This window comes from Allobosea massiliensis (assembly GCF_042655245.1).
GTDB lineage: Bacteria > Pseudomonadota > Alphaproteobacteria > Rhizobiales > Beijerinckiaceae > Allobosea > Allobosea massiliensis.
The window spans coordinates 1-47,623 of the sequence record NZ_JBHSLU010000002.1; the positions used below are offsets into that span (position 1 = coordinate 1).

Annotated in this window: 45 protein-coding genes and 1 pseudogene; 13 read left to right on the top strand and 33 right to left on the bottom strand. The window is 69.1% G+C overall.

The features are described from left to right. Positions 1 to 351: 351 nt before the first annotated feature. From ACFPN9_RS00015 to trmFO, 5 genes and pseudogenes are all read left to right on the top strand, one after another. Positions 352 to 423 (top strand): annotated as a pseudogene (locus ACFPN9_RS00015) (hypothetical protein); the annotation flags it as partial. 1,124 nt (positions 424 to 1,547) lie between these two features. After that, positions 1,548 to 1,874 (top strand): hypothetical protein, encoded by a 327-nt coding sequence (locus ACFPN9_RS00020; RefSeq protein ID WP_066721234.1) that lies wholly within the window; start codon positions 1,548 to 1,550, stop codon positions 1,872 to 1,874. 308 nt (positions 1,875 to 2,182) lie between these two features. Next, on the top strand, positions 2,183 to 2,689 hold the full coding sequence (locus ACFPN9_RS00025) for an invasion associated locus B family protein (protein ID WP_245282322.1): 507 nt from the start codon (positions 2,183 to 2,185) through the stop codon (positions 2,687 to 2,689). Between the two features lie 400 nt (positions 2,690 to 3,089). Beyond that, positions 3,090 to 3,245, top strand: a complete 156-nt coding sequence (locus ACFPN9_RS00030; protein ID WP_082732703.1) for a DUF1127 domain-containing protein — start codon at positions 3,090 to 3,092, stop codon at positions 3,243 to 3,245. 167 nt (positions 3,246 to 3,412) lie between these two features. Next, complete coding sequence (gene trmFO / locus ACFPN9_RS00035) at positions 3,413 to 4,819, top strand: methylenetetrahydrofolate--tRNA-(uracil(54)-C(5))-methyltransferase (FADH(2)-oxidizing) TrmFO (RefSeq protein WP_377814854.1); 1,407 nt, start codon at positions 3,413 to 3,415, stop codon at positions 4,817 to 4,819. Positions 4,820 to 4,826: 7 nt separating this feature from the next. Here trmFO and ACFPN9_RS00040 read toward each other — a convergent pair whose 3' ends face one another. The 5 genes from ACFPN9_RS00040 to yajC form a co-directional block, all read right to left on the bottom strand. Beyond that, positions 4,827 to 5,720: a phytoene/squalene synthase family protein gene (locus ACFPN9_RS00040; protein WP_197426574.1), complete on the bottom strand. Its 894-nt coding sequence runs from the start codon at positions 5,718 to 5,720 to the stop codon at positions 4,827 to 4,829. A 126-nt stretch (positions 5,721 to 5,846) separates the two neighbouring features. Beyond that, positions 5,847 to 6,224 (bottom strand): Mth938-like domain-containing protein, encoded by a 378-nt coding sequence (locus ACFPN9_RS00045; RefSeq protein WP_066719300.1) that lies wholly within the window; start codon positions 6,222 to 6,224, stop codon positions 5,847 to 5,849. A gap of 14 nt (positions 6,225 to 6,238) precedes the next feature. Beyond that, a complete protein-coding gene (gene secF / locus ACFPN9_RS00050) occupies positions 6,239 to 7,186 on the bottom strand; it encodes a protein translocase subunit SecF (protein WP_066719299.1) in 948 nt (315 codons plus the stop codon). Positions 7,187 to 7,216: 30 nt separating this feature from the next. Then, on the bottom strand, positions 7,217 to 8,827 hold the full coding sequence (gene secD / locus ACFPN9_RS00055; protein WP_066719297.1) for a protein translocase subunit SecD: 1,611 nt from the start codon (positions 8,825 to 8,827) through the stop codon (positions 7,217 to 7,219). Positions 8,828 to 8,882: 55 nt separating this feature from the next. After that, positions 8,883 to 9,158, bottom strand: a complete 276-nt coding sequence (gene yajC / locus ACFPN9_RS00060; RefSeq protein ID WP_066719313.1) for a preprotein translocase subunit YajC — start codon at positions 9,156 to 9,158, stop codon at positions 8,883 to 8,885. Between the two features lie 318 nt (positions 9,159 to 9,476). Between yajC and ACFPN9_RS00065 the strand changes: the two genes are divergently transcribed. Continuing rightward, positions 9,477 to 10,364: an ATP-binding protein gene (locus ACFPN9_RS00065; protein ID WP_066719295.1), complete on the top strand. Its 888-nt coding sequence runs from the start codon at positions 9,477 to 9,479 to the stop codon at positions 10,362 to 10,364. A 255-nt stretch (positions 10,365 to 10,619) separates the two neighbouring features. Here ACFPN9_RS00065 and ACFPN9_RS00070 read toward each other — a convergent pair whose 3' ends face one another. The 15 genes from ACFPN9_RS00070 to ACFPN9_RS00140 all read right to left on the bottom strand — a co-directional run bounded on the left by ACFPN9_RS00070 (position 10,620) and on the right by ACFPN9_RS00140 (position 27,241). Then, positions 10,620 to 12,029, bottom strand: coding sequence for a LysM peptidoglycan-binding domain-containing M23 family metallopeptidase (locus ACFPN9_RS00070; RefSeq protein ID WP_245282323.1), 1,410 nt, complete (start codon positions 12,027 to 12,029; stop codon positions 10,620 to 10,622). 117 nt (positions 12,030 to 12,146) lie between these two features. Then, entirely contained in the window at positions 12,147 to 12,833 is a 687-nt protein-coding gene (locus ACFPN9_RS00075; RefSeq protein WP_245282324.1) for a protein-L-isoaspartate O-methyltransferase family protein, read from the bottom strand. 155 nt (positions 12,834 to 12,988) lie between these two features. Further along, the gene (surE, locus tag ACFPN9_RS00080) at positions 12,989 to 13,750 is read right to left on the bottom strand and encodes a 5'/3'-nucleotidase SurE (protein ID WP_066719287.1); all 762 of its coding nucleotides are present in this window, start codon (positions 13,748 to 13,750) and stop codon (positions 12,989 to 12,991) included. Positions 13,751 to 13,887: 137 nt separating this feature from the next. Continuing rightward, positions 13,888 to 15,192, bottom strand: coding sequence for a serine--tRNA ligase (gene serS / locus ACFPN9_RS00085; protein WP_377814859.1), 1,305 nt, complete (start codon positions 15,190 to 15,192; stop codon positions 13,888 to 13,890). 224 nt (positions 15,193 to 15,416) lie between these two features. Then, complete coding sequence (gene tatC, locus ACFPN9_RS00090) at positions 15,417 to 16,241, bottom strand: twin-arginine translocase subunit TatC (protein WP_066719281.1); 825 nt, start codon at positions 16,239 to 16,241, stop codon at positions 15,417 to 15,419. Then, the gene (gene tatB / locus ACFPN9_RS00095) at positions 16,238 to 16,729 is read right to left on the bottom strand and encodes a Sec-independent protein translocase protein TatB (RefSeq protein ID WP_066719280.1); all 492 of its coding nucleotides are present in this window, start codon (positions 16,727 to 16,729) and stop codon (positions 16,238 to 16,240) included. The genes tatC and tatB overlap by 4 nt, the downstream gene beginning before the upstream one ends. Before the next feature lie 44 nt (positions 16,730 to 16,773). Continuing rightward, positions 16,774 to 17,016 carry a twin-arginine translocase TatA/TatE family subunit gene (locus tag ACFPN9_RS00100; protein ID WP_066719277.1) on the bottom strand — a complete coding sequence of 81 codons (243 nt, stop codon included), beginning with the start codon at positions 17,014 to 17,016 and terminating at the stop codon, positions 16,774 to 16,776. Positions 17,017 to 17,084: 68 nt separating this feature from the next. Continuing rightward, entirely contained in the window at positions 17,085 to 18,128 is a 1,044-nt protein-coding gene (locus ACFPN9_RS00105; RefSeq protein ID WP_066719305.1) for an ABC transporter ATP-binding protein, read from the bottom strand. A 232-nt stretch (positions 18,129 to 18,360) separates the two neighbouring features. Continuing rightward, entirely contained in the window at positions 18,361 to 19,038 is a 678-nt protein-coding gene (gene scpB, locus ACFPN9_RS00110) for an SMC-Scp complex subunit ScpB (protein WP_066719275.1), read from the bottom strand. After that, positions 19,035 to 19,865, bottom strand: a complete 831-nt coding sequence (locus ACFPN9_RS00115) for a segregation and condensation protein A (protein ID WP_066719272.1) — start codon at positions 19,863 to 19,865, stop codon at positions 19,035 to 19,037. Before ACFPN9_RS00115 ends, scpB begins: the two co-directional genes overlap by 4 nt. Positions 19,866 to 19,924: 59 nt before the next feature. Next, positions 19,925 to 20,935, bottom strand: a complete 1,011-nt coding sequence (gene nagZ / locus ACFPN9_RS00120; protein ID WP_066719271.1) for a beta-N-acetylhexosaminidase — start codon at positions 20,933 to 20,935, stop codon at positions 19,925 to 19,927. A 168-nt stretch (positions 20,936 to 21,103) separates the two neighbouring features. Then, positions 21,104 to 22,198: a TRAP transporter substrate-binding protein gene (locus ACFPN9_RS00125; protein WP_066719269.1), complete on the bottom strand. Its 1,095-nt coding sequence runs from the start codon at positions 22,196 to 22,198 to the stop codon at positions 21,104 to 21,106. A gap of 200 nt (positions 22,199 to 22,398) precedes the next feature. Next, entirely contained in the window at positions 22,399 to 24,087 is a 1,689-nt protein-coding gene (locus ACFPN9_RS00130; protein ID WP_066719267.1) for an SPOR domain-containing protein, read from the bottom strand. A 98-nt stretch (positions 24,088 to 24,185) separates the two neighbouring features. Continuing rightward, on the bottom strand, positions 24,186 to 25,946 hold the full coding sequence (gene argS, locus ACFPN9_RS00135) for an arginine--tRNA ligase (RefSeq protein WP_066719258.1): 1,761 nt from the start codon (positions 25,944 to 25,946) through the stop codon (positions 24,186 to 24,188). Positions 25,947 to 25,981: 35 nt separating this feature from the next. Beyond that, positions 25,982 to 27,241, bottom strand: a complete 1,260-nt coding sequence (locus ACFPN9_RS00140; protein WP_066719255.1) for a deoxyguanosinetriphosphate triphosphohydrolase — start codon at positions 27,239 to 27,241, stop codon at positions 25,982 to 25,984. A 98-nt stretch (positions 27,242 to 27,339) separates the two neighbouring features. On the opposite strand from ACFPN9_RS00140, the gene ACFPN9_RS00145 reads away from it, so the two are divergent. Beyond that, on the top strand, positions 27,340 to 27,690 hold the full coding sequence (locus ACFPN9_RS00145; protein ID WP_066719244.1) for a HesB/IscA family protein: 351 nt from the start codon (positions 27,340 to 27,342) through the stop codon (positions 27,688 to 27,690). 97 nt (positions 27,691 to 27,787) lie between these two features. On the opposite strand, the gene ACFPN9_RS00150 is transcribed toward ACFPN9_RS00145, so the two are convergent. Next, on the bottom strand, positions 27,788 to 28,402 hold the full coding sequence (locus ACFPN9_RS00150) for a cold-shock protein (protein WP_066719242.1): 615 nt from the start codon (positions 28,400 to 28,402) through the stop codon (positions 27,788 to 27,790). Positions 28,403 to 28,584: 182 nt separating this feature from the next. On the opposite strand from ACFPN9_RS00150, the gene ACFPN9_RS00155 reads away from it, so the two are divergent. Continuing rightward, positions 28,585 to 29,217, top strand: a complete 633-nt coding sequence (locus ACFPN9_RS00155; RefSeq protein WP_066719238.1) for a LysE family translocator — start codon at positions 28,585 to 28,587, stop codon at positions 29,215 to 29,217. A 3-nt stretch (positions 29,218 to 29,220) separates the two neighbouring features. Here ACFPN9_RS00155 and ACFPN9_RS00160 read toward each other — a convergent pair whose 3' ends face one another. Together ACFPN9_RS00160 and ACFPN9_RS00165 are read right to left on the bottom strand one after the other, a co-directional pair. Further along, positions 29,221 to 29,676 (bottom strand): DUF3429 domain-containing protein, encoded by a 456-nt coding sequence (locus ACFPN9_RS00160; RefSeq protein ID WP_066719234.1) that lies wholly within the window; start codon positions 29,674 to 29,676, stop codon positions 29,221 to 29,223. A gap of 102 nt (positions 29,677 to 29,778) precedes the next feature. Further along, on the bottom strand, positions 29,779 to 30,534 hold the full coding sequence (locus tag ACFPN9_RS00165) for an SIR2 family NAD-dependent protein deacylase (RefSeq protein WP_066719230.1): 756 nt from the start codon (positions 30,532 to 30,534) through the stop codon (positions 29,779 to 29,781). A gap of 118 nt (positions 30,535 to 30,652) precedes the next feature. Here ACFPN9_RS00165 and ACFPN9_RS00170 point away from each other — a divergent pair, with 118 nt between their 5' ends. Then, positions 30,653 to 31,837, top strand: coding sequence for an aminotransferase (locus ACFPN9_RS00170; RefSeq protein WP_066719228.1), 1,185 nt, complete (start codon positions 30,653 to 30,655; stop codon positions 31,835 to 31,837). Positions 31,838 to 31,982: 145 nt separating this feature from the next. Here ACFPN9_RS00170 and ACFPN9_RS00175 read toward each other — a convergent pair whose 3' ends face one another. The 3 genes from ACFPN9_RS00175 to ACFPN9_RS00185 form a co-directional block, all read right to left on the bottom strand. Then, positions 31,983 to 32,375, bottom strand: coding sequence for a hypothetical protein (locus ACFPN9_RS00175; RefSeq protein ID WP_066719225.1), 393 nt, complete (start codon positions 32,373 to 32,375; stop codon positions 31,983 to 31,985). 552 nt (positions 32,376 to 32,927) lie between these two features. Then, positions 32,928 to 34,457 (bottom strand): UxaA family hydrolase, encoded by a 1,530-nt coding sequence (locus tag ACFPN9_RS00180; protein ID WP_066719222.1) that lies wholly within the window; start codon positions 34,455 to 34,457, stop codon positions 32,928 to 32,930. A gap of 212 nt (positions 34,458 to 34,669) precedes the next feature. After that, complete coding sequence (locus ACFPN9_RS00185; RefSeq protein ID WP_245282328.1) at positions 34,670 to 35,008, bottom strand: phasin family protein; 339 nt, start codon at positions 35,006 to 35,008, stop codon at positions 34,670 to 34,672. 340 nt (positions 35,009 to 35,348) lie between these two features. Between ACFPN9_RS00185 and ACFPN9_RS00190 the strand changes: the two genes are divergently transcribed. Next, positions 35,349 to 37,001: a serine hydrolase gene (locus ACFPN9_RS00190; RefSeq protein ID WP_377814872.1), complete on the top strand. Its 1,653-nt coding sequence runs from the start codon at positions 35,349 to 35,351 to the stop codon at positions 36,999 to 37,001. 63 nt (positions 37,002 to 37,064) lie between these two features. Here ACFPN9_RS00190 and ACFPN9_RS00195 read toward each other — a convergent pair whose 3' ends face one another. Together ACFPN9_RS00195 and ACFPN9_RS00200 are read right to left on the bottom strand one after the other, a co-directional pair. Next, on the bottom strand, positions 37,065 to 37,778 hold the full coding sequence (locus ACFPN9_RS00195) for a DnaJ domain-containing protein (RefSeq protein WP_066719216.1): 714 nt from the start codon (positions 37,776 to 37,778) through the stop codon (positions 37,065 to 37,067). Then, the gene (locus ACFPN9_RS00200) at positions 37,775 to 38,518 is read right to left on the bottom strand and encodes a hypothetical protein (RefSeq protein ID WP_066719214.1); all 744 of its coding nucleotides are present in this window, start codon (positions 38,516 to 38,518) and stop codon (positions 37,775 to 37,777) included. The genes ACFPN9_RS00195 and ACFPN9_RS00200 overlap by 4 nt, the downstream gene beginning before the upstream one ends. A 90-nt stretch (positions 38,519 to 38,608) precedes the next feature. On the opposite strand from ACFPN9_RS00200, the gene panC reads away from it, so the two are divergent. Continuing rightward, positions 38,609 to 39,457, top strand: a complete 849-nt coding sequence (gene panC / locus ACFPN9_RS00205) for a pantoate--beta-alanine ligase (RefSeq protein WP_066719211.1) — start codon at positions 38,609 to 38,611, stop codon at positions 39,455 to 39,457. Positions 39,458 to 39,594: 137 nt separating this feature from the next. Continuing rightward, complete coding sequence (locus tag ACFPN9_RS00210) at positions 39,595 to 41,340, top strand: vWA domain-containing protein (protein ID WP_082735459.1); 1,746 nt, start codon at positions 39,595 to 39,597, stop codon at positions 41,338 to 41,340. Between the two features lie 29 nt (positions 41,341 to 41,369). Here ACFPN9_RS00210 and ACFPN9_RS00215 read toward each other — a convergent pair whose 3' ends face one another. After that, entirely contained in the window at positions 41,370 to 41,807 is a 438-nt protein-coding gene (locus ACFPN9_RS00215; protein ID WP_066719204.1) for a DUF1489 family protein, read from the bottom strand. A gap of 128 nt (positions 41,808 to 41,935) precedes the next feature. Between ACFPN9_RS00215 and ACFPN9_RS00220 the strand changes: the two genes are divergently transcribed. Beyond that, positions 41,936 to 42,706 carry an SDR family NAD(P)-dependent oxidoreductase gene (locus tag ACFPN9_RS00220; RefSeq protein WP_066719201.1) on the top strand — a complete coding sequence of 257 codons (771 nt, stop codon included), beginning with the start codon at positions 41,936 to 41,938 and terminating at the stop codon, positions 42,704 to 42,706. A 149-nt stretch (positions 42,707 to 42,855) separates the two neighbouring features. On the opposite strand, the gene ACFPN9_RS00225 is transcribed toward ACFPN9_RS00220, so the two are convergent. The 4 genes from ACFPN9_RS00225 to ACFPN9_RS00240 all read right to left on the bottom strand — a co-directional run bounded on the left by ACFPN9_RS00225 (position 42,856) and on the right by ACFPN9_RS00240 (position 47,551). Continuing rightward, positions 42,856 to 44,841, bottom strand: coding sequence for an acetyl/propionyl/methylcrotonyl-CoA carboxylase subunit alpha (locus ACFPN9_RS00225; RefSeq protein ID WP_066719198.1), 1,986 nt, complete (start codon positions 44,839 to 44,841; stop codon positions 42,856 to 42,858). Positions 44,842 to 44,882: 41 nt separating this feature from the next. Beyond that, the gene (locus ACFPN9_RS00230) at positions 44,883 to 45,542 is read right to left on the bottom strand and encodes a cation efflux transmembrane domain-containing protein (protein ID WP_066719194.1); all 660 of its coding nucleotides are present in this window, start codon (positions 45,540 to 45,542) and stop codon (positions 44,883 to 44,885) included. Between the two features lie 130 nt (positions 45,543 to 45,672). Beyond that, entirely contained in the window at positions 45,673 to 46,449 is a 777-nt protein-coding gene (locus ACFPN9_RS00235; protein WP_066719192.1) for an SDR family oxidoreductase, read from the bottom strand. 133 nt (positions 46,450 to 46,582) lie between these two features. Beyond that, a complete protein-coding gene (locus ACFPN9_RS00240) occupies positions 46,583 to 47,551 on the bottom strand; it encodes a putative bifunctional diguanylate cyclase/phosphodiesterase (RefSeq protein ID WP_377814881.1) in 969 nt (322 codons plus the stop codon). Positions 47,552 to 47,623 lie beyond the last annotated feature (72 nt).

The window sequence follows — 47,623 nt, forward strand, 5'->3', positions numbered from 1 at the left end:
GCTTCACCCGCACAAGGCGCTGGGATACCGTTCACCGCGAGAGTTCATCGCTGACCGTTCAACCGCGGAGGACGTGTCCGGTCTTTGAGGGGCAACAACAACTGCGCGAAACCGGTATAATTTCCGATGACGTTTCTATTGGCGCGGACGGACCCGCCTAAGAGGGAAGCGTCCGTGGAGGGTGCCATGACCAGGACCACGCGCAACATCTTCGACCAGCCGTCCTTTTGAGGTCACGAGCAAGCGTCGGAAGTCCTACCCGTCCGAAACCCGCGTGAAGCGCGGCGTCCGCATCGTCCATGGCGATGTCGAACGTGCCAAGAAAAGCTCGGCCGCAACGACCTCTGCGTCTGCGGCTCCGGGCGCAGATTTCAAGAAGTGCTGCATGCCCAGCGGCCGTTTCGACGGCTCCGACCGGGATGACTACTTTCAGGGAGTGATGCCACCGCCGTCATGGTCGGGCTTGTCCCGACCATCCACGCCTTGCGACGCTGGGGGCAGGCGACCGCCGACGGCGAAGCGCGAACCCGGTCGATCCCGCGCAAAGGCGTGGATGGTCGCCACAAGGGCGACCATGACGGAAAGAGCGCGGGGAACCCCTCTCCCGCATCGAAGTCGGCTGTTGCCGACTTCGACACTCTGAGTGCTGATCTCGGGCAGGCCCGAGATCAGTGAGAGGGGCAGGGGTGAGGGCCCGCCGCTGGACCGGCGGGGTGCAAACCCAACGACGGCGGCGGTGAGGACACGGCCACGGTGTCGAAGGGCCGACACCTCTCCCTGCCCTCTCCTGACGGGAGAGGGTTCCCCGCGGTGTCCGCGCCCGGTCCGGAAGCGACCCTGCATTGCGCGTCGCGGCTGCGGCGAGGCGCGCTTCCCTTCTCCCCTCGGGGGAGAAGGTGGATCGGCGAAGCCGAGACGGATGAGGGCAGACCGGGTGAGCGGGGTGGCGCGGGCGTCGGTGCAGCGGCGCCGCCCTCATCCGCCCCTGCCGGGGCACCTTCTCCCCCGAGGGGAGAAGGAAAGAGGCGTCGCGGCCCTGCACAAACTTATCCCCGCCCTCCCCGCATCCCCCATACTCCCCTCGCCCATTACCCAAACGGGGCGGCCATCCGGAGGTGTGCCAGTGGCTGGGTGACGGGTCGGCGCCTGCGGGTGGAGTCACGATCCACTCCCGGGAGGCTTCGGGGCACCGCCCTGGGGACAATACGATCCCTGTGCGAGGAGCTCGCTGGAACGGTCGCATCGCATCACGCCTTCGTCCCATGCCGGACGGCGCGACAACCCGATGAGGGGAACTGGCGCCCGAGGGCTCGCGGCGGAGGATGGCCTTCGACCCGATAAGCGCGGCCCGGAGCCCAAAATCGCCGAAGGCGGAGCGCCGGGGGGCGTGCGACGGGTGGCTCAATCCCGCCGCGCCGCGACCTGGCTCAACGGTTGCGGACCTCGACCCCAGCGCCCCGCGGCGCTCCGCCAGCCCCGTTCGATCACCGACGCTGCAACAGCGGGCGGGGGCTGGCGCGCGCCCCCCTCCCCGCAGGGAGACGATCATGACCCGCAAGGAACCCTCCGGCTTCTCGCCCGAGCACATCGCCAATTTCCACCGCACCCAGCAGATCCGCCGCGATCTCCTCAAGAGGCTGGGCGACATCCTCGAGGTCTGGCGCGACTGCACCGACAAGGCCTGCCAGCGCGGCCGCAGCTGCAAGCGCAGCGACGCCGCCTGCCTCCACGGCTTCATGGGGGCCCTGCCCGACCAGGACCGCCGCCTCGCCGGCTACATGATCCAGAACGGCGCCGCCGGGCTCTCCCCCGACGCCGCGCTGGCGCAGGCGCAGGCCCGCGTCGCCGCCGAGATCGCGCAGGATGGCGGGTGACCCATTCCCGTGCCCCCTCCCCGTCATCCCGGGCGCAGCCCTCGGGTCCGATCTAAGATCGGCCCAAGGATAAACTCCGCGGAGACCCGGGATCCATTCCGGAGCGCCGGGTCGGACAGGTTCCGGAATGGATCCCGGATCAGCGCCGCTGACGCGGCTTGTCCGGGATGACGGCGTTGGGGGCGAGGCGATGGGGTCGACAGGCCCGCCCCGGAATGACGGGACGCGCCGAACCAGCCGCCCGCCATGGTCACGCCTCGTTAACCGCTACCTTCCCACCCTGCCCGCTTCACCCGAAAGGAGACAGGATGACGATCCTCGCCACCCGTGCCGCCCTCATCGCCGCCGCGCTCGGCCTCGCCCCCCTGCCGGCCGTCGCCGCCACCGCCACCCCGCTTGGCCAGTTCGGCAGCTGGACCGCCGCCGCCTTCGGCGAGGGCGAGGCGCGCAGCTGCTACATCCTCGCCACGCCCGCCAGCGCCGAGCCCGCGAGCTTGCGCCATGGCGAGGTCTATTTCTTCGTCAAGGAGGCCGAGACGCCGCAGGCGACCGAATCGAGCCTGCAGGCCGGCTATGATTTCGAGGACGGCTCCGAGGTCACCGTCACCATCGGCGACGAGACCTTCCGCATGATCACGAAAGGCAGCCATGCCTGGCTGCGCCGGATCGAGCGCGAGCCGGAGCTGCTGGCGGCGATGCGCGCCGGCCGCGTCATGGCGCTGGAGGCGCGCTCCGCCCGCGGCAATGCGACGAGCTATGAATTCTCGCTCGCCGGTGTCACTGCTGCATCGCGGCATCTGGCCCATTGCGAATGAGACCCCGCCGGGCGGCCGATTCGCGCCGCCCGGCCCGTTTCCGGACCCAAAGGGCATCGAGCGGCGCGAAACAGGGTGAATCAGCGCTTATGTGCGCTGCAGCATCGTTAAGGCACTGGGGGTGCTCATCGGGGCGGCAAATTGGCCTGACCACCCGACCGGCGTCGCTGGAATGCACAAGGATCGGGCAGAACTCTTGCGAATCTTACCGGGTCGTTAACCGCTGGACGCGGGCGAGACGGCAAAAGTGAAGCAATTGCGAATGGTTCATGCCGAAAACGCATGACGGAGCTGACTCCATGCCTCTGTTGCGGGCGCGCTGGCTCACTTATATGCAGCGCACAACGAATTCATCGCTGTGGGCACCGACCCGCTCCGGAAACTTAGTAGGATTGCCACCATGTTCGTCACCATGATCGCCGCCAAGATCCGCGCCTATCTGCGCTATCGCGAGACCGTTCGCGAGCTCTCCCGCCTGACCGACCGCGAGCTCGACGATCTCGGCCTGTCGCGCACCGAGATCCCCTTCGTCGCCCGCACCCACGCGGCCGTCTGAAGCGGCTTTCGCCCCGCTGAGGCGGGGTGCCGAGTAGTCTCTCCCGGAGCCGCGATACTCCCTCGCGGCGACCGGTCGCAGAGCGAATGCCCGCCGCAAGGCGGGCATTTTGCGTTTCGGGCCCCGCTTCCCTTGACGGCGGCGGCGGCGGGCGACACATCCGCGGGATGGAACCCGTTCACATCATCGGCGGCGGTCTCGCCGGCTCCGAGGCCGCCTGGCAGATCGCCCAGGCCGGCGTCCCCGTCATCCTGCACGAGATGCGGCCCGTCCGCGGCACCGAGGCGCACAAGACGGAAGGTCTGGCGGAACTCGTCTGCTCCAACTCCTTCCGCTCGGACGATGCGCTCTCCAATGCGGTCGGCCAGCTGCATTGGGAGATGCGCCGGCTCGGCTCGCTGATCATGGACAAGGGCGACGCGCATCAGGTCCCGGCCGGCGGGGCGCTGGCGGTCGACCGCGACGGCTTCTCGCAAGCCGTCACCGCCGCGCTCGAGGCCCATCCGCTGGTCACCATCGACCGCGCCGAGATCGCCGGCCTGCCTCCGGCAGAGTGGGACAGCGTCATCATCGCCACCGGCCCGCTGACCTCGCCCGCGCTCGCCGCCGGCATCCAGTCGCTGACGGGCGAGGACGCGCTCGCCTTCTTCGACGCCATCGCCCCGATCGTGCATTTCGACTCGATCGACATGGGAGTGGCCTGGTTCCAGTCGCGCTACGACAAGGCGGGTCCCGGCGGGACCGGCGCCGACTACATCAACTGCCCGCTCGACCGCGACCAGTACGAGGCCTTCATCGACGCGCTGCTGGCCGCCGAGACGACCGAGTTCAAGGAGTGGGAGGGCACGCCCTATTTCGACGGCTGCCTACCGATCGAGGTCATGGCGCAGCGCGGCCGCGAAACCCTGCGCTGGGGCCCGATGAAGCCGGTCGGTCTCACCAACAAGCACAACCCGACGGTCAAGCCCTATGCGGTGGTGCAGCTGCGCCAGGACAATGCGCTCGGCACCCTGTTCAACATGACGGGTTTCCAGACCAAGCTGAAATATGGCGAGCAGGCCGCGATCTTCCGGATGATCCCGGGCCTGCAGAACGCCGAGTTCGCGCGGCTCGGCGGCATCCACCGCAACACCTATCTCAACTCGCCGAAGCTGCTCGATGCGCGGCTGCGGCTGAAGGCGGATCCGCGCCTGCGCTTCGCCGGCCAGATCACCGGCTGCGAGGGCTATGTCGAAAGCGCCGCCATCGGCCTGCTGGCGGGCCGTCTCGCCGCGGCCGAGCGGCTCGGCCGCGAGATCGAAATCCCGCCGGCGACGACGGCGCTCGGCGCGCTGGTCAACCACATCACCGGCGGCCACATCGTCACCATCGACGAGGGCCCCCGCTCCTTCCAGCCGATGAACATCAATTTCGGCCTGTTCCCCCCTATCGAGGGACAGGCGACGCATGGCCCCGACGGCAAGAAGCTGAAAGGCCCGGCCAAGAGCGTCGCCCGCAAGCACGCCCTGACCGCCCGCGCCAAGGTCGAGATGGAGGCCTGGGCGGGCGGCGAGCAGGCTCAGGCGGCGGAGTAGCGCGCTTTCACCCCGCCGCGCGCGCCATCCGCCAGATTGCCCATTGCCGGCGCCAGGCGGGCAGCGTGATGATCGTGCGGTAGGGGTCGTAGCCCGAGCGCTCCATGCGCGCGAGATAGGGCTCGACCAGCGCGACCGGCAGGAAGGCCGGCATCACGGCGGAGGGCACCGTGCTGCGCAGCTCGCGCAGCTTCACCAGATGCCCGCGCGCGATGCCGCGCAGCTCCTTCAGCGTGTAGAGCACGCCCGGCCCGCCGCGCCCGCGCACGATGTCGTCGCGGGTGACGCCGTTGCGGGCGAGGATGTCGCCGGGCAGGTAGACCTGCCCCTCGGCCGCATGCCAGGGGAAGGCGCGCATCAGCCCCGTCAGCGCATAGGCGACGCCGGCATAGCCCGCAGCCGCCGCCCCGCCGGGATCGCGGCCATTGGCCAGGATGATCGAGGCCAGCCGCACCAGCGCGCTCGCGGTCTCGCCGGCATAGCCTTCGAGATCGCGCAGCGAGGGCATCGGATCGTCATAGAGATCGAAGATGCGGGCCTCGATCAGCCCGGTCAGCGGCGCGATCGGCAGGCGATAGCGGGCGATCGAGTCGAGCAGCGCGGCGGCGACGGGGTGCCCCTGCGTCTCGCCGCTCGCCTGGCCTTCCAGCAGGTCGCGCCACCACTGCATCCGGACCTCGCCGGGAAGCGGCTCGCTCACCAGCGCGCGGATGCGGGCGATCTCGAGGCTGAAGGCATAGAGCGCGAAGAGCGCGGGGCGCTGCGATTCGGGCGCGTAGAGGCAGGTGATGTAGCGGTCGTGATCCTGCTCGCGAACCATCGCCGCGCAATGCGCGTAGGCGTCCGGCAGTGCGGACGGCACGGCGTCGCTGCGGCGGTCGGTCTCGGTTGCCTGCGGCATCATCTGGCCTCGATCCGGTGCTGCCCCCAAGCCACGGTTCAGCAGTGTAGGCCGAGGCGGCGGCGGATGGCTACGCCTCACGCGACATGGGCGCCCTGAATTCCGGCGGGCATGTCGGTCCTGGGTTCAGTCGACCGCGATCAGGGCTGCGGCCACGCGCCGCTCTTCCGCGACGAGTACATTGTAGGTTCGGGCGGCCGCCCCCGTGGCCATGCCCTCGACCGTGACCCCGCGCTCCTTCAGCAGGGCGCGCCAGTCATGCGGAATGAAGGCGATGTCGGCGCCGGTGCCGATGAGCAGGAAGTCGATGCTCTCCGCTTCGTCCAGCACCGGCTGGAAGGCCGCGGGCGTGACGTCTGCAAAGCGCAAGACCGGCCAGATCCGGATGCCGGACGGCAGCGCCAGCACCGAGCCCCGATGGCTCATCCCGGCGAAACGGAAGCCGCCCGCGCCGAAGGCGTCGAGCTGGTGGCGCCCGGGAACGAATCCGTCGAAGCGGCTCATGCCGGCCGCGCGGCTCAGCTCTTGGCGCCGGCGGCGACCTTCTCCTCGGCACCCTCCGGCCGCGAAACCCCGGCGCGGACGTCGAGATAGAGCAGGACCGGCGTCGAGATGAACATCGCCGAATAGGTGCAGACCACCACGCCGAAGAGCATGACCAGCGCGAAGCCCTCGATCGCCGTGCCCCCGAACAACACCAGCGCGATCAGCGCCAGCACCGTCGTGGTCGAGGTGATGGCGGTGCGCGACAGCGTCGAGTTGACCGAAAGATCGAGCAGGTCGGGGATCGGCATGGTCTTGTAGCGACGCAGCAATTCGCGCGTGCGGTCGAACACCACGACGGTTTCGTTGAGCGAATAGCCGACGATGGTCAGGATCGCCGCGATCGAGGTCAGATTGAACTCGAGCTGGGTGATCAGGAAGAAGCCCATCGTCAGCACGATGTCGTGCAGCGTGCCGAGGATCGCGCCGATCGCCAGCTGCATCTCGAAGCGGAACCAGAGATAGATCAGCACGCCGATGATCGCGAGCACGACGCCCAGCGTGCCGGCCTGAACCAGCTCGCCAGAGACGCGCGGGCCGACGGTCTCGACACGGCGGAAATCATAGGTGGCCGAGAAAGCCTCGCGCGCCTTGACGACGACCTGCTGCTGCGCCACCTCGCCGCCCGGCTGCAGCGCGAACCGCATCGAGATCTCGCCGCCGGAGCCGAACTCCTGCACCTCCGCCTCGCCGAAGCCGAGGCCGTTCGCCGTCGCACGCACCGAAGCGATCTCCGGCTTGCCGGACTTGGCCTGCATCTCGATCAGCGTGCCGCCGCGGAAGTCGATGCCGAAATTGAGGCCGACCGTCAGGAACAGGAACAGCACCAGCAGCGAATAAGCTGCCGAAAACGGATAGCTGAACCGCCGGAAGCGGACGATCTTGAAACGGGTACCGTCGGGAACGATGCGAAGCAGACGCATGCGCTGATCTCCTTGAACAGTTGGCTTGCGTCAGAACGGAAGGGTCTTGGGACGGGCCCAGCGATACCAGAGCGCGATCAGCATCCGCGTCAGTGTCACCGCGGTGATGACCGTGGTCAGGATGCCGAGGATGAACACGACCGCGAAGCCGCGCACCGGGCCGGAGCCCAGCGCAAACAGCGCCAGCGCCGCGATCAGCATCGTGACGTTCGAGTCGATGATGGTCGCGAAGGCGCGCTGGAAGCCGGCCTCGAGCGCCGAGACGAGCGAGCGGCCCTGATGGGCCTCCTCGCGCATACGCTCATAGATCAGCACATTGGAGTCCACCGCCGTGCCGATGGTCAGCACGATGCCGGCGATGCCCGGAAGGGTCATCGTCGCGCCCAGCACCGACATCAGCCCGAAGATCAGGCAGACATGGACGAGCAGCGCGATCGAGGCGATCAGGCCGAACACGCCATAGGTCCCGATCATGTAGAGGATCACCAGCACGGTGGCGATCAGCGTCGCCATCTTGCCGGCCTGGATCGAATCCTGACCCAAGCCCGGGCCGACGGTCCGCTCCTCGACGATCGTCATCTTCGCCGGCAGCGCACCGGCGCGCAGCAGGATGGCGAGGTTGTTGACCGCCTCGACCGTGAAATTTCCGGAGATCTGGCCCGAGCCGCCGGTGATCGGCGACTGGATGACCGGCGACGAGATCACCTTGTTGTCGAGCACGATCGCGAGCGGACGGCCGAGATTCTCCGTCGTCGCCTGGCCGAAGCGCTGCGCGCCGCGGATGTTGAAGCGGAAATTCACGATCGGCTGCGAGGTCCGCGAATCGAAGGCCGGCTGGGCGTCGATCAGATCCTCGCCCTCGACGATAACGCGCCGCTCGACCGGCACCAGCGAGCCGCCGGCATCCTGCGAGGGCAGCATGTCGACGTCGCCGCCCTGGCCGTCGGCAACCATGCGGAACTGTAGCTTGGCGGTCTGGCCGAGAATGTCCTTCAGGCGCTGCGGATCCTGCAGACCGGGCACCTGCACGAGAATGCGGTCGAGACCCTGGCGCTGGATGTTGGGCTCCGTGGTGCCGAGCGCGTCGACACGGCGACGCAGCACCTCCATCGCCTGCTCGACGGCGCGGCGCACGCGCTCATTGGCGCCGGCCTCGGTGACATTGAGCTGGATCAGTCCGTCAGGCTGCTCCGCAACTTCGATCGACATGTTGCCAGAGGGGCCGAAGGCGCCGAGCGTCCCGATCGGCTGCGCCAGTTCGCGGAGCTTCGGCAGGAGTTTGGCCCGATCGGCCGCATCCGGCACGCGCAGGCTTACGCCGCGCGCCGTCATGCCGATGCCGCCCTGGAAGCTCACCCGCTCCTCGCGCAGGATGCGGCGCACGTCATCGCGCAGCTGCGTCACCTGGCTGCGGACGAGATCGGCACGGTCGATCTCGAGCAGGACATGCGAGCCGCCCTGCAGGTCGAGACCCAGCACGACGGCGTGGATCGGCAGCAGGATGCGCGGAATCCAGGACGGAGCGCCCTGCTCGATCGCCTTGCGCGTCTCGGGCGAGAAAAGGTTCGGCAGGGCGAAGCCGCAGCCGAAGAGCAGAACGAGCAGGACGACGATGACCTTGCGGGTCTGGAAACGGAGCATCTGCGGGTAACGCCTTGTTGTCGCGCGCCGGCCCCTCGCGGAGCCGCTGCGCGGTTCAGCTCTTGACCGGCTCGCCCTTGGCGCGAACGTCGGTGATCATGCCCTTGACCAGGCGAACCCGGACGCCCTCGGCGATCTCGGCTTCGATCTCGCCATCGTCGATCACCTTGGCCACCTTGGCGACGATGCCGCCCGAGGTGATCACCGTGTCGCCGCGGCGCACGTTCTTGACCATCTCCTGATGCGCCTTCACGCGCTTCTGCTGCGGCCGAATGATCAGGAACCACATGATCACGAAGATCAGCACGAAGGGGACGAGCGAGATCAGCATGTCGGTGGAACCACCGGCACCGGCGGCTTGGGCGAAAGCGGGGGTGATCACGAAACGGCTCCTTCATCGCGGCGGCGCAGGCGCCCCCGGCCGCGGGGCGCGGCGGATTTCGTCACAGGCCTTAAAAAATCGCGCGGACTATAGCCAGAGGCGCCGTTAAATCAATCGGACGCGCCCGGCCGGCTCGCGGCGCTCCTCACCTATGGGCTCGCCGCAGTTCGCGCAATGGCCTTGCGCTCCGAGCCGACGAACCGCTAACGCTGCAAGGCACCGTACCCTCCGTTACGGCTCCGCGCCGAGTTGCCCGAAGGCCCGCCCATGACCGTTGCGACCGAGACCCAGACCGACCCGACGCTGGCTGCCCTGCTGCGCATCGCCGCGGCGCTGGAGCGCATCGCCCCGCCCGCCCGCAAGCCCGCCGATCTGACGCTCGCCGACGCCTTCGTCTGGCATCCCGCCGGCTCGGAGCTCGCCCCGGTCGCCCGCGTCAACCGCGTCGCGCTCGGGCTGCTGCGCGGCGTCGATCGCGTTCGCGACACGCTGGCCGAGAACACGGAGCGTTTCGCCCGCGGCCTGCCGGCCAACAACGTCCTGCTCTGGGGCGCGCGCGGCATGGGCAAGTCCTCGCTGGTCAAGTCGGTCCATGCCGACACCAACAGGCGCCTCGCCGGCCAGGCCCTGCCGCTGAAGCTGATCGAGATCCACCGCGAGGACATCGAGAGCCTGCCGGTGCTGATGGGTCTGCTGCGTCCCGACGCGCATCGCGCCATCGTCTTTTGCGACGATCTCTCCTTCGACCGCGACGACACCTCCTACAAGTCGCTCAAGGCGGCGCTGGATGGCGGCGTCGAGGGCAGGCCCGGCAATGTCGTGTTCTACGCCACCTCCAACCGCCGCCATCTGATGCCGCGCGACATGATGGACAATGAGCGCTCGACCGCGATCAACCCGGGCGAGGCGATCGAGGAGAAGGTCTCGCTCTCGGACCGCTTCGGCCTCTGGCTCGGCTTCCACAAATGCAGCCAGGACGAGTATCTGGCGATGATCGACGGCTATGTCGGCCATTTCGGCCTGGCGATCGACCCCGAAACGCTGCGCCACGAGGCGCTGGAATGGGCGACGACCCGCGGCTCGCGCTCCGGCCGCACCGCCTGGCAGTTCATCCAGGATCTGGCGGGGCGCCTCGGCAAGCCGCTGGACGAGTAATCGCCAGCCGGCGGGGCCGTCATGGTCGGGCTGGTCCCGACCATCCAAGCCTTCATTCGTCGAGGGCCGTGTTCAAGACGTGGATGCTCGCTACAGGGGCGAGCATGACGCGGCTGCCTGACGTCCGCTGGTCGGGTCAGGCCCGACCCTGACGTTGGCCAGACAAAAAAGTGGCGGGGCGGCCTTTCCTGGGACCGCCCCGCCCTGTTCCGACCGGTGGGGTCTCGCGGAGACCGGTCGAAGGTGAACTCTTGATCAGTTGTTGAGGTAGGGCGTCGGATCGACCGGCGCCGAGCCCTTGCGCAGCTCGAAATGCAGCTGCGGCGAAGAGACGTTGCCCGTCTGGCCGGAGCTGGCGACCACCTGGCCGCGCTTGACCGTGTCGCCGCGCTTCACCTTGAGCTCGCCGTTATGGGCGTAGGCCGAGACATAGCCGTTGGCGTGGCGGATCAAGACGAGGTTGCCGTAGCCTTTCAGCTCGCTGCCGGCATAGGCGACCGTGCCGCTCTCCGCCGCCTTCACCGGCGTGCCTTCCGGCACGGCGATGTTGATGCCCTCATTGCCACCGCGACCGCTGAAGCCGGCGATGACGCGGCCGCGGGCCGGCCAGCGAAAATCGGCCTTCTCGCCGGCCTCCTCCGCCTTTGGCAGACTGGCGGTGGTGGTGGGCTCGGCCTCGCTCCTGGGAGCGGCCTTGGGCTCGGGAGCGGCGGGCGCCGTCGCGACGACGACCGGCTTGGTCTTCTCCGGCGCCGGAGCGGCGGCCGTCTTGGCCGGCTGGGCTTCCAGCTTGGCGGCCGGCTTCTCGGCGACGACCTTGGCCGGGGCCGCCGGCTTGGCAGCGGGTGTCGGGACGGGAGCCGCAGCGGCCGTCGTGTTGGCGCGGGCCGCAGCCTTGGCCTTGGCCTCGGCGGCGAAGCGGGCGCGCGATTCGCGCATCGCCAGCGCGTCGGCCTCCGCTTTCGCCTTGGCTTCGGCGGCGGCTTGGGCCTTGGCCTCGGCCGCAGCCTGCGCCTTGGCGCGAGCATCCTGCACCGGCGTCGCAGGGCGCACGGGAGCAGCCGCCGGCGCGGGACCGGTCACGAAACGGGATGCATCGGAGCGCGTCTCGGCAGGAGCCTGCGCCATCTGCTGGCGCGGAGCCGCTGCGGCCGGAGCCGGAGCGGCCGAACCGGCGGCGTTGTAGACCGGGATGGTGATGCGCGTGCCGGGCGCGACATTCGGGCTGGACAGGCCATTGGCCGAGATCAGCGCGGCGCGCGGCACGCCATAGCGCGAGGAGAGCGTGTCGAGCGTTTCGCCCTGAGCGAGGACCACGGGCGTACCGCCCTGGGCCGACCAGCCATTCGCACTGCCCGCCATGGGCTGCGGCGCGGCGGCGCGCAGCGCGACGGCCGATTGCGGCGGCGGCAGAGGCTGCGAGCGCACGGCCGCCGTGGCGGGAGCAGGTGTCGCATAGACCGGCGTGTTGACCGAGCGACCGATCGAGCCGGTCGTCGCAGGGTCGCGAGCCGGGGCCTGCGCCGTCTTGAACGGACTGTCGAAGGGGGTGTCGGTGAAGCGCATCGCTTCAGAGGAGCAGGCGCTGAGAGCGAGCGCCAGCAGGCACGCCGTCGAAGCGCGCAGGGCGAGATGGAACGAAACCGATCCGGCAGGGCTACGCATGGAACTGGCACTCGCAAACGACGCAACTCGATTGCCAGCATTAAAACCGCGTTCAGGTTACGAAAGCGTTTCGCGCCGCGACTCGGCGTTTGCTTTTTGACCGGTCGACCGCCGCGATCAGAGTGCCCGCGCGAGGCCGGCCACCAGTGGCGGGAGGCGCACCGCCGGCCCCGGCGCATGGTCGAAGCTGCCGTCCGGCAGCCGCATGACGACGACGCGCCGCGCCGCGCCCTCGACGCGCATCGCCCCGACGAGGCGCCCGCCCGGCGCGAGTCGCGCCAGCAGCATCTCGGGAATCACCGGCGTGACGCCATTGACCAGAATGCGCTCGAATCGCCCGAGCGTCCGGTCGGGCTGCAGCCCATCGGCCTGGCGCAATTCGATCTCGCGGGCGAAGCCGCTGCCGGCGATGCGCTCCTGCGCCGCCAGCGCCAGCGTGCGGTAGCGCTCGAGCGAGACGACCTGCGACCCCATCGCCGCCAGCAGCGCCGTGACATAGCCCGAGCCGGTGCCGATCTCGAGCACGCGCGACCCCGCCTGCAGATCGAGCGCGGTCAGCAGCGCCGCGACCGTATGCGGCGCCGTCATCGTCTGGCCGCAGGGCAGCGGCACCGAGACGTCCTGCCGGGCAAGATCGGCGAAGCGCGCCGGCGCGAAACGCTCCCGCGCCACCTTCTCCATGGCGCGCAGCACGGCGAGATCACGCACGCCTTGCGCCCGCAGCGACAGCAGGAAGGCGACGGTGCGCTCGCCCTCGCTCGCCGGCCGCTCCTCGGTCATGGCGTCGCCCTCGCCGTCGGTCATGGTTCAGTCCGCGCCTGTGGACATTGCAACCACGCCGTCATCCTGGGCGACCGAAGGTCGACCGGGATCCATCGGAGGTCGCAGGGCTCTACGATGGATCCCGGCCTTCCGCTTCGCTCCGGCCAGGATGACGGCGCGGGTGAGGGACGCGTCGCTCAAGCAAACACCCGCGCGAACCGCGTCAGCGTCGGCTCATGGGTCAGGTCGAGTTCCAGCGGCGTCACCGAGATCTTCTTCTCCGCCAACGCGCGCAGATCGGTGCCGTTGGCCGGCTCGGTGCGGCCGCGGGCGAAGGCGATCCAGTAATAGGGGTTGCCGCGCCCGTCCTGCCGCGGCTGGAGCTGCATCAGCTCCTGGTCGCGCCGCCCCTGCACCGTCACCGCCACGCCCGCGACCTCGTCGGGCGCGACATTCGGGAAGTTCAGGTTGAACAGGATCTCCTTCGGGATGCCCTCCTCGAGTAGCCGGCGGATGATGCTAGGGGCATGCTGCTCGGCGCAGTCCCAGCGGATGTTCTCGCGTCCACCCGGCCCATAGCCCTGGCTGACCGCGATCGAGGGGATGCCGAGCAGCGTGCCCTCCATCGCGGCCGCGATCGTGCCGGAATAGGTCACGTCCTCGGCGACGTTCTGGCCGCGATTGACGCCCGAGAGCACGAGGTCCGGCCGGTTTTCGATCATGATCGAGCGCACCGCCATGATCACGCAATCGGTCGGTGTGCCCGCGACGGCGAAGCGCTTCTCGCCGACCTGGCGCAGGCGCAGCGGGTTCGACAGCGACAGCGAATGCGCCACGCCCGACTGGTCGGTCTCGGGCGCGACGACCCAGACATCGTCGGAGAGCTGCGCCGCGATGCGCTCCAGAACCGCCAGCCCCTCGGCATGAATGCCGTCGTCATTGGTCACGAGAATGCGCATGTCAGAGGTCTTTCATCGACGAGGAGGATTCCCGGCAGGAGGCGTCATTCTCGGGCGAAGCGAAGCGCAGACCCGAGAATCTCCTCCCAGGAGATGCTCGGGTCGAGCCCGAGCATGACGCTGGTAAGACAGCGCACTCACGCCTTCTCGATCTTCGTCACGCCGCGCATATAGGGCACCAGCGCGTCGGGCACGGTGATCGAGCCGTCGGCGTTCTGATAGTTCTCCATCACCCCGATCAGCGCGCGGCCGACCGCCGTGCCCGAGCCGTTCAGCGTATGGACGAAGCGCGGCGCGCCGCCCTCCTTCGGCCGGTAGCGCGCATCCATCCGCCGTGCCTGGAAATCGCCGCAGACCGAGCAGGACGAGATCTCGCGATAGGTCTTCTGGCCGGGCAGCCAGACCTCGATGTCGTAGGTCTTCTGCGAGGCGAAGCCCATATCGCCGGTGCACAAGGTCATCACGCGATAATGCAGGTCGAGCTTCTTCAGCACCGCCTCGGCGCAGGCGAGCATGCGCTCATGCTCCTCGGCCGACGTCTCCGGCGTCGTGATCGAGACCAGCTCGACCTTCTCGAACTGGTGCTGGCGCAGCATGCCGCGCGTATCGCGCCCCGCCGAACCGGCCTCGGCCCGGAAGCAGGGGGTGAGCGCGGTGTAGCGGCGCGGCAGTTCCTCCTCGGAGAGGATCGATTCGCGCACGAGATTGGTCAGCGGAACTTCGGCGGTGGGGATGAGCCAGTGATCGTCCCCGGCACGAAACTGATCCTCGCGGAACTTCGGCAACTGCGCCGTGCCGAACATGGCGTCGTCGCGCACCATCAGCGGCGGCATCACCTCGGTATAGCCGTGCTCCTCGGTGTGGGTGTCGAGCATGAACTGACCGATCGCGCGGGAGAGCCGCGCGATCTGGCGCTCCAGCACGACGAAGCGCGAGCCCGAGAGCTTGGCCGCCGTCTCGAAATCCATCTGGCCGAGCGCCTCGCCGAGCTCGAAATGCTCCTTGGGCGCGAAGTTCTGGCCGAACAGCCGCCCGCCGGCCTTTTCGGGCGCCTCGCCATGCACCGATTTGACGACATTGCCGTGCTCGTCGGCGCCGTCCGGCACCTCGTCCTTGGGCGTGTTCGGGATCGCGGTGAGTTGCTCATCGAGCGCGGCCTTGGCCGCCTTCTCCTGAGCCTCGAGCTGCGGCTGCAGCTCCTTGAGCGCTGCCACTTCGGCCTTGAGCTGCTCGGCGAGAGCCACGTCCTTGGCCCCCATCGCCTTGCCGATCTCCTTCGACAGCGCATTGCGGCGCTCCTGCGAGGCCTGGGCCTTCGCGATCGCCGCGCGACGCGTGTCGTCGAGCGCCAGCAGCGAGGCCGACAGCGGCGCGAGCCCCCGCCGCTTCAGCCCGGTGTCGAACGCCACAGCGTTCTCGCGAATCCATTTGATGTCGTACATCGTCGTCAGGCCACGCCGTCAGAGGTCGGAAAAACAGCCCGATGCTCTAGACCGGGACGGGCGCGGAGGGAACCACCTACGTCGCGCTCGCGCGCAGGCATCCCGCCCGTCATGGTCGGGCTTGTCCCGACCATCCACGTCTTCGATTGGCGAGACCTGAGTTCACGACGTGGATGCTCGGCACAAGGCCGAGCATGACGCGCACCACACTCAATAGACGATCGCTACGCGCTCGGCGCGTCCGCAGCGTCGTCGGCCGCCTGCTGCGCGGCGCGCTTCTTCTCGACATAGCCGACTGAGAAGACCGAGAGCTCATAGAGCAGGAGCATCGGCACCGCGAGCATCAGCTGCGAGATCACGTCCGGCGGGGTCAGCACGGCGGCAACGACGAAGACGAAGACGATCGCGTAGCGGCGCTTTTCCTTCAGGAAGACCGTGTCGATGATCCCCGCCTGGCCGAGCAGGGTCAGGATCACCGGGAGCTGGAAGGAGATGCCGAAGGCGAAGATCAGCGTCATGATCAGCGAGAGATATTCGCTGACCTTGGGAAGGAGCGCGATGCCGGCCTGCCCGTCGGTCGCCGCCTGCTGCATGCCGATCGAGAACTTCATTAGCACCGGCATGGCGAAGAAGAAGACCATCGCCGAACCGAGCACGAAGAAGACCGGCGTCGCCGCCAGATAGGGCGCGAAGGCCTGACGCTCGTTCTTGTAGAGTCCGGGCGCCACGAATTTGTAGATCTGCGTCGCGATCACCGGGAAAGCGAAAAAGCCCGCGCCGAAGGCCGCGATCTTGATCTGGGTGAAGAGATATTCGAGCGGCGCGGTGTAGATCAACTGGACATTGGCGCCCGGCCCGGCCGCCCAGACATAGGGCAGCACGAGGATGTTGTAGATCTGCGTCGCGAAGGCGAAGCAGATGAAGAACATCACCAGAAAGGCGATCAGCGACTTGATCAGCCGCGAGCGCAGCTCGATCAGATGGTCGATCAGCGGCGCACGGGAGGCCTCGATCTCGTCCTCGCCCTCGCGCGGATTGGCGACGCTCATGCCGCGCTCCCTTCACCGGGTTCGGCAGCCGCTGCCTTGCGCTTGCGCGGCGCCTTCGCCGGCGCGAGTTCGGACGGTTCGGCGGTCGGCTCGGGCGTGGCAGCCTCGACGACGGGCGCCGGAACAGGCGGCGCGATCTCGACCGGCGGCAGCGGATCGGGTGGCGGTAGCGCGGACAGCTTGGCCTCGGCCTCCTTCAGCGCCGCATCATCGAGCCCGGTCGAAGCCGGCATCTCGATCGGCTTGAAGTCGGTGTTCATCGCATTGGAGACCGAGCCGCCGACGTCCTCGACCTGCTTCTTCAGATCGTGGAGTTCGGCCTCGCGCATCGCCTCGTTGAACTGGCCCTGGAACTCGGACGCCATGCGCCGAATCTTGCCGACCGCCTGCCCGACGGTCCGCATCGCCTTCGGCAGGTCCTTGGGGCCGATCACGACGAGCGCGACCGCCCCGATCAGCATGAATTCGCTCCAGGCGATGTCGAACATCGACAGTCCGTCCTCTCAGCCTCCCGCAGGCGGGAGGCCAGGCCTCAGGCCTTGGTCTCGGCCTTCGCCGGCGCGGAAGGGGTGGCCTGCGCGTCGATGATCTTGGGATCGACAGGGGTCGCGGCGGTGGGCGGCGGCGGAGGCGTCTCGTCCTCGGCCATGCCCTTCTTGAACGACTTGATGCCCTTGGCCACGTCGCCCATGAGCTCGGAAACCTTGCCGCGGCCGAACAGCAGCATCACGATGACGCCGACGACGATCCAGTGCCAGATGCTGACGCCACCCATGGCGAACTCCCTCGATTCATGCGCTCGGATTGGATCGGCGACCCCGGCCCGGGCTGTTGTGGCGGAACCTATGTGTCCCCCGCGGGGAACACAAGAACTTCGTCGGTGGGAATGTCGAGCCCGACATCCTCGCCCTCGCCCAGCACTCCGGCCAGCGAGGCCCGCACCGAAAGCAGCCGGTCGAAGCCATCGACCGCGATCAGCAGGTGATCGACCTCGCCGAGGAAGCGCCGCGTCACCACCCGGCCCGGCAGGCAGAAGCCCTTGGGGACGATCCGGACCGCATGGGGCCTGATGCAGGCGACGGCCTCGCTGCCCTCGGCCAGACCCCGTGCCGGGAAGCGGCCGAAGGGCGTGTCCACCGCCCCGCGCACGACCCTGCCGGCGACCTCGGTAAAATCGCAGAAGAATCGGGCGGCAAAGAGACTGGCCGGCTGGCGATACAGCGTCTCGCCGGTGCCGATCTGAACAATCTCGCCGGCGCGCATCAGCACGATCCGGTCGGCGATGCGCATCGCGTCCTCGGGGTCGTGCGTGACGATGATCGAGGTCGCGCCGGTCTCCTGCAGCAGGGCTGCGGTCTCGTCGCGCACGACGTCACGCAGGCGCCGGTCGAGATTGGAGAAAGGCTCGTCCATCAGCAGCACGCCCGGCCGCGGCGCCACGGCCCGCGCCAGCGCGACGCGCTGCTGCTCGCCGCCTGAGAGCATGTGCGGATAGGACTGGGCCAGGTCGGCCAGGCCGACACGGGCGATCGCACGCAGCGCCGTCGCCTCCGCCGCCGTCCCCGGCACCCGGCCTTGCAACCCGAAGCGGACATTCTCCAGCACGGTGAGATGCGGAAACAGCGCATAGTCCTGGAAGACGAGGCCGACGCCGCGCCGCTCGGGCTCGACGAAGCTCTCCGGAGAGGACACGTCCTTGCCCTCCAGCAGCACGCGACCCGCGCTCGGCCGCTCGACGCCGGCGGCCAGGCGCAACAGGGTCGTCTTGCCGCAACCGGACTGGCCGAGCAGCGCCACGATCTCGCCGGGCTCGACCGAAAGCGACACGCTGTTGAGTGCCGTGACCTCGCCGAAGCGCTGGGTCACGCCGTCGAAGGCAAGCGCCATCGGGATCGCGGCCCCGGCCGTTCCCCGCCGCCCCCAGCTCAGCCAGCGCGATTTCGTCTCGTTGGCGACCAACGGATGCTCCGCCTCGTCTCTTGGAACGCGACGTCGTCCCGGGCGGAGCGAAGCGCAGACCCGGGACCCATGCCGGAACGGTTCAGGAATGGGTCCCGGGCCTGCCTTCGGTCGTCCGGGACGACGCGGCGGATGATGTGACCGCCGCCCTGTGCGGCGCTCAGCCGTTCTCGTCAAGCGGCGTGAACAGGTCGCCGAGCGGGTCCTCGTCGGCGCGCAGCTCCGGATCGTCGTCGGGAACCGGCACGGTGAGGTCGCGCGTGAGGCGCCCCTCGATGAAGCCGGAGCCCTTCAACTCCTCCAGCCCGGGCAGATCGTCGATCCGCTCGAGCCCAAAATGATCGAGAAAACCGGGAGTCGTGCCGAAGGTCACCGGACGCCCCGGCGAGCGGCGCCGCCCGCGCAGCCGCACCCAGCCGGCCTCCAGCAGGATATCGAGCGTGCCCTTGGCGGTGGCGACGCCGCGGATCTCCTCGATCTCGGCCCGCGTCACAGGCTGGTGATAGGCGATGATCGCCAGCACTTCGAGCGCCGCCCGCGACAATTTGCGCGGCGGCTCCGCCTCGGCGGCGAGCAGATAGCCGAGATCGGGCGCGGTGCGGAAGGCGTAGCCACCGGCCACGGCGCGCAGATTGACGCCGCGGGGCGCGTAGAGCGCGGTCAGCTGCGCCAGAACCTCCCCGATCGCGACGCCGGCCGGCACCGACCGCGCCAGTTCCTCGGCCGGCAGCGGCTGGGCCGAGGCGAACAGCAGCGCCTCGACCACGCGCATTGCCTGCGCGAAGGCCTCGGCCGCGCCATCGGCCTCGTCGGAAAGCGGCGTTGCGGCCTCCGTCACGGGCCGTCTCCGCCGGCCAGCGGCAGCACGGGCGGGCGCGCCGAGCGACGGCGCAGATAGAGCGGCGCGAAGGCCTCGTCCTGGCGCAGATCGAGCACGCCCTCCTTGACCATCTCCAGCATGGCCGAGAGCGCCGAGGCCCGCACCGTCGCCGCCATCTCGCGGGCGGGCAGCCCATGCGACGTCATGTAACGGGCGAGATACGGGTCGATCTGCGTCCAGTCGCCGGCCTCACCGACCAGCCGCTGCAGCGCCTCGCGCGCCTCGACCAGCGACCAGACGACGCGCTGGCCGACGGAGATGTGCCCCTGCACGCGCTTCATCCGCTGCTGCGCATAGGCCGAGAGCAGATCGTAGAGCTCCGCCTCCCAGACCGGCCTGGCTCCGGCGACGACCGCCTCGGGCGCGCCGCGCGCGAAGACGTCCTGCCCGAGACGCTCGCGCGAGGCGAGCTTTCGTGCCGCGGCCCGGATCGCCTCCAGCCGGCGCAGGCGCAGCGCCAGGGCCGTGGCGAGATCCGCCGCGCTCGGCTCCTCGCCCTTGGGCGGTTCGGGCAGCAGCAGGCGGGACTTGAGGTAGGCCAGCCAGGCCGCCATCACGAGATAGTCGGCCGCCAGCTCCAGCCGCAGCGCCCGCGCCTGCTCGACGAAGGCGAGATACTGCTCGGCCAGCGCCAGGATCGAGATGCGGTGGAGATCGACCTTCTGCCTGCGTGCGAGATCGAGCAGCAGGTCGAGTGGCCCCTCATAGCCATCGACATCGACCCGCAGCGCCGGCTCGCCGTCGCGCTCCGGGCCGTCCTCTTCGAATGGCAGTTGCGCCGCCATGGCCGGCCGTCCCCCTCCCGCCCCTGCGACGCACGCGGGGGCGCCACAGGTTCGACGCTTCAGCCGTTCAAGGCAAGCGCGCTGGCGAGCTGCGCGCGGGCGGCCTCGACTTCGAGCGGCTCGGGCTCGTGGCGGATGCGCGCCAGCGCCGTCGCGGCACGGCGGGCGCGGTCGCCCCGCATCTCCGGAACGGCCCCGGCGATCGCGACCATCTCCTCCATGATGCCGTGGCAATGCAGCACGACATCGACCCCGGCGCGGATCGCCGCGCGGGCCTTCTGCGCGAAGCCGCCCGACAGCGCCTTCATCGAGATGTCGTCAGTCATGATCAGGCCGTCATAGCCGAGCTCGCCGCGCATGATGTCGCGCACGACGGTGCGGGAGACCGTCGCCGGGTTCTTCGCATCGAGCGCCGTGAAGACGACGTGCGCCGTCATCGCCAGCGGCATGTCGGCGAGATGGCGGAAGGGCCGGAAATCATGCGCCCGCAATTCGTCCAGCGAGGCGTCGACGACGGGCAGGTCGTGATGGCTGTCGGCCTTCGCCCGGCCATGACCGGGCATGTGCTTGATCACCGGCAGCACGCCTCCCGCCAGCAGCCCCTCGGCCGCCGCGCGTCCGAGCTGGGCGACGCGGTCGGGCTCATGCGCATAGGCGCGGTCGCCGATGACGTCGTGGCTGCCGGCCACGGGCACGTCGAGCACCGGCAGGCAGTCGACATCGATGCCGACCGCCCTCAGATCATGCGCCATCAGCCGGGCGGAGAGGCGCACGATCTCCCGCTGCTGCAGCGGATCGTTGATGCCGAGGAAGGCGCGCGCCGGCGGATATTTCGGCCAGTGCGGCGGCGCCATGCGCTGCACCCGCCCGCCCTCCTGGTCGATCAGGATCGGCGCCTGCCAGCCGACCGTCTCGCGCAGCTCCGCCGTCAGCGCGGCGACCTGCTCGGGGCTCTGCGTGTTGCGCCGGAACAGGATGAAGCCCCAGGGCCGGGCCTCGCGGAAGAAGGCCCGCTCGTCCGGGGTCAGGCTCGTGCCGAGGCAGCCGGCGATGAAGGCGCGCGAGGTCATGGTCGAGGGGTAGGAAGCGCGGGCGACGCGGTCAACCCTCTGCCGTCATCCTGGGCCCGCCGCGAAGCGGCGCAGCCCGGGATCCATCGGAGGTCATCGGAGCCCCAGGATGGATCCCGGACGACCTGCGGTCGCCCAGGATGACGGTTGAGGTTTGGACGAAACGCCTCAGCGCATCTGCTGCGACATCTGCGCGTTGAAGGCGTCGAAGGGCAGTTCGGCGACGCGGAACCAGAGGTTCTCCTTCTTCCAGTACGGAAGGAAGGAATCGTAGAACGTCTTGAACTCGGCGTTCTTCGCGGCGAGGTCGGCATACATGGCGAAGGCTTCCTTGAAGGCCGCCGCCATCACCTCCTGCGGGAAGGGCCGCAGTTCCGCACCCGTCCCCGCGAGCCGCATCAGCGCATCGGGATTGCCATGGTCGTATTTGGCGACGCAGAGCGCGTTGGCCTCGGCGCAGGCCGCTTCGACGATCGCCTTGTAGGCGGCAGGCAGCGCGTTCCACTTCTCCAGGTTCACAAGGAAGCTGACATTGGCGTTCCCCTCCCAGAAGCCCGGATAGTAATAGTACTTCGCGACCTTCTGGAAGCCGAGCTTCTCGTCGTCGAGCGGCCCCGAGAACTCGACCGCGTCGAGCGTGCCGCGCTCCAGCGCCGGATAGATGTCGCCGCCGGCGATCTGCTGCGGCACCACGCCGAGCTTCGACATGATCTGCCCGCCGAGGCCGGCGATGCGCATCTTGAGGCCCTTCAAATCCTCCAGCGACTTGATCTCCTTGCGGAACCAGCCGCCCATCTGCGCGCCGGTGTTGCCGGAGGGAATCGTGTAGAGGCCCTGCTTCTTCATGAAGGCGCGGCAGAGCTCGAGACCCCCGCCGGCATAGAGCCAGGCGTTCTGCTGGCGGGTGTTGAAGCCGAAGGGCAGCGAGGTCTCGAAGGCGAAGGCCGGATCCTTGCCGATATAGAAGCTCGACAGGGTGTGGCTGCACTCGACCGTGCCGTTCTGCACGGCGTCGAGCGCCTGCAGACCGGGCACGATCTCGCCGGGCGCGAAGACCTGGATCTGGAAATTGCCATCCGTCGCCTCGGCGACGCGCTTGGCAACTTGAGTCGACAGGCCGAACAGGGTGTCGAGGCTCTTCGGATAGCTCGAGGTCAGGCGCCAGCTGATCTTGGGCTGGGACTGGGCAATGGCGGGCGCGGCGATCAGCGCGCTGCCGGCTGCGCCTGTGGCGGCGGTCTTGACGAAACGACGGCGGTCCATGGTGTCCTCCGGAAGGCTTTTCTGGTCTTCGGCCGCATCCGCCGCCCGCAGGCGGGACGCGACTCTGTCGCGGCCTCTTGCCATGAATCGCCGAGCCCGGCCACCGCGCGCCGCGCCGCCGCGCCCTGCATCACGGACACGAAAAAACCGGAGGCGCTGGGCGCCGCCGGCCTCGGATGGGGTCGACGGAGGCGGTCGGGTCAGTTCTTCGCGATGAAGCACTGGCCGCCGGCGGCCTGCAGCGCCGTGCACATCGAGGTCGCGTCCTCGCGGCTGTAAGGGCCGACGCGCAGGCGGTAGACGGTCTTGCCGCCGGCCAGCTCGGTCTTGCGCACGATCGGCGCCTGGCCGCCGAGCTGACCGGGATATTTGCGCTGCAGGGCGGCGAAGGTGGCGCGGGCCTCGGCCTCGCTGCCGGGCGCGCCGAGCTGGACCACGAAGTCACCGGTGCCGGCGCGGATCGCCGCCGTGGCCGGGGCCGGAGCGGCAGGAGCCTGCGCCGCAGGAGCGGCATTGGCGATGCGCAGTGGGGCGGCGGGAGTCGTCGCCGGCGCGGCAGCCCGCTCCTGCACCTTGGGCGCCTCGGCCGCCGGAGTCGTCGCGGGACGCGACTGGGGCGTTGCCGGCGCTGCCGCGACGGGGGCCGGAGCGGAGGTCGCGGAGGGGGAGAGCCCGGCCGGACGCGCCGGAGGCGCGGAGCCCGTCGCCAGGGGGACGGCGCCATTGGTGTAGCCGGTCGGGCCGTTGGCCGAGCCGTTGGCGGGCGGCGCCGGTGTGCCGTCCGGACGGATCGACACGGTGCGGACGCGGCGCGGCTCGCCGAGACCCGGCACCGGCGGCACCGGCGTCAGGGCGGGTTCGGCGGGGGTGGCGACCGGCGCGGCGCTGGCAGGCGCTTGCGACAACGCGTTGGCGGGCGGCGTAGCCGTCGCCGAGCCCGGCCCCGGCATCACGACGCGGGTCGGCATCGAGCGCGCCGCCTGCTGGACGTCGACCGGCTGCTCCTCGCGGCTGACGACCTTGGTCGCGCCGGACTGGCCATCGCCGGGCCGCTCATAGATCTGCTTGTTCTGGTTCGGGATCTCGGCCCCGCCCGGATTGACCGGCTCGACCTTGGTCGGGCCGGTGGCGGCGGCAATGGTTGGCGGCTGCCCGTCGGCGCTGCGGGTCGGCCCCCGCAGCGACATCGCGGCGCCGACACCGACCACGCCGACGACGATCAGCGCGGCGGCGGCATAGAGGCCCTTGCGCGAGCGGCGCGGCTCGAGATCGGGCATGTCCTCGTCGGCCACCGCGGCCGCATGGACCGGCTGCTGATCGTAGACGTCGGGCTGACCGTGATAGCCAAAGGCCTCGCTCGCCTCGTCGAGGTCGCGTGCAGCCGGAGCCGTGACCGGGCGCTGATAAGCCTGAGGCTCGGGCCGGTCGAAGCTCTCGTCGGCGGAATCGAAGCGGGGTTCAGCCCGCAGCGGCGCGGGTGCCGGAGCGACGGGCGCGGCCGGCCGGGCCGAATCGGTGCGGCGCAGCAGGGCTTCGAATTCGTCGAGCGCGCCACGCAGTTCGGCCGGCGGCGGCGCCTGCTCGGCCACGGCCTGGAACTGCCGGATGGCGTCGAACTGCGGCTCCTCGCGCGGCGCTTCCGGCACGATCCGGGGCTGGGCCGGAGCCGGTGCGGCAGCCGGCCAGGACGGCGTGGCGCGCGAGGGCGCCGGTGCAGCGCCCCGCTGGCCAAAAATGTCCTTCAGCGGATCGCCCTGATCGACGATCCGCGTCAGCTCGGCCAGAGGATCGGCCGACTGGCCCGAGCGCGGGGCCTGTCCCGCACTGCGGAGCTGGCGCTCCAGATCCTCGAGGTCGAGAGCAAAACGGTTCCTAGCGGGCTCACTCATGGCATGATCCATCCCAGCGCAGGCCGCAGGCACGCATGGGAACGCCCAGGCGCGACGCAGTCAACCCGACCTTGTGGGCGCCGAGGGCCCTGAGCCCGTCAACGCATCTCTTCCGGCGCCGCAACTCCGGCGACAGCCAGACCGGAAGCAAGGACGCTGCGCACCGCATGCACAAACGCCAACCTCGCCACAGTCGACTCTCGATCAGTTTGATTAACGAACCGTAATTGCGGCGAGTCTTTGCCCTTGTTCCATAGGGAATGGAACGCGCTGGCGAGCTCATGCACGAAGAACGCCAGCCGATGTGGCTCATGAGCGGCCGCGGCGCCTTCGACGATGCGCGGATAGGCCGCGATCAACTTGACGATACCGAGCTCAGCCTCGTCGGTGAGGCGAGCGAGATCGGCACCAGCCAGCGCCTGCGGCGACAGGTCGAGATTCGGAAAAGCCTCGCGCGCCTGCCGGAAGATCGAAGCGCAGCGGGCATGGGCGTACTGGACATAGAAGACCGGATTGTCCTTCGACTGTTCGACCACCTTGGCGAGATCGAAATCGAGCGTCGCGTCGTTCTTGCGGAAGATCATCATGAAGCGCACCGCATCGCGGCCGACCTCGTCGATGACCTCGCGCAGCGTGACGAAATCGCCCGAGCGCTTCGACATCTTCACAGGCTCGCCGTTGCGCAGCAGCTTGACAAGCTGGCAGAGCTTGACGTCGAGCGCGCCCTGCCCGGCCGTGACCGCCTTCACCGCCGCCTGCATGCGCTTGACGTAGCCGCCATGGTCGGCGCCCCAGACGTCGATCATCTGCGCGAAGCCGCGGGTGAACTTCGAGCGGTGATAGGCGATGTCGTTGGCGAAATAGGTGTAGCTGCCATCCGACTTCAGCAGCGGCCGGTCGACATCGTCGCCGAACTGGGTGGCGCGGAACAGCGTCTGCTCGCGATCCTCCCAATCCTCATCCTTCTGGCCCTTGGGCGGGGGGAGCCGGCCTTCATAGACGAGATCGCGGGACCGCAGATCCGCGATGGTCTCGGCGACCGCATCGACGCCGCCGGTTTCCTGCAGCGAGCGCTCGGAGAAGAACTGGTCGTGCGCGACGCCCAAGGCCAGCAGATCGGCCCTGATCATTGCCATCATCTCGCCGATCGCGACGGACCGGACGATAGGCATCCACTCCGACTCGGACTTGTCCAACAACGAGCGGCCATACTGATGTTCCAACTCGTGACCGACAGAGACCAGATAGTCGCCCGGATAAAGCCCCTCGGGGATCGTGATCGTCTCGCCCAGCGCTTCGCGGTAGCGCAGGAAGGCGGAGCGGGCGAGGACATCGACCTGCGCCCCGGCGTCGTTAATGTAGTACTCGCGCGTCACATCATGGCCGGCGAAGGCCAGGATGTTGGCGAGCGCATCGCCGAAGACGGCGCCGCGGCCATGGCCGACATGCATCGGCCCGGTCGGATTGGCCGAGACATATTCGACATTGATCTTGGGCTGCGGCTTCGGCGCGCCGCGGCCATAATCGAGCCCGCGCAGCACCGCCTCCTTCAGGATCGCGGTGAAGACCGAAGGCCGAAGCGTCAGGTTGATGAAGCCGGGCCCCGCCACCTCGGCCTTGACGATCTCGGCGTCCTTGGCGAGTTCCTCGATCAGCAGGGCGGCCAGAGCCCGCGGATTGGTGCCGGCCTCCTTGGCGAGCACCATCGCGGCATTGGTCGCGAGATCGCCATGCGCGGGGTCCTTCGTCGGCTCGACCACGACGCGGCCGAGATCGAGCCCGGCGGGCAGCGCCCCGCGATCGGCGAGCGCGGCGAGCGCGGCGGCGACGCGGGCGGAATAGGTCTCGAACAGGTTCATGGCGGCCGATATCTGCGGTGGAGAGGCGCCCGGCCCTATCGCAGCGTCGGTGTCGCGTCAAACAGGCGCCGGTGCTCGTCGAGCGCGTACCAGTCGGTCATCCCGGCGATATAGTCGGCCACGCGCCGCGCCAGGCGGTGCGCGTCGAGGGTTCCGCAGCCCGCGGCCCAATCGGCCGGCATCAGCCCAGGATCGGCCCGGAAGCGGGCGAACAGGTCGCGCACCACCTGCGCCGCATCGCGGCGGATCGGCGCGATGCGGGCATGGCGGTACATGTTGGGGTAGAGGAAGGCCTTGATCTCGCGGTCGGCCGCCTCGACGGCCGCCGGGAAGGCAATCACCGGCCGGCCCGCCCGTCGCACCGCATCGGCATCGGCCGGGGCGAGCGCCGCCAGTCTGCCTTGCGATTCGGCGATCGTGCCCTCGACGAAGCGCGTGATCACCCGCCGCACCAGCTCGTTCGTCGTCCGCGCCGTCTCCAGCCCGGGATGCAGGGCCTCGATCTCGTCGAGCAGTCCGGCCAGGAAGGGCACCGCGCGCAGTTCGCCATGGCCGAAGAGCCCGGCCCGCAGGCCATCGTCGATGTCATGGGCGTTGTAGGCGATGTCGTCGGCGAGCGCTGCCGCCTGCGCTTCGGCAGAGGCATAGCTGTCGAGCCAGAGATCCTGCTTGGCCTGGTACTCGACGATCGCGGCGGGGATTCCGCCCTGCGCATAGCGCTCGGTCGGCGATCCGTCGGCCAGCAGCAGCGGGCCATTGTGCTTGACCAGGCCCTCGAGCGTCTCCCAGGTCAGGTTCAGCCCGTCGAACCCCGCATAGCGCCGCTCCAGCCGCGTCACGATCCGCAGCGTCTGGGCGTTGTGGTCGAAGCCGCCGACATCGGCCATGCAGTCGGCCAGCGCATCCTCGCCGGTATGGCCGAAGGGCGTGTGGCCGAGGTCGTGGGCCAGCGCCAGTGCCTCGGCGAGATCCTCGTCGAGCCCGAGCGCCCGCGCCAGGGCGCGCGCAATCTGCGCCACCTCGATCGTATGCGTCAGCCGCGTGCGGAAATGGTCGCCCTCATGCGAGACGAACACCTGCGTCTTGTGCTTCAGCCGGCGAAAGGCGGTGGAGTGGATGATGCGGTCGCGGTCGCGCTGGAACGGGTTGCGCGTCGGCGAGGCCGGCTCCTCGATCAGTCGGCCCCGGCTCGTCGCCGACCGGCAGGCATAGGGAGCCCGCCAGCGGTCGCCGGGTTCGCGCGCGGCGCCCGGCTGCGTGGGCAGCAAGGCGTGCGGATCGTCTGGATGCGGCATGGCGGGTCCGTCGCCGCCCCCGGCTTGTCGGGGGGCTGGCGCGCACTTACCTTTGCGGGCAACCAAGGTGCAAGGAGCTTCTGCTCCGGGAGATCGCCATGACCGCATCGAACGAGGCCGCTGCGGGCCCCGTCTCCGTGACCGAGAAGGCCGCCAGCCGTATCCTCGCCGTGATGGCGACGGAGCCGCCGGGCTCGATGCTGCGCGTCAGTGTCGCCGGCGGGGGCTGCTCGGGTTTCCAGTATGTCTTCGACGTCGATCGCGAGAAGGCGCCGGGCGACATCGTCATCGAGCGCGACGGCGCCACCGTGCTGATCGACGAGACCTCGCTCGACCTGCTGGCCGGCAGCACGATCGACTTCGTCGACGATCTGATCGGGCAGTCCTTCAAGATCACCAACCCGAACGCGACGAGTTCCTGCGGCTGCGGGACGTCGTTCGCGCTCTGACGCGTCATGGTCGGGCTTGCCCTGACCATCTCCGGCAAGAAGAGGGCCATTCGCGGGATGAGATGCTCGGGTCGAGCCCGAGCATGACGCGAGGCGGTCAGTGCGAGCTCGGCGCCCCGCCCTGCTCCAGCCGGATCTCGGCGGCCATCAGGCCCTTCGGCCCGGGTCCGTAGCGCACCAGCACGACCTGACCGGGAATCAGCTCGACGAGCCCATAGCGGCGCATCGTTTCCATATGGACGAAGACGTCGGGCGAATTCTCGCCGGCCGAGACGAAGCCGAAGCCGCGCAGCCGGTTGAACCACTTCACCGTCATCCGCTCGAGCCCGCTGGTCGGCGTGACCTGGACGTTGGTGCGCGCCAGCGGCATCTCGGCGGGATGGCGCGCGGCGGTGGTGTCGATCGACAGGACGCGGATGGCCTGACGGCCGCGCGGCTTCTCCACCGCTTCGAGCACGATGTGAGCGCCTTCGGCGATCGCATTGAAACCATCGCGCTTCAGGATGGTGACATGGACGAGAACGTCGGGCCCGCCATCCTCGGGCACGACAAAGCCGTAGCCCTTGGAGACGTCGAACCACTTCACATAGCCGCTGAGCTCGACGCCGACATCCGCGGCGAGGCTGTCCGGCCCGTCGAGCCGCATCACCCGATTGAGCGACTGGATCGGTCCTACCGGTCGCCGCCCGCTCTCACCGAACTCGTCGGACATTGACTACCCACCCCCGCCCGAAATGGCTTGATTCGCCTGCTCACGATACCATCCCCGGGGAGTCGCGATACAGCCGGCTTCGCGTCATCCACATCCGCGATGGGCGAAAAAAGCCCTGCGGCGCCCGGCCGTCCCATGCGATAGGAGGCTCCCGAGTCGATCCCGAAGCGACGAGGACCGCCATGCCCGATCTCGCCACCCTCGCGCTCTTCACGACCGCCTGCGCCGTCCTGACCGCCACGCCCGGCCCCGACATGCTGCTGATCGCCTCGCGCAGCCTCGGCCAGGGCCGCAGCGCCGGCTTCGTGACCTATGCCGGCATCGCCGCCGGGAGCTATCTCCAGGCCTTCGCGGCCGCTTTCGGCCTGTCGCAGCTCTTCCTGCTGGTGCCGGCGGCCTATGACGCCCTGCGCTTCCTCGGCGCGGCCTATCTCGCCTGGCTGGCCTGGACGACGCTGCGGTCGCCGGCCACCCTCTTCGCGCCGCGCGCCGACCAGCCGGCGCTGAAGCTGCGCGCGATCTTCCTGCAGGGGATGCTGACGAACCTGCTCAACCCCAAGATGGCGCTGTTCATGCTGGCGCTGCTGCCGCAGTTCCTGAAGCCCGAGGCCGGGTCGATCGCGCTGCAGGTGATCGTCCTGGCGACGATTCTCAATCTGGTCGGGCTGATGGTCAACGGCGCGGTCATCCTGACGGCGGGCCGGCTCGGGCGGGCGCTCGCCGCACGGCCCCATCTCGCCGCCTGGCCGCAGCGGCTGATGGGCGCGGTCTTCGGCGCGCTGGCACTGCGGCTGGCGCTGGCCTCGCGGGAGTGAGGTTCAGGCCGCGGCCGCCGCCACGCCGAGCAGCACCGCCACCGCCGCCGACAGGCCGAGCCGAAGCCGGCCATACCACTCGGCGGCGACCTCGCGGCAATAGAGCCCGTAATCCATCAGCCCGAGCAGGATGAAGGCGACGCAGAGCGTCCACAGCGCCGCGCCCGGCGCCAGCAGCGCCGCGCCCCAGCCGATCAGCGCCGGGATCACGGCGATGACGAAATCGCGCCGCTGCGCGGCCTCGCTCTCATAGCCCATGGCGATGCCCCAGCGCACCCCCCCGAGGAACGAGAGGATCGCGACCCCGTAGACGATCAGCGCTTGAGACAGCCGCTCGCCACCGCCGATGCCCGGCACGGCGAAGCCGGCCGCGAGCCCGGCGGTGCAGGCCAGGAACGGGATGACCCCGGCCGCACCGAGCGCGAGGGCGGCCGAGGGGATGGTCTTCTCGCTGGACATGGAGCGCCTTGCGACGGTGGAGGGAAGCGTCCCGCTCGCATAGCTGTTTTTGCCACGGCCTCAAGCCCCGTCATGCGGGCCGGACCGAAAGGTCGCAGGGGCTCAGCCCGCCAGCGGGCCGAGCGCCGCGCCGATCTCCGCCCGCACCACCAGATCGGCGATGGCGTCGAGCTCCGTCGGCTCGCGGTTGACGATGATCAGCGTCGCCTCCTGCCGCTTGGCGATGACCGGCAGCGTCGCGGCAGGATAGACCACGAGCGAGGACCCGACGACGAGGAAAAGCTCAGCCTCCAGAGCCAGTTGCTGGGCCCGGATCATCTTGTCCTGCGGCATCGCCTGGCCGAAGGAGATCGTCGCGGATTTCACCGGCCCGCCGCAGGCGGCACAGTCCGGCGGCTCGCCCGTCGCCTCGAAGGCGGGGCGGATCTCGGCCAGTTCATGCCGGCGGCCGCAGCCCAGGCAGGTCGCATAGGTGCCGTTGCCATGCAGTTCGATCACCCGGTCGTCGGGCACGCCCGAGGCCTGGTGCAGCCCGTCGATGTTCTGGGTGATGATCGCCGGCGCCCGCCCCTGCCCGACCAGCCGGGCCAGCGCGCGATGCCCGGCATTGGGTGCGGCGCCGGCATAATGATCGTCCATGGCGAATTTGCGCCGCCAGGCCTCGGCCCGCGCCTCACGGCTCTTCACGAAAGCCTCGAACGGGATCGGCTTGTTGACCATCCAGGGCGAGCCGGCCGAGCGGAAATCCGGGACCCCCGATTCGGTCGAGATGCCGGCACCGGTGAAGGCGACGATGCTGCCGGCCGCGTCCAGCATCGCATGCAGCGTCTCGATGGCGTCCCGTGTTCCGTCCGGCATGCGCGCTCCGTGGCTTCCTCCGACGATATGGCGTCCCTCTGGCCGGCCGCCAAGCGCAGGAGCCTCCGGCGCGCGGACCGATTGACGCAAGGCCGGCCGCGTCCCAAAGCTGCCGGCCATGGCCGACAAGACGCTCCCCGCCCTGAACCCCGACCTTCTCGACACCGGAACGCCGCCGATCCCGCAGGCGCAGGGCTGGGCGCGCGCCTATGACGGCCGCTCGGGCCCCCTGGTCGACCTCTCCCAGGCTGTGCCGGGCTCGCCCCCGCCGGCCGCGCTGCTCGAGCGGCTGGCGCAGGCCGCCGCCTCGCCCGACGCCACGCGCTACGGCCCGATTACCGGCGACATGGTCCTGCGCGAAGCCTATGCGGCCGAGATCGGCCGGATCTATGGCGCGCCCTTCGAGCCGGGCGAGGTGGCCATCACCTCGGGCTGCAACCAGGCCTTCGTCATGACGATGATGGCGGTGGCGCGGGCCGGCCAGAACGTGCTGCTGCCGACGCCCTGGTACTTCAACCACGAGATGACGCTGCGCATGCTCGGCATCGAGGCGCGCCCGCTGCCCTGCGATCCGGCCGCCGGCTTCGTGCCCGATGTCGCGACGGCCGAGGCGCTGATCGACGCCGGCACGCGCGCCATCGTGCTGGTGACGCCGAACAACCCGACCGGCGCGATCTATCCTCCCGCGACCATCGCGGCCTTCGCGGAGCTCTGCGCGGGGCGCGGTCTCTGGCTGGTGCTCGACGAGACCTACCGCGATTTCCTCCCCGCAGGCGCTGCCGCCCCGCATGAAGTCTTCGCCACAACGCCCTGGCAGGACTCCGTGATCGGCCTCTACAGCTTCTCGAAGGCCTATGCCGTGCCGGGCTGGCGCTTGGGCGCGATCACGGCGGGCGAAGCGGTGATGGCAGAGATCGCCAAGGTGCTGGACTGCGTCCAGATCAACCCCGTGCGCGCCGGCCAGGCGGCCGTGACCTGGGGCATCGACGGCATCCGCGACTGGCGCGAGGCCAATCGCGCCGAAATCAACGCCCGCGCCGCGCTCTTCCGCGAGGCGATGGCCCCGCTCAACGACTGGCGCGTGCTCGCGGCCGGCGCCTATTTCGCCTATGTGGCCCACCCGTTCCCGGACGTGCCGGCGGCCGAGGTGGTACGGGCTCTGGTGCAGGAGCGCGGCGTCCTCGCCCTGCCCGGCCCCTATTTCGGACCGGGCCAGGAACGGCACTTACGCATCGCCATCGCCAATGTCGCCGCCGACCGGATCGGCGCGCTGAGCGAGCGGCTGCGCGGGTTTGCGCTGTGACGTGACACGTCATGCTCGGGCTTGACCCGAGCATCTCGGAAACCAGTTCATTCTCGTTTCGAGATTCTCGGCTCTGCGCGGAGTTTATCCTTGGGCCGATCGAAGATCGGACCCGAGGGCTGCGCCCGAGAATGACGCCTGCCCGCTACCGCAGCAGCGCCGCATAGCGATCGCGATAGGCCCAAACCAGCAGCGAGCCCAGAACCACCAGGATCACCGCCACAGGGATGCCCTGCGGGTTGATGACGAGGTGGAAGAACACGATCACGGTCATGACCGGCGCGATCAGCGCGAGTCCGAACGCCGGCGCGATATTGCCGAGCAGGCTGAGCGCACCGAGGAGATTGACCGTCTTCAGCAGCGGCCAGAAGAAGCCGGAGGCCTGCAGCGCCTCCTCGAAGGCGACCCCGCGCGCGCTGGTCGGCGGATGGATCAGATGCGCGCCGGTGGCCAGCCACCAGAAGCCGTCGACGGCGGAAACCAGAAAAAGCAGCCCGAGAAGGATGCGCGGGAGGGTGACCAGAAGCAGGGTCTTCATGATGGGCCTAGGCAAAGCAATGCACCGGCGCGGGTTGCGCCGGTTTCCCCTCTTGGTCCCTTCGACGTCCGGTTCGGTTCAAGCCAACACACAAAAAAGCCGGGCGCGAGCCCGGCTTGGTTGTCGATGGCCGCAGGTCACGGGCAGAACCAGATCGCCCCGACCGTGATGCAGCCTCGGGTGCGCCAGTTGCCTGGCCGGGCGCCATAGCGACGATATCCGGGCGGCGGGGCGCGGAATCGGGCACCGGGTGCGTAGCGCGGTCGCGGCCCGTGGCGCCGCATATAAGGTCCGCGGTGGTCGCGGCGATAACGGCGATGATCGCGATACTGGGCCTGCTCCGCCACTGACGGAACCTGCTGCAGCAGTCCGGAGGCCGAGGGCGCGGCGAGAGGCGATGCCGAGGCGGGCGCCGCAACGGAGAGGCCGGCTGCAAAGAGTGCTGCTGCGAGAGCGTGGCGGATCATATCGTCCCTTCCTTCACGTTGATCGGAAGGAACGATCGACGTCGCGCTATTGTTCCGGCCGGAACAATCCCGCCGGCCCGAACCCTCACATGGTCGCGCCGATCTGCCAGGGCACGAACTCGGCGTCGCCATAGCCCATCTCTTCGGACTTCGACTTCTCGCCCGAGGCGACCTTTAGCAGATAGTCGAAGATTTCCCGGCCCTTCTCCTCCAGCGTCACGCCGTCGAGGACATCGCCACAGTTGATGTCCATGTCGTCGGTCTGCTTGAGATACATCGGCGTGTTGGTCGCGAGCTTGATCGAGGGCGTCGGCTTGCAGCCATAGGCCGAGCCGCGCCCGGTGGTGAAGGCGAGGATGTTCGCCCCGCCCGCCACCTGCCCCGTCGCCGAGACGGGATCGTAGCCGGGCGTGTCCATATAGACGAAGCCCTTGGAGCGGACTGGCTCGGCATAGTTGTAGACGGCCGCCAGCGTCTTGGTGCCGCCCTTGGCGGCAGCGCCGAGCGACTTCTCCAGGATCGTCGTCAGCCCGCCCGCCTTGTTGCCGGGCGACGGGTTGTTGTTCATGTCCATCCGGGCGCGGGCGGTATAGTCCTCCCACCATTTGATGATGCCGACGAGCTTCTCGCCGACTTCTCGCGTCGCAGCGCGGCGTGTCAGCAGATGCTCGGCGCCGTAGATCTCCGGCGTTTCCGACAGGATGGCCGTGCCGCCATGCTCGACCAGGATGTCGACCGCCTTGCCCAGAGCCGGGTTAGCCGTGATGCCGGAATAGCCGTCCGAACCGCCGCACTGCAGAGCGAGCATCAGCTCGGACGCCGGCACCGTCTCGCGCCGCGCCCGATTGGCGATCGGCAGCATCATCTTGAGCGCCTCGATCCCCGCCGCAACCGCCTTGCGCGTGCCGCCGGTCTCCTGGATCGTCAGCGTCCGGAAGACGTCGCTCTCCTCGATGCCATAGGCGTCCTTCATCCGCTTGATCTGGAAGCCCTCGCAGCCCAGCCCGACGACGAGCACAGCGGCCATGTTGGGATTGCAGGCATAGCCCCAGGTGGTGCGCTTCAGCACCTCGAAGCTCTCGCCATTGTAGTCGATGCCGCAGCCCGTGCCGTGGGTCAGCGCGATCACGCCGTCGACATTGGGATAATCAGCGAGCAGCCCAGAGCGCTTGACCTCCTCGGCCATGAAGCGCGCGGCCGAGGCCGAGCAGTTCACTGAGGTGAGGATGCCGACATAGTTGCGCGTTCCGGCCTTGCCATTGGCGCGGCGGAAGCCCTCGAAGGTCGCCTGGCGCTCGACCGGCAGCACGAATTCGGGCTTGGCCTCGGCGCAGAAGGCATAGTCGCGCTCGAAGGCGTGGAAGCCGGTGTTGTGCTCATGCACCCATTCGCCCGGCGGAATGTCGACGGTGGCGAAGCCGATGATCTGGCCGAACTTGCGGATCGGCTCGTCCTTGGCGATCGGGCTCAGCGCCAGCTTGTGGCCACGTGGAATGCGCTTCAGCGCCGTCACGCCCGCGGCTGTCACACCGATATCGACCGGATCGACCGCGACCGCGACATTGTCGCTGGCGTTCAGCCTGAGGGTACGCGGCGGAATGGCTTTGTCGAGCATCGGGGGAACCACTGGCTTGCAAGCCGCGGCGCGCGCGGCGACGGGCAAGACATGCGCTTCATCGCGACAGTTTTCAATCGGTTCAAAGAGGCGTCCGGCTGCTGCAGCGCAGCATCCGGGCGGGCATCACGCAACGAAAAAGCCCGGCCTCGCGGCCGGGCTCTGATTCAGTGGTGAGGCTTGGCGCCGCAAGCGGGCGGCGCCGCGTCGCCTCACTTGGTGGCCGGAACGGCCTTGGCGACGATGCCCTCGAACGGCTTGTAAGCGTCCTTGGCGATCGCGGCGTAGAGCTCGCCCATCTTGGTCATCTGGGCGACGGCGCCCTCGAAGGCGGTCTTGACGTAGTCGGTCTGGATCTCGATGGCCTTGTCCAGCGTCTTGACGCCGGCCAGCTTCTCGAGCGTGGCGGTGCCGGTCTCGAAGGACTTCTTGGCGTAGTCGGTGGCCTCGACGGCGAGCGTCTGCACGCCCTTGGAGGTGGCGCCGAAGGCCTTCAGGGCCGCATCGACGTTCTCTTTCGAGGCCTTCTGGATCGTTTCGAACTGCTGCATCATGTTTCTTCCCTCGGCACGCATGCCGCCTCTTGCTGACGAGCCCTTGGGCCCGGGTCTGTCGCCCCTGGGTCAGATGAAAAAGGGTTCACCACCGGGACCGCCTTCATATTGTGCACCGCAACATGAATGTCAAGATCGCGCTGCAGCGCATCAGCCGCGACGCCCTGACGCCACTGGCGGCCTTCGCGATCGGTGGCATTTTAACGGCTCCGTAACCGCGCCGTCGTAACCTCCAAAACTGTGTCCCGGATGCCACGTCGTCACGTGCTCCGGGATCGGGACGTGAGTTCTGGTTGAGGCGGGTTGCATGGCTTTCAGTTGCGTTGGGTCCCGGCGCGTGCGTTCGCGCGCGCTCGTGGCAATGATCGGCATCGTCGCGGTGGCTGTCGCCGCCGTCGCCTCTCCCGCCGAGGCGGCGCGCAAGAAGAAGCGCCCCGCGGGCGGCGGCTATGCGCCCCCCTATGCGGCGATGGTCGTCGATGCGAAGACCGGCCGCACGCTGCATGCGGTCAACGAGGATGCGCCCCGCATCCCCGCCTCCATCACCAAGGTCATGACGCTCTACGTGCTGTTCGAGCAGTTGGAGCGTGGCCGCTTCAGCATGAATTCGGAACTCACGGTCTCGGCTCACGCCGCCCGCCAGGAGCCTTCCAAGATCGGCTTCACGCCGGGCGAGACCATCTCGGTCCGCGACGCGATCCTCGCGCTGATCACCAAATCCGCCAACGACGTCGCCATGGCGGTCGCCGAGAATGTCGGCGGCTCGGAGGACGAGTTCGCGAAGATGATGACGGCCCGCGCCCGTTCGCTCGGGATGAGCCGCACGGCCTTCTACAACCCGCACGGCCTGCCCCACAGCCCGCCGAACATCACCACGGCGCGCGACCTCACCATTCTCGCCCGCGCCATCCAGGAGCGCTTCCCGCGCTACTACCCGATGTTCTCCACGCGGGTGTTCAACTATGCCGGCGGCGCCTACCGCAACCACAACAAGCTGCTCGGCCGCATCGAGGGCGTGGACGGCATCAAGACCGGCTACACCCGCCTCTCCGGCTTCAACCTGATGACCTCGGCCAAGGCCGATGGCCGCCATGTCGTCTCCGTCGTGCTCGGCGGACGTTCAGGCGCCTCCCGCGACAAGATCATGGCCGATCTCGTTGTCGCCGCCCTGCCCAAGGCCGCCACCAGCGGCCGCGCCTCGACGCTGATTGCGGAGGCCCCGGAACCCCAGGAGCGGCCGCAGGAGCGCGCCCCTGAGCGTGCACCGGAACGCGCCCGCCCGGCCGCACCGGTCGTGACCGCCGCCGCCGAGCCGGCCCCGCTGCCAGTGCCCCGCCCGCGCGTCGAGACCGAAGCGCCGCTGCCGATCGCCGCCCGTGCCTACGCGCCGGTCTCGACGACGACGCCGATCGCGCCGCCGCGCCCGCTCTCCGCCGGCGCCCAGCAGCTCCAGATCTCCGGCATGCGCCCGGTGACCGCCACCACGACGCCGCCGGCCATGCGCTGGTCGATCGGCGCCCCCGCCGCCGACGGCAAGGTCCTGCGTCCGCCGGCGAATGTCGACGTGACCTCCTCGATCGCCAAGGTCGCCGAGCCCGCCGAGGCTCCGATGCCGAAGCCCGCCGCTGCACCGGCGCCGGCCGAGAAGGCTCACGAGAGCGGCGTGACCACCCTTGCAAAGGCCGTGGAGAAGGCTCCCGAGCCGGCGCGCGCCAGCGAAAGCCGCGCGACCGTCGCCACCACCGGCAAATGGATCATCCAGCTCGGCGCGACCGATGACGAGGCCAAGGCCAAGGACATCCTCGCCAGGGCCCGCGCCAAGGCCGCCGGTCCGCTGGCCGACGCCACGGCGGTGACCGAGCGCGTCGAGAAGGGCGGCTCCACCCTCTTCAGGGCCCGCTTCGCCGGCTTCGACGACTCCAAGGACGCCCAGAACGCCTGCGCGAGGCTCAAGCGCGACGGCTTCGCCTGCTTCGCCACCCGCGGTTGAAGGACAAGGACAAGGAACGCTGCCATGTCGCACCCGACCTCTTCCCTGTTTCCCCTCGGCCCCTCACTTCAGAAGGACGTCCTTGGCCTGGTTGACGCGAGCGGCAAGACCGCTGGTGCCCCCGGCATCCGGGTGGATGCGCTTCATCAGGGCGCGATGGGCTTCGCGGATCGCCTCCTCGCCCGCCCCCGGCTGAAGCCCCAGGATCTCGTAGGCCTCCTGATGCGACATCGCGCCCGTGCCCGCCGCGCGGCCCTGCCCCGCGTCGCGGTGACGATCAGCGTCTTCACGCCAGCCGGGCGACCGGCGGTCCAGATAAGCCTCTAGCAACCGCGCCCCGTCAGGGTCGTCGGCCAGGCACTCGCGCATCAACTCGGCGATCTCGGCCAGCGAGAGGTCGTCGAGGCTGCGCCCGGCGAAACGGCCCCCGCTGACCGTCCCGGTCATGCCGCCGCTGTCATGGTCGAGTTCCATCGCCAACAGCCGCGAGGCGACCTGCGAGCGCGCACCGGGTGTCTCGGCGGACGACGTCCCCCAGGGAAAGCGGATGCCGCCGGGCCCGGTCGCGCTCCAGCCGAGCAGCCAGGCGCCGATGCCGCCGACGAAGATCGCCATGTCGAGCCGGCCGCGCATCATCAGCAGCGCGGCAACACCCAGCGACAGCACCCCGCCGCCGCCCTTGACCGCCTTGGCCAGCATCTTCGGATTGGTGCTCGCGAAGAGCTTCGACAGCCACCAGATCAGCAGCACCGCGCCGATCCCGTAAAGCAGCGTCACCGGCGGCCTCCTTCCATCGAGCCCAGCAGCCCACGCACGGCAGGGCTCGCCGCCGACAGCTTCAGCATCGCCTCTCGCCCACCCGCCGCATAGGCCGCCGCGCCGCGCAGGAGATCGAGCAGCGAATTTGGCGCGGCGGCGTCGAAACGGGCATGGGCGCCGCCCGTCAGGCGCGCCATCATGGCGAAGGCAGCGCTCGCGGCGGGATCCTGCCCCTCCTGGAACAGGAAGCCGCGGATGCCGCGCAGTCCGAGTTCGCCCGCCAGGGCGGCGAGCGCATCGGCCTCCTCCTCCATCGCGTCGCCGACGAAGACGAAGGCGCGAACCGGCACGCTGCGCGCCTCGTCGCGGACATGCTTCAGCACGCGCGCGATCTGCGTCTGGCCGCCCTGGCAGGCGATTCCCGACATCAGGCCGTTGAGCCGGCGCGGCTCGCCGACCCAACCCGAGGCGCGGCACTCGGCGAGACCGCGGAAATAGACCAGCTGCACGGCGAGCCCGCCGCTCGTTGCCGCGACCTCGAACATCTTCGCCTGCAGCGAACAGGCGAGGTCCCATGTCGGCTGGCGGCTCATCGTGGCGTCGAGCGCAAAGACGAGGCGCCCCGCCTGTCCGGTCGCCAGCGGTGCGAGTTGCTTCGCCGCACCGAGAAAACGGTCGATCTCGCCGGGCGCCGATCGCCCCGTCGCCACACCCGCTCCGGCGCGCTTCTCCAGCGCCTTGTCGCTCTTCTCCGTCATGGCCTTGATATTGGCGGTTTGCGGGACATTTGCTACCCGTCCGCCACCATCAGGGGCGCGACGTGTCAGCCCATCGACAAGAGAGACGCCATGACCGGGATCGCGATCTTCGAGACCGTCGCCGCCATGCGGCAGGCCGTCGCCGGCTGGCATGCCGCGGGCGACAAAGTCGGCCTCGTGCCGACGATGGGCGCGCTGCATGAGGGCCATATCGCGCTGGTGAAGGAAGCCCAGCGGCGGGCGCAGCGCGTCATCGTGACGATCTTCGTGAACCCGACGCAGTTTGCGCCGCATGAGGACTTCAAGAAATATCCGCGCACCTTCGACGACGACTGCGCCAAGCTGGTCGCCGCCGGCGCGGATGCCGTTTTCTTCCCCCCGGTCGAGGAGATGTATCCGTCCGGCTTCGCCACGCGCGTGCTGCTGCTCGGGCCCGCTGCGGTGGGGCTCGACGACCGCTTCCGGCCCACGCATTTCGAGGGCGTCGCCACGGTCTGCTGCAAGCTCTTCACCCAGTCACGGGCTGACCTCGCCGTCTTCGGAGAGAAGGACTACCAGCAGCTCAAGGTCGTGACCCGGATGGCGGCCGATCTCGACCTCGGCATCGAGATCGTGCCCCTGCCGACCTTCCGCGAGGCGGACGGCCTCGCCATGTCCTCACGCAACCGCTACCTCTCGCCGGAGGATCGCGCCTTGGCGCCGCTGCTGCACCGGGTGATGCAGGCGCTGGCCGTCCGCATCCGCAACCGCGACGACCTGTTCCGGGCCGTCGGCGAGGCCCAGACCGAAATCATCTCGGCAGGTTTCGAACTCGATTATCTCGAAGCGCGCCACGCCGAGACCCTGGCACCGGTCACTTCGCTCGCGGACGGACCGATCCGGATTCTGGTGGCCGCGCGGCTCGGCGCAACGCGGCTGATCGACAACATCGCAGTGTAGGGCGCGTGACGAAACCCGGATGAGGGGGCGCTGCGGCCGCCTTCGGTTCCCCTTCCCGTTCGGCAGGATGACCGCTATCGGTAATGGAGCGGCTGGCAGCCGCCTCGGCTTGCGACGGGTGCGACACGGAGTACGTGATGCGGATCTGGATGATGGCCCTCGGCCTGCTGCTGTCGCTCGGCACTGCGGGGCGGGCCGAGCAGTCGCTGATCGTGCTCGACGCCTCGGGCTCGATGTGGGGCCGCATCGACGGCAAGCCCAAGCTCGAGATCGCCCGCGAGGCGCTGAAGGCCGTCCTGGGCGGCATGGCCCCGCAAAGGGAGATCGGCCTGCTTGCCTATGGCCATCGCGAGAAAGGCAATTGCTCCGACATCGAACTGATCGTGCCGCCGGGGCGGAACAATGCTGCTGCGATCACTGATGCGGCCGCAAGACTGCGCTTCCTCGGCAAGACGCCGCTGACAGAGGCCGTCCGGCAGGCAGCCGTTGCACTGCGCTACACGGAGGAGAAGGCGACCGTCATCCTGATCACCGACGGGATCGAGACCTGTCAGGCCGACCCCTGCGCGCTGGGAGCGGAACTCGCCAAGGCCGGCGTCGGTTTCACGGCGCATGTCGTCGGCTTCGACCTGTCGCGCGAGGACGGCCGCAAGGTCGCCTGCCTCGCCGAAAAGACCGGGGGCCGCTATATCGCGGCCGGCAACGCCGCCCAGCTCCAGGATGCGCTGATGACCACCGTGAGCGCGACGCTGCGTCCCGCAGCGGTGCAATCGGTCAAGCGGCCGGCGGCGACAGTCAGGACGGGCGCGAAGCCGAGCATCGGCCAGAGCTTCACTGCTGAGTGGACCGGCCCTGGCGGCACCGGCGACTATCTCGATATCGTCCCGGCCGGGAGCAAGGGCTTCGATGCCGAGCTGTCCTATGTCTATGTCGAGGCCGGCAAAGCAGCGGCGCTACGCGCCCCCGGCCGGCCCGGTCCCTACGACCTGCGCTATGTCTGGGCTGGTCCCGAGGGCCGGCAAGTGCTCGCGACGGCACGGATCGCAGTGGCCGACGCCCCCCATGCGCTGGAGGCTCCGGCCAGCGTCGCGGCTGGCACGACCTTCGACGTATCCTGGAAGGGGCCGGGCCAACCGGGCGACTATGTCGACCTCGTCCGCCGCGACCATACGGCGCCTGATGGCGAGATCGCCTATGCCTATCTCGACAGCGGCAACCCGGTTCGGCTGAAGGCTCCCGGCGAAGCCGGTTCCTACCAGTTGCGCTACATCCTCGCCGCCCCGGACGGGCGCAAGGCGCTGGTCGCCATCCCGCTCGAGGTCACGCCCTCCGCGGCGACGCTCGCCTTCCCGCCCGACGCGATCGCGGGCGCGACAATCTCGGTCCATTGGCGCGGCCCCGGCGCTGCCGGAGACTATGTCGATCTGGTGAGGGAGGGCCATCGCGACACCTCCGGCGAACTGGCCTATGCCTATGTCGAACAGTCGGAGGATCAGGAAACCGTGGCGCTGCGGGCGCCCGGAGCACCAGGCGATTACCGCATCCGCTATGTCCTCGCAGCCGCCGGAGGGCACAAGATCCTTGCCGAGGTGCCGCTGACCGTCCGTGCCGCCACAGCCAGTCTCGAGGCCCCCGCCCGTGTCCAGCGCGGAGTCGAGTTCGAGGTGTCATGGCAAGGGCCGAATGGCGAAGGGGACTATGTCGACATTGTTGTCGCCGGCTCCAGGGAAACCGCTGGCGAATTGACCTATATCTCCGTGGAGGCTGAAAGCCGCGGCCGGCTCGCCGCGCCCGACAAGCCGGGGCGCTACGACATCCGCTACATCCTGAAAGCGGGAGACGGCCTTAGCGTCCTGGCGAGGCGCAGCATCGAAGTGCGCTGAGCACGCCAGCGCACGACTGGAATGGCGCTCTACAGCAGCCCCAGCTCCGCAAGCTCCCGCCGCAACGCCTCCGGCATGGCGCCAAGATCGCCGCTGCGGCCGTCGATATCGCGCGGCGCATCCTTCTCGGTGAGGTAGCGCCAGCCCTGGAACGGCCGGCAGGGACGCGGCTCGACGGGCACGACCACCGGTTCCAGCACAAGATGGCAGCGGCCGATTCCGTCGCCATCGGTGAAAGGGCGCACGGCCAGCAGCTTCTGCCGCGCGCTGATCTGGCCCTTGATCACCCAATAGAGCGAGCCTCCGTCGAGCAACTCGTCGAGGCGCTTGGGCACCATGCGGGTGGTGTGGATCTGCTCGGCCGTCCGGCCCAGTCGCCGTTCCAGTGTCAGGCGCTCCTCGATCCAATCTTCCAGATCGCCGATCGAATCGGCGCCGACGCAGAGCTTGAGGAGATGGAGCGGCATGGCCGGCAATCTAGTGCGGGCACGGCAACCGGACCAGCGCCAGCGGCGTTGCTCTCCACAGCCGCGCTGCGCGAAGCTGCCTGCGCGACGGCAGGCCGCAGGGCACCCCAAGACACAAGGAGATTTTGATGCGCGGACTGACAGGCAAGGCCATTCTCGTCACAGGCTCCTCGAACGGCATCGGCCACGCCATGGCGGAGCGGCTGGTCGCCGAGGGGGCCAAGGTCGTGGTCCATGGCCGCGATCGCGAGGAAGTCGAGGGCGTCTGCCGCGAATTGGGCGGCCAGGCCGCTCCCGTGACCGGCGACCTCGCCGATCCCGAGACGCCGCAGGCCCTGGTCGATGCCACGGTCGCGGCCTTCGGACGGATCGACGGCCTCGTCAACAACGCCGGCATCTATCCCCGCGGCGAGGTCACCGGGACGACGGTCGACTTCTTCGACGAGATCTTCGCCGTCAATGTCCGCGCCCCGCTGCTCGCCTCCGAAGCGGCGGCGCGGGCTTTTCGCGCGCAAGGCTCGGGCGGCGCGATCGTCACCGTCGGCTCGATCAACGCCTGGTGCGGCCTGCCGCGCCTGACCGTCTATTCCATGTCCAAGGGCGCGCTGATGACGATGACGCGCAACCTCGCCGATTCGCTCGGCCCGGAGCGCATCCGCCTCAACCAGCTCAATGTCGGCTGGACCTTCACCGCCAATGAGGACGCCACCCAGCAGAAGGAGGGGCAGAAGCCCGGCTGGGAGAAGCATGTGCCCGTCCGTCAGGCGCCGAGCGGCCGCATCATGCAGCCCGAGGAGATCGCGGCGCATACCGCCTTCTGGCTCTCCGACGAGAGCGCGCCGGTCTCGGGGCAGATCTACGAGGTCGAGCAGTTCCCGGTGATCGGACGGATGGGGTAGTCCGGCTGGCCGCCGTCATTGCGAGCGCAGCGAAGCAATCCAGGTAACGTCGAGCACTGCCGTTCTGGATTGCTTCGCTGCGCTCGCAGTGACGGGCTATCCTCGCCTGTCGAGCGAGCAAACGGCCGCAAGCGACTCCTACGATTCGCCTAGTCGCCGAGCACCACCACCTTGGCGCCTTCCGCCACCTGAGCCCCTGGCGCGGCGCCGATCTCGCTGACCGTGCCGTCGCGCGGTGCCGTCAGCACATGCTCCATCTTCATCGCCTCGACGATGGCGAGCCGCTGGCCCTTGCTGACGACATCGCCGGCCGAGACAAACAGCGCGATCAGCTTGCCATGCATCGGCGCCTTGACGACGCCGCCCGAGCCGGCCGCGGCGTCGAGATCGACACTGAACGGGTCGAACAGCGAAACGGCCGTCTGCCGGCCGCGGTGCAGCGCCAGCCAGGTGCCGCGCTCGCCCTGCGCCAGCGCGATCTCGTGCTCGCCCTCGCCGATCTGATGGCCGGGCAGGCTGACGCGGGCGCCCTCCTCATGCCACTCGATCCGCGCCTCGACCCGCTCGCCATCGACCAGGAGCGGCAGGCCGAGCGCGGGGCGCGGCATCAGCGAAAACGCGTCCGCCACAAGCCAGGGCGAGCGGGCCTCGCCATCGGCCCGTTCAGCCGCCCGAAGCAGACCTTCCGTCTGACGCTCCTCCTCCAACTGAAGCGCCGCCGCCGCGACCGCCGCCGCGTCGAGCGGCTGCGGCTCGGCTCCGAGCGCCGTAATGTTGCGCTCGATGAAGCCGGTGTCGAAGGGCCCCTCGCGAAAGCCGGGAGCCTCGGTCAGCGCCTTCAGGAAGGCCAGGTTGGTGCGCGGCCCCGCCACGATCGTCTCGCTCAGCGCAGCCCCGAGGCGGTCCAGCGCCTCATGGCGAGTCGCGCCATGGGCGATCACCTTGGCGATCATCGGATCGTAGAACGGCGTCACCGTGTCGCCGGCCTCGACGCCGGTGTCGATGCGGATGCCGTCGCCTTCCGGGAATTGCAGCGCCCAGAGCTTGCCGGTCGAGGGCAGGAAGCCCTTCTCCGGATCCTCGGCATAGAGCCGTGCCTCGACCGCATGGCCGGTCGCGGTGACGTCGGCCTGGGTGAAGCCGAGAGGCTCGCCGGCGGCGACCTTCAACTGCAGCTCGACCAGATCGAGCCCCGTGATCGCCTCGGTGACCGGATGCTCGACCTGAAGCCGGGTGTTCATCTCCATGAAGTAGAACCGGTCGGCACGCAGGCCGTCGCGCCCGTCGGCGATGAACTCGACCGTTCCGGCCCCGACATAGCCGACGGCCTTCGCCGCTTCGGTCGCGGCCTTGCCCATCGCGGCGCGGACCTCCTCGGTCATGCCCGGCGCCGGCGCCTCCTCGATCACCTTCTGGTGGCGGCGCTGCAGCGAGCAGTCGCGCTCGAAGAGGTGGACGACATTGCCATGGCTGTCGCCGAAGACCTGGATTTCGACATGGCGCGGCGAGAGCACATATTTTTCGACCAGCACGCGACCGTCACCGAAGGCGCTTTGGCCTTCGCGCTGGGCGCTGGTCAGGGCGTCGGCGAAATCCTCCGGCCGATCGACCTTCTTCATGCCCTTGCCGCCGCCGCCCGCGACCGCCTTGATCAGAACGGGGTAGCCGATCCGCTGCGCCTCCCCGGCGAGAAATTCGACGCCCTGCTCGGCGCCGTGATAGCCCGGCACCACCGGCACGCTGGCCTTCTCGACCAGCGCCTTGGCGGCATCTTTCAGCCCCATCGCGCGGATGGCGGAGGCCGGCGGTCCGACGAAGACGATCCCGGCTTGCGCGCAGGCCTCGGCGAATTCGGCATTCTCGGACAGGAAACCATAGCCCGGATGGATGCAGGCGGCGCCCGCCTCCTTGGCGACCGCCAGGATCTTGCTGGCATCGAGATAGCTCTCGCGCGCCGGCGCCGGGCCGATCCGGTAGGCCTCGTCGGCCATCTGCACGAACAGCGCCTCCGCATCGGCGTCGGAATGGACAGCGATGGTGCGCAAACCGAGCCGCTTGGCGGTGCGGATGACCCGGCAGGCGATCTCGCCGCGATTGGCGATCAGGATGGAGGGCAGCTTCTCGGCAATCGACATGGGCAACGTCCCGGACGGCATGGCGCGTGAGCGTGCCGTCTTTATAGCCCGGCGGCCGGGGCTGTCGCCGCCTTGTTCTGCACAGGAGCCTCGGCAGGCTTCGTCCGCAGCGAGCGCCAGATCGCCCAGCTGGCCTGGAAACAGATGCCGGCGATGACGAGGTCGAAGAGATATTCCGGCCAGCGCATCGGCATGACCCGGGCGAACAGCCCGACCAGCGCGAACCCCAGCGTCTTGATGACGTCGTTGCGGGACGACAGCCAGGTCGCCCTGATGACCGGATTGTCCTCTCGCCGGAAACGCCAGAGCACGACGACGATCAGGATGGCAACGACGACCGCGCTGCCCGCCGAGAAGCCGAGCGTCCAGACCTCGATCGGGCGCGGCATGACGATCTTGTCCCAGAGATCGTAGAGCGTGTGAAAGCCCGCCAGCGCCATGACGGCCCCGATGGCGAACGCCGCCAGCTTTTCGGCACGCGCATCACGGCCGAATACCACGGCCGCGATGCCGTAAAGCGCGACGTCATAGATCCAGTCGACGCCGTCCTTGAACAGCTGCGGATTGCCGATGGCGAGCGCCCAGGCGACCACGCCGCACGCAAACGCCAGGATGCCGAGCGCGATGCCCCAGATGGTCAGGGTGAAGGCGCGGGCGACCGATCGCTCGACAAGCACGGCGCTGTCCCGATGCTCAGTCATCGATCCCCCCCTCCCCGTCATCCCGGACAAGCCGCTTCAGCGGCGCCGATCCGGGAACCATGCCTGAACCGTTCCGGCATGGATCCCGGGTCTCCGCTTCGCTGCGCCCGGGATGACCAGCGCGGTGGTCTCACCCCCGCCCGACGAAGGGCGCATTCGTCGCCATCACCGTAACGAACAACACGTTCGCCTCCGGAGGCAGGCTCGCCATGTGCAGCACCGTGGTGGCGACGTTGTCGACATCCATCACCGCCTCGACCTTGATGGAGCCGTCGGCCTGCGGCACGCCGGTGGTCATCTTGCGGGCCATCTCCGTCAGCGCATTGCCGATGTCGACCTGGCCGACGGCGATGCCATATTTGCGGCCGTCGAGCGAGGCGGTCTTGGTCAGACCGGTGATGGCGTGCTTGGTCGCCGTATAGGCGACCGAATTGGGCCGCGGCGCATGGGCCGAGATCGAGCCGTTGTTGATGATGCGGCCGCCCTGGGGAACCTGGTCGCGCATCGCCCTGAAGGCCTCCTGCGTGCACAGGAACGGGCCGGTCAGGTTGGTGTCGACCACCTTCTGCCAGTCTTCCAGCGAGAGGTCCTCGAGCAGGATGCCGCCGGGAGCGTTGACGCCGGCGTTGTTGAACAGCACGTCGACCCGGCCGAACGCCTCCTTTGTCTTGGCGAAGAGCGCTTGGACCGACGCCTTGTCGGTGACGTCGGTCGGGACGGCGAGAGCCCGCCCGGCCGCGACGCCCGACAGCGCGATCGTCTCCTCCAGCGCGTCCGCACGGCGGCCGGCCAGCACTGTGCGATAGCCGTCCTTCAGGAAGGCGAGCGCGACGGCCCGTCCGACGCCCGATCCGGCTCCGGTGATGATGGCGACCTTGTCATGGGCGGGCGTGCTGGCGGCGGGCATGGCGTATCCTCTGGTTTCTTGCCGGTTCAACCGTTTCAAATCCGGTGGAGCCGACCATAGCAGCGTGCTGCATGCAGGGAACAGCGTTTCGCGCAGGCGCCCTCGCCCGCCGATACGGGGGTGCGGCCCCTGCTCAGCCCGCCACGGCCGCGTTGGCGCCGAGCCAGGGGCAGTTCACCGCCGTCTGCGGCTGGGCGACCGGGCGGCCGACCAGATAGCCCTGGAAGGAATCGATACCGAGCGAGAGCAGCGCCGTGGCCTGCGCCTCGGTCTCGACGCCCTCGGCGACGATCTGCAGGTCGAATCGGCGCGCGATCAGCGCCGCGCCTTCGATCACCGAGCGCGAACGCCCGTCGATATCGGCGATGAAGGACTTGTCGATCTTGATCTGGCGCATCGGGAAATCGCGCAGCCGCGCCAGCGAGGAATAGCCCGTGCCGAAATCATCGACTGCGAGGCAGATGCCGAGCTCGTCGAGCTGCGTCAGAACCGCCAGCGTCTGCGCGTCGTCGGCCGGCATGAAGACCGATTCCGTGACCTCGAGATGCAGCCATTGCGCTCCAAGCTGGTGCCGGGTGAGCGCGCCGCGCACGATATCGACGAACTCCGGCTGCGAGAGCTGCCGCACCGAACAATTCACGGCCACCGCAGCGCGCACGCCGCCGCGCTGCCAGCGCGCCGCTGCCGCACAGGCCCGATCCAGTACCCAGGCGCCGACCATGGCAATCTGGTTGCTCTCCTCGGCGATTGGGATGAATTCATCGGGGGATAGCGTGCCGAGCGTCGGGTGGGTCCAGCGCAGCAGAGCCTCGAAGCCGTGCAGATCGCCCGTGGCCGCCGCGACGATCGGCTGGAAGGCGAGCCAGAATTCATCCTGCTTCAGCCCCGCAGGAATGTCGTCGGCGATACGCTCCCGCCGCTGCAGCGCGACCGCAAGCGAATGGTCGTAGTTCAGCGGTACCGTTGCGTTCTGGCGCTTGGCTTGGGTGGCCGCGAGATCGGCGGCCCAGATCAGTTCCTCCAGCCCTTGCCCGTCCTCGGGATAGCGCGCGACGCCGATACTGGCCCCGATATCGTACGCATACGAGGAAGGCCGCGTGATCGAAGCCTTCGCGCGAGCGTAGCGGGCTCTATGATGAGGTTAGTTGAAGTTCAGGCGGCTTGCTGATCGACG

What these genes read in the sequence shown, in the direction of transcription:
- ACFPN9_RS00020 (WP_066721234.1), top strand. Translation starts at nt 1,548, where the DNA reads ATGACCCGCAAGGAACCCTCCGGCTTCTCGCCCGAGCACATCGCCAAT.
- ACFPN9_RS00025 (WP_245282322.1), top strand. Translation starts at nt 2,183, where the DNA reads ATGACGATCCTCGCCACCCGTGCCGCCCTCATCGCCGCCGCGCTCGGC.
- ACFPN9_RS00030 (WP_082732703.1), top strand. Translation starts at nt 3,090, where the DNA reads ATGTTCGTCACCATGATCGCCGCCAAGATCCGCGCCTATCTGCGCTAT.
- trmFO (WP_377814854.1), top strand. Translation starts at nt 3,413, where the DNA reads ATGGAACCCGTTCACATCATCGGCGGCGGTCTCGCCGGCTCCGAGGCC.
- ACFPN9_RS00040 (WP_197426574.1), bottom strand. Translation starts at nt 5,720, where the DNA reads ATGCCGCAGGCAACCGAGACCGACCGCCGCAGCGACGCCGTGCCGTCC.
- ACFPN9_RS00045 (WP_066719300.1), bottom strand. Translation starts at nt 6,224, where the DNA reads ATGAGCCGCTTCGACGGATTCGTTCCCGGGCGCCACCAGCTCGACGCC.
- secF (WP_066719299.1), bottom strand. Translation starts at nt 7,186, where the DNA reads ATGCGTCTGCTTCGCATCGTTCCCGACGGTACCCGTTTCAAGATCGTC.
- secD (WP_066719297.1), bottom strand. Translation starts at nt 8,827, where the DNA reads ATGCTCCGTTTCCAGACCCGCAAGGTCATCGTCGTCCTGCTCGTTCTG.
- yajC (WP_066719313.1), bottom strand. Translation starts at nt 9,158, where the DNA reads ATGCTGATCTCGCTCGTCCCCTTCGTGCTGATCTTCGTGATCATGTGG.
- ACFPN9_RS00065 (WP_066719295.1), top strand. Translation starts at nt 9,477, where the DNA reads ATGACCGTTGCGACCGAGACCCAGACCGACCCGACGCTGGCTGCCCTG.
- ACFPN9_RS00070 (WP_245282323.1), bottom strand. Translation starts at nt 12,029, where the DNA reads ATGCGTAGCCCTGCCGGATCGGTTTCGTTCCATCTCGCCCTGCGCGCT.
- ACFPN9_RS00075 (WP_245282324.1), bottom strand. Translation starts at nt 12,833, where the DNA reads ATGACCGACGGCGAGGGCGACGCCATGACCGAGGAGCGGCCGGCGAGC.
- surE (WP_066719287.1), bottom strand. Translation starts at nt 13,750, where the DNA reads ATGCGCATTCTCGTGACCAATGACGACGGCATTCATGCCGAGGGGCTG.
- serS (WP_377814859.1), bottom strand. Translation starts at nt 15,192, where the DNA reads ATGTACGACATCAAATGGATTCGCGAGAACGCTGTGGCGTTCGACACC.
- tatC (WP_066719281.1), bottom strand. Translation starts at nt 16,241, where the DNA reads ATGAGCGTCGCCAATCCGCGCGAGGGCGAGGACGAGATCGAGGCCTCC.
- tatB (WP_066719280.1), bottom strand. Translation starts at nt 16,729, where the DNA reads ATGTTCGACATCGCCTGGAGCGAATTCATGCTGATCGGGGCGGTCGCG.
- ACFPN9_RS00100 (WP_066719277.1), bottom strand. Translation starts at nt 17,016, where the DNA reads ATGGGTGGCGTCAGCATCTGGCACTGGATCGTCGTCGGCGTCATCGTG.
- ACFPN9_RS00105 (WP_066719305.1), bottom strand. Translation starts at nt 18,128, where the DNA reads ATGGCGCTTGCCTTCGACGGCGTGACCCAGCGCTTCGGCGAGGTCACG.
- ACFPN9_RS00115 (WP_066719272.1), bottom strand. Translation starts at nt 19,865, where the DNA reads ATGGCGGCGCAACTGCCATTCGAAGAGGACGGCCCGGAGCGCGACGGC.
- nagZ (WP_066719271.1), bottom strand. Translation starts at nt 20,935, where the DNA reads ATGACCTCGCGCGCCTTCATCGCCGGCTGCCTCGGCACGAGCCTGACC.
- ACFPN9_RS00125 (WP_066719269.1), bottom strand. Translation starts at nt 22,198, where the DNA reads ATGGACCGCCGTCGTTTCGTCAAGACCGCCGCCACAGGCGCAGCCGGC.
- ACFPN9_RS00130 (WP_066719267.1), bottom strand. Translation starts at nt 24,087, where the DNA reads ATGAGTGAGCCCGCTAGGAACCGTTTTGCTCTCGACCTCGAGGATCTG.
- argS (WP_066719258.1), bottom strand. Translation starts at nt 25,946, where the DNA reads ATGAACCTGTTCGAGACCTATTCCGCCCGCGTCGCCGCCGCGCTCGCC.
- ACFPN9_RS00140 (WP_066719255.1), bottom strand. Translation starts at nt 27,241, where the DNA reads ATGCCGCATCCAGACGATCCGCACGCCTTGCTGCCCACGCAGCCGGGC.
- ACFPN9_RS00145 (WP_066719244.1), top strand. Translation starts at nt 27,340, where the DNA reads ATGACCGCATCGAACGAGGCCGCTGCGGGCCCCGTCTCCGTGACCGAG.
- ACFPN9_RS00150 (WP_066719242.1), bottom strand. Translation starts at nt 28,402, where the DNA reads ATGTCCGACGAGTTCGGTGAGAGCGGGCGGCGACCGGTAGGACCGATC.
- ACFPN9_RS00155 (WP_066719238.1), top strand. Translation starts at nt 28,585, where the DNA reads ATGCCCGATCTCGCCACCCTCGCGCTCTTCACGACCGCCTGCGCCGTC.
- ACFPN9_RS00160 (WP_066719234.1), bottom strand. Translation starts at nt 29,676, where the DNA reads ATGTCCAGCGAGAAGACCATCCCCTCGGCCGCCCTCGCGCTCGGTGCG.
- ACFPN9_RS00165 (WP_066719230.1), bottom strand. Translation starts at nt 30,534, where the DNA reads ATGCCGGACGGAACACGGGACGCCATCGAGACGCTGCATGCGATGCTG.
- ACFPN9_RS00170 (WP_066719228.1), top strand. Translation starts at nt 30,653, where the DNA reads ATGGCCGACAAGACGCTCCCCGCCCTGAACCCCGACCTTCTCGACACC.
- ACFPN9_RS00175 (WP_066719225.1), bottom strand. Translation starts at nt 32,375, where the DNA reads ATGAAGACCCTGCTTCTGGTCACCCTCCCGCGCATCCTTCTCGGGCTG.
- ACFPN9_RS00180 (WP_066719222.1), bottom strand. Translation starts at nt 34,457, where the DNA reads ATGCTCGACAAAGCCATTCCGCCGCGTACCCTCAGGCTGAACGCCAGC.
- ACFPN9_RS00185 (WP_245282328.1), bottom strand. Translation starts at nt 35,008, where the DNA reads ATGCAGCAGTTCGAAACGATCCAGAAGGCCTCGAAAGAGAACGTCGAT.
- ACFPN9_RS00200 (WP_066719214.1), bottom strand. Translation starts at nt 38,518, where the DNA reads ATGACGGAGAAGAGCGACAAGGCGCTGGAGAAGCGCGCCGGAGCGGGT.
- panC (WP_066719211.1), top strand. Translation starts at nt 38,609, where the DNA reads ATGACCGGGATCGCGATCTTCGAGACCGTCGCCGCCATGCGGCAGGCC.
- ACFPN9_RS00210 (WP_082735459.1), top strand. Translation starts at nt 39,595, where the DNA reads ATGCGGATCTGGATGATGGCCCTCGGCCTGCTGCTGTCGCTCGGCACT.
- ACFPN9_RS00215 (WP_066719204.1), bottom strand. Translation starts at nt 41,807, where the DNA reads ATGCCGCTCCATCTCCTCAAGCTCTGCGTCGGCGCCGATTCGATCGGC.
- ACFPN9_RS00220 (WP_066719201.1), top strand. Translation starts at nt 41,936, where the DNA reads ATGCGCGGACTGACAGGCAAGGCCATTCTCGTCACAGGCTCCTCGAAC.
- ACFPN9_RS00225 (WP_066719198.1), bottom strand. Translation starts at nt 44,841, where the DNA reads ATGTCGATTGCCGAGAAGCTGCCCTCCATCCTGATCGCCAATCGCGGC.
- ACFPN9_RS00230 (WP_066719194.1), bottom strand. Translation starts at nt 45,542, where the DNA reads ATGACTGAGCATCGGGACAGCGCCGTGCTTGTCGAGCGATCGGTCGCC.
- ACFPN9_RS00235 (WP_066719192.1), bottom strand. Translation starts at nt 46,449, where the DNA reads ATGCCCGCCGCCAGCACGCCCGCCCATGACAAGGTCGCCATCATCACC.